This is a genomic window from Mesorhizobium sp. WSM4846 (genome assembly GCF_055811415.1).
The window spans coordinates 1-57,671 of the sequence record NZ_JBVVPZ010000038.1; the positions used below are offsets into that span (position 1 = coordinate 1).

Consider the following 57,671-nt stretch of genomic DNA (forward strand, 5'->3'; position numbering starts at 1 on the left):
GCTGACCCCGGGCGTGCCCGTTTCGATGCTGGTGTGGGGGGGGGGGGGGGGGGGGGGGGGGGGGGGGGGGGGGGGGGCCGCCCCCCCCCCGGCCATTCCACTGCGAAGCGGCGCCTGGAGCATCGGACCCAAACCGGTTTTGGGAAATTCCTATGCTCAAACACTGGCGGTGCCGCCACTCGCCCAACCGGCCGCCTAGCTCCCTGGGCGGCCGGCAGGGCGAAGCAACAGAGATGACGGGTGAGCCACGATGACTGCGGCGACAATGCAAAGAAACAAGCCTTCCGGCTTCAGGATCAGCAAGAAAGTGCTGCCCTATGTGCTCAGCCTGCCGGCCTTGCTCGTCTGCATCGGCATCCTGATCCCGTTCTTCACATCGGTCGTCTATTCGTTTCAGCGCTACCGGCTGAGCCAGCCCTGGGCGCGGCAGTTCAACTGGGGCGACAACTACATCTCTTTTTTCACGGACCCGAGGTTCTGGAACACGCTGGAGATATCGCTGCTCTATGCCGGCATCACCGTCCTGCTCGAACTGCTTCTCGGTCTCGGCATCGCCATGCTGCTGCAGAAGCGCTCGACGCTGAACAACTTCATCTCGATCATGCTGTTGATGCCGCTGATGACGGCGCCGGCGCTTGCCGCGCTGATGTGGAAGCTGATGACCAATCCCGGCTTTGGCGTGCTGAGCTATCTTGCCAGCCTGATCGGATTGCAGGATTTCCGCTGGGCCTCGTCGCCGTCGACCGCGCTTTTCACGGTGGTGCTTGTCGATATCTGGGTCTACACGCCCTTCATCATGATCCTGCTGCTTGCCGGCCTGCGCAGCCTGCCGACGCAGCCCTTCGAGGCGGCGGCACTCGACGGCGTGCCGCGGAGTTTCGTGTTCTTCCGCATCACCTTGCCGATGCTAACGCCCTACATCCTGACGGCGACGCTGTTTCGCCTGCTGGATTCCATCCAGCAGTTCGACATCATCTATGCCATGACCCAGGGCGGTCCGGGCGACACGCTGACCGTTTTCCAGGTCGAGGCCTATCTCAACTTCTTCCAGTCGACCAATGTCGGCCGCTCGGCGGCACTGATGATCATCCTGTGGGCGATCACCTATTTCCTCTCCAACATCTTCATCAAGAACTGGCTGCGGCTGCGCGAACGCGCCCGCGGCCTGGCATAGGAGGCCGGGATGGAACACATCTCGCTTCTCGAACGCATCCTGCGTGGCATTGCCCTGACGCTGGTCGTGATCTTCTTCATGTTCCCGATCGTCTGGATCCTCATGATGTCGTTCCAGACCAACGAGACCATCCTGCGGATTCCGCCGCAACTTGTCTTCAAGCCGACGCTGGCCAACTACACCGCGCTGATCACCGGGAAGCTGACCACGGCGGCCGGCACGCTCGACATCGCCTTCATGCGCAACCTGTGGAATTCGGTGTTCCTGTCGGTCACCTCGGTCGCCGTCGCGCTGCTGCTCGGCGTTCCCGCCGCCTACGCCTTTGCCCGGCACAAATTCCGCGGCTCGGAGGACATCGCGTTCACGCTGCTGTCGTTCCGGTTCGCGCCGGCGCTGCTGGTGCTCCTGCCGCTCACCCTCTATTTCCAGAAGCTTGGACTGGCCAACACCTATATCGGGCTGATCTGGGTGTATCAGCTGATCTGCCTGCCGCTGATCCTGTGGATCGTGCGCGGCTATTTCGAGGACATCCCGGCCGATATCGAATATGCCTATCGCATCGCCGGTCATTCCTGGTTCGCCACCTTCCGCAAGATCGCGCTGCCGCTCGCCGGCCCCGGCATTGCCGCCGCCGGCCTGCTCGCCTTCATCTTCGCCTGGAACAATTTCATCTTCGCGCTCGTGCTCGCTTCGGCCGACAAGCAGCCGGTGACGGTCGGCGCGCTGGCCTTCATCACTTCCTCCGGCATCCAGTACGGCCAGATCTCGGCAGCGATCGTGCTGTCGATCACCCCGACGCTGGCGCTCGCCCTTTACGCGCAGCGCTATCTCGTCGAAGGCCTGTCGCTCGGCGCGGTGAAAGGATAGCTCCGATGGCCAGCCTCGAATTGCGAAATGTCGTCAAGCGCTACAAGAGCCAGACTGTGCTCGACAATCTGTCGCTGAGCGTCGCCGACGGCGAAACCCTGGTCCTGTTCGGACCGTCCGGCGCCGGCAAGACGGTGCTGCTGCGGCTTGTCGCCGGCGTCATCGACCCTGATGAGGGAAAGATCTTCATCGGCGGCGAGGACATGACCGATCTTGACGCCGAGTTCCGCGGCGTCGGCATGGCATTCCAGAATTTCGCGCTGTTTCCGCACATGACCGCCTTCGACAACATCGCCACGCCGCTTCAGGCCAAGCGATCGTCGCAAAGCGCGATGAAGGCGGGCGTCGAGAGCGTCGCCAAGCTGCTGAAGATCGGCCACGTGCTCAGCCATAAGCCACGGGCGCTGTCCAACGGCCAGAAGCAGCGCACCGCTCTCGCCCGCGCTCTGGTCGGCTCGCCGCCGGTGCTGCTGCTCGACGACCCGCTGCGCAACGTCGATGCCAAACTGCGCTTCGAGATGCGGCTCGAACTGCCGAGGCTGCTGGCAGATCGCGGTGCGACCGTCGTCTACGTCACCCAGGACTACAAGGAGGCCATGGCGCTCGGCGATCGCATCGCGGTGATGTCGCAAGGTGTCATCAAGCAGCTCGGCACGCCCGAGCAGATTTATCGCGAGCCGGCCAACATCGAGATCGCGCGGCTGTTCGGCGATCCGACAATCAACCTGCTCGACGTCAAGCCGTCGCGCGATGCCAAGGGCATTTATGTCGCTCTGTCGAATGTTCAGGTCCATCTGACCGGCGCCTATGACGCGACGGTCGGCCGCGATTGCGTGATCGGTCTGCGGCCCGAAGCGCTGCGCTTCGTCGACGATGGAACACCCGCGGCCATTCCGGTGACCGTCGAGGCGGAGACGCCGCTCAACGAAAAGATCGTCACGCTGGTGCGCACCGTGCGCGGCCGCGAAATCCTGGTCTCCCGGCCGGCCGGAATAGCGGGTCAAACCGAGGGCAAGGCCCATATCGCCGTCGACGGCAAAAGCGCCCTGTTGTTCGATCGTGCCAGTGGCGACCGTATCGGCTCGAAAAACGTCGTCAATTTGCGCAGCGGAGAAGCGGCATGAGCCAGAGCGCACTCACCATTTCCGGCGTCGACAAATTCTACGGCCCGATCGACCGAGGTGTGCACGCCGTCCAGAATCTGACGATGGAAATCGACAAAGGCGAGATCGTCGCACTGCTCGGCTCGTCCGGTTGCGGCAAGACCTCGACATTGCGCATGATCGCCGGCTTCGAAGAGGTCTCGCGCGGCAGCATTTCGGTTGCCGGCCGCAAGGTGCACACGCTTCCGCCGGTCAAGCGCAATGTGGCGATGGCGTTCGAGGGCTATTCGCTGTATCCGCCGCTGACCGTGCGCGAGAACATGGCGTTCGCGCTGAAGGCGGCCAGGCTGCCGAAAAGTCAGGTCGACGAGAAAGTTGCCAGCATCGCCAAGCTGCTCGAGATCGAGGATATTCTTGAGCGCTATCCGAGTTCCATCTCCGGCGGCCAGCAGCAGCGCGCCAGCCTCGGCCGGGCGCTGATCCGCGAGGCCGACCTGCATCTGCTGGACGAACCGATGGGCCAACTCGAGCCGCAGCTTCGCGCGGTGCTGCGCGGCCGCATCAAGCACTTCATCAAGGAGCGCGGCTTGACGGCAATCCTTGTCACCCACGACCAGACCGAGGCCAATGCGTTGGCCGACCGGATCGCGGTGATGGAAGGCGGCGTGCTGCAGCAGTTCGATACGCCCGATATGCTCAAGCAGCGGCCGGCCAACCTGTTCACCGGCACGTTCGTCGGCGAGCCCCCGATGAATGTCTTCGAGGCCTATGTCGGCACGGCCGCCGACAAGATCAATCTGCGGCTGCCCGACGGGCTTTCACTCGACTATGACAAGGACGCGTTCAGCGGCTCGGTTCGCGACGAATTGCTCAAACGGCAGCGGGTCGTCATCGGTGTCAGGCCCTATGCGGTTCGCCGCTCGAAGGACGGCGTGCCGGCCACGGTTTCGGCCAACCAATGGCTCGGCGACCAGACCCATATCGCGGCGGATTTCGCCGGCGGCTCGCTCGTCCTGGTCGAACACGACCGGACCCGCTTGGAGCTTGGCGCTCCGATCAACATCAGCATCGATCCGAAAAACCTGCACGTCTTCGATCAGTCCAGCGGCATGGCCATTTCGCACGGCATGGAGCTTGCCTGATGCGGGATGTGCTGATCGGCATCGACGCCGGCACGTCTGTCATCAAATCCGTCGCCTTCGACACGGCGGGCCGGCAGCTCGCGGCCGCGGCGGTACCGAACCGGTACGAGACCTTGCCGGGCGGCGGCGCCGAGCAGGATCTGGCACGCACCTGGACCGATACCGCGACCACATTGCGACAGCTTGCCGACAAGGTGCCGGACCTCGCCAGCCGCATCATTGCGATCGCCGTGACCGGGCAGGGCGACGGCACCTGGCTGATCGACAAGGACGGTGACCCGGTCGCCAAGGGCTGGCTGTGGCTCGACGCGCGCGCTGCCGCCATAGTCGAGGAGATCCGAGCGCGCCCCGATGACCGGCTTCGTTTCGAAAAGACCGGCAGCGGGCTCGCCGCCTGCCAGCAGGGGCCGCAGCTTGCCTTTATGAAGCGCAACGCGCCTGACAGGCTTGCCGGCGCCGCGACAGCGTTCCATTGCAAGGACTGGCTCTATTTCAACCTGACCGGCGAACGCGCCACCGATCCTTCCGAGGGCACTTTCACCTTTGGCGACTTCCGCACCCGCTTCTACTGCGACGAGGTGCTTGAGGTGCTCGGCGTCGCCGATCTCAGGCATCTGCTGCCGCCTATCGTCGACGGCACCAGGCATAGCGCCGGCCTGTCGGCGGCGGCTGCCGAAGCGACCGGGCTGCTTTCCGGTACGCCGGTGGTGCTGGCCTATGTCGACGTGGCCTGCACCGCGCTCGGCGCCGGCCTGCTCGACCGCGAGCGCAAGCCTGGCTGCTCGATCATCGGCTCCACCGGCATGCATATGCGGCTCGCTCAGACGCCGGACGAGGTGCTGCTCAACGAGGCCAGGACCGGCTACACGATGACAATGCCGGCGCCCGGCGTCTTTGCGCAGATGCAGTCGAACATGGCTGCGACGCTCAACATCGATTGGATCCTTAGCCTCGCCTCCGGTATTCTCGCCTCGCAAGGCATCACCCGCAGCAATGGCGAGATGATCGCGCTGGTCGACGAATGGATATCGTCATCGGAGCCGGCCTCGCTGCTCTATCAGCCCTATGTGTCGGAGGCCGGCGAGCGCGGGCCGTTCGTCGATGCCAATGCCAGGGCCGGTTTCGTCGGCATTTCGTCGCGGCACGGTTATGCCGATATGGTCCGCGCTGTTTTTGAGGGGCTGGCATTCGCGTCGCGCGATTGCTACGCCGCCATGGGGCCGCTGCCTAGCGAAATCCGGCTGACCGGCGGCGCCGCCAGAAGCCCGGCTCTGCGCAAGATCCTCGGCGCTGTCGTCGGCGCCGACATTCGCACCAGCCAACGCGAGGAAGCCGGTGCGGCGGGCGCCGCGATGATCGCTGCGGTCTGCGTCGGCCAATACAGTTCGATGGACGAATGCGTCGGCGAATGGGTCACGCCGCTGCTGGGCGCGGCGGAACCGAGCGACCGAAAACTTGCCGCGATCTATGAGCGGGCGGTTCCGTCCTACACATTGGCGCATGAGGCGCTGCGGCCGGTCTGGCGGTCGATGGCCGCGTCCAGGGCAAACTGAGAAATCGAGCATGCGTAAGAAGATTGCAATCATTGGCGACCGCTTCATGCTTCCCGAGGTCTTTCGCGAGAAAATCGAGAAGGCCTGCGGCGACAATCTCGACATCCGCACCCTTGAGGCGGCCTGGCCCGACGAGCCGATGGAATTCGGCAATGCGGCGCTCGGCCTCGACAAGGTGAAGGAGTATTTTGGCGATCCGGACGAGGTGGTCGATTTCATTGGCGACGCCGAGATATTCGTCACCCAGCTTGCGCCGCTGTCCGAGACCATGATGCAGCGTCTGCCTGCGCTGAAACTGGTTGCGGTCTCGCGCGGCGGCCCGATCAACATCGACATGGTTGCCGCCAAGGCCCACGGCATCACCGTCGTCAATGTGCCCGGCCGCAATGCAAGTGCTGTGGCCGAATTCACCATCGGTGCGATCCTTGCCGAGACGCGGCTGATCCGGGTCGGGCACGAAGCATTGCGCAAGGGACAATGGCGCGGCGATCTCTACCGCGCCGACCGCACCGGCCGCGAGCTCAACGAAATGACTGTCGGCGTCATCGGCTATGGCAATATCGGCACCAAGGTTGTCCGCCTGCTGCGCGCCTTCGGCTGCCGCATCCTGGTCACCGATCCCTATGTGCAATTGAGCGCCGAAGACCGCAATGCCGGCGCCGAACTGGTCGCACTGGACGATCTCCTGTCCCGCTCCGACGTGGTCACGCTTCATCCCAGGGTGACCGAGGAAACCCGCGGCCTGATCGACAAGGACACCATCGCCCGGATGAAGCCGGGGGTGATTTTCGTCAACACCGCGCGCGGGCCGCTGGTCGACTACGACGCGCTTTACGATGCGCTGGTCTCTGGCCATATCGGCAGTGCCATGCTGGAGACGTTCGCGGTCGAGCCGGTGCCTGCCGACTGGCCGCTGCTGCAGCTTCCGAATGTCACCTTGACGCCGCATATCGCCGGCGCTTCCGTGCGCACGGTGACCTATGCCGCCGAGCAGGCGGCCGAAGAGGTGCGCCGCTTCATCGTCGGGCTCCCGCCGGTCAACCCGTGCTGAAGGTCGCGGCAGCCATGAAACGCAATCCAGGCACAGAGGATCCGGCGAGATGAGCGGCGCCACTGAAATCGTCGATCTGTTCGTCATCGGCGGTGGTGTCAATGGCGCCGGCATCGCGCGCGACGCAGTCGGCCGCGGGCTTTCCGTCATCCTGTGCGAAAAACACGATCTTGCCGAAGGCACCAGTTCGCGATCGGGAAAGCTCGTCCACGGTGGTCTGCGCTATCTCGAATACTACGAATTCCGGCTGGTGCGCGAGGCGCTGATCGAACGCGAAGTGCTGCTTGAATCGGCGCCGCATATCATCTGGCCGATGCGCTTCGTGCTGCCGCACAGCCCCGACGACCGGCCGGCATGGCTGGTCCGGCTCGGCCTGTTCCTCTACGATCATCTTGGCGGCCGCAAGCGGCTGCCGGGCACCCGCACGCTCAACCTGCGCACCGCGCCCGAAGGCGCGCCGATCAAGGATGCGTTCAAGCGCGGTTTCGAATATTCCGATTGCTGGGTCGACGACGCCCGTCTCGTCGTCATCAATGCGCTCGACGCTGCGGAACGGGGAGCCAGGATCTTCACCCGGACCGCCTGCACCGCCGCCCGCCGTGAAAACGGCCTGTGGTCGGTCGAGATGCGCGACAGCCGAACCGACGTCAGGACCACGGTTCGGGCGCGTGCGCTGATCAACGCCGCCGGTCCCTGGGTCAACGACATCATCAACCGCGTGGCTGGCCAGAACTCCAAGCGGAATGTCCGGCTGGTCAAGGGCAGCCACATCGTCGTGCCGAAATTCTGGGAAGGGCGGCAGGCCTATCTCGTCCAGAACAGCGACAAGCGGGTGATCTTCATCAATCCCTACCAGAACGATCTGGCCCTGATCGGCACCACCGATATTCCCTATGAGGGGCGGCCGGAAGACGTGGCGGCGGATGCCAGCGAGGTCGACTACCTGATCAAGGTGGTCAACCGCTACTTCAAGCGCGAACTTGCCCGCGACGATGTCATCTACTCGTTCTCGGGCGTCAGGCCGCTCTATGACGACAACGCCGACAATCCGAGCGCGGTGACGCGCGACTATATTTTCGAACTCGACGCATTATCCGGGCAGGCGCCGCTGCTCTCCGTCTTCGGCGGCAAGATCACCACCTTCCGCAAGCTTGCCGAGCATGCGCTGGACCGGATCGCCCCTTTCTTTCCGAAAATGGGCAAGCCGTGGACGTCGAAAGGCTACCTGCCGGGTGGTGATATCGCCAACGCCGATTTCGAGCAGTTTCTCGGCCATCTCGGCCGTGAATTTCCCTGGATGCCGGCATCGCTGGTCAAGCACTATGGCCGGCTCTACGGCACCAGGACGCGCGTTGTGGTCGGTGCGTCCAGGTCGCTCACCGATCTGGGGCGGTGCTTCGGCAAGGATTTTTTCGAACGCGAGGCGAGTTATTTGTTCGAACATGAATGGGCGCTGACCGCTGCCGATATTCTCGAACGGCGCACCAAGCACGGCCTGCATCTGTCCGCCGCGGAAAGAGCCGCCTTCGAGGACTGGTGCGTTGGCCGACTGGTGAGGGCAGGCTGATGACTTTTACGCTTTCCCTCAACACCAATCCGCTGGTCAACCGTTTTGCCGAACCGGACGATCTGATCGACGCGATCGCCTACGACATTGGCATCCGGGACGTGCAGCTCACGCATGAATTCGTCAATCCCGGCTGGCCGGCGGTGACGATCTCGAAATTCGTCCGCCTGTTCCGCACGGCGCTCGACCGCACCGGCGTGCGCGTGACGTCGGGCATGACCGGCCCTTACGGGCGGCTCAACCATTTCGGCCATCCCGACGCCGACGTGCGCCGCTACTACGTCGATTGGTTCAAGACCTTTGCCGACATTTCGGCCGAGCTCGGCGCCAGCGGCATGGGCACGCAGTTCGCGATCTTCACGCACAGGGATTTTGACGATCCGGAGCGCCGCGCGCGGCTTTTCGAGATCGCACTGGAATGCTGGCGCGAGGTCGCCGAGCACGCCAGGGCTGCCGGATTGACCTATCTGTTCTGGGAGCCGATGTCGGTCGGCCGCGAATTCGGCCATACGATCGACAGCTGCCGAGCCCTGCACAACCAGATCGAAGCGGCCGGCATGGCCATCCCGTTGAAGATGATGGTCGATATCGACCATGGCGACGTCACCTCGAGCAACCCGGCCGACATCGATCCCTATGCCTGGGCCGAAGCCTTTCCCACGGTATCGCCGATCATCCACGTCAAGCAGTCGTCGATGAACAAGGGCGGCCATTGGCCGTTCATCGCCGCCTACAACAAGGACGGCCGCATCACGCCGGAAAAGCTTCTGGAGACAGTTAGCCGCGGCGGCGGCGTCGACAACGAGATCTGCCTCGAACTGTCGTTCCGCGAACGCGAGCCGGTCGACCACCAGGTCGTCGCCATGATCCGCGAGTCGGTTGACTACTGGGCGCCGTTTATCGAGACCGGCAGGGCGGCGATTTTGCCGCGAGCAGGATAGATGAACAGGAGCCGATGCGGCTCCTGTTCAGAACCGGAATACGTTAGCCGAATTTCGGGTCGAGACTGCCCGACTTGTAGCGCTTGGCCATTTCCGAGACCGGCAGCGGCTTGATCCTGGGGGCGTTGCCGGCGGTGCCGAACTGCTCGAAGCGCTCCTTGCACAGCTTCCTCATGGCGGCCATTGCCGGCGTCAGATATTTACGCGGATCGAACTCGCTCGGGTTTTCGGTCAGCACCTTGCGGATCGCGCCGGTCAGCGCCATGCGGTTGTCGGTGTCGATGTTGATCTTGCGCACGCCGTGCTTGATGCCGCGCTGGATCTCCTCGACCGGCACACCCCATGTCGGCTTCATCTGGCCGCCATATTTGTTGATGATCTCCTGCAGCTCTTCCGGCACCGAGGACGAGCCGTGCATGACCAGGTGCATGTTCGGCAGGCGGCGGTGGATCTCCTCGATCACGTTCATGGCGAGCACCGCGCCGTCCGGCTTGCGCGAGAACTTGTAGGCGCCGTGGCTGGTGCCCATGGCGACGGCCAGCGCATCGACATGCGTGTCCTTGACGAACTGCACCGCCTGCTCCGGATCGGTCAGCAACTGGTCATGGCTGACGGCGCCCTCGACGCCGTGGCCGTCTTCCTGTTCGCCGCCGCCCATCTCCAGGGATCCGAGAACGCCGATCTCGCCTTCCACCGACACGCCGCCCCAATGCGCCATGTCGACGACGCGCCGCGTGATGCCGGAATTATGGTCGTAATCGGCCGGCGTCTTGCCGTCCTCCTTCAGCGATCCGTCCATCATCACCGAGGTGAAGCCGTGCTGGATCGCGGTCACGCAGGTGGCTTCGTTGTTGCCATGGTCGAGATGCATGCAAACCGGGATATCGGGATGGATCTCGACCAGCGCGTCGATCAGCTTGGCCAGCACGACGTCGTTGGCATAGGCGCGGGCGCCGCGGCTCGCCTGCAGGATGACAGGCGATTTGGTCTCCTCGGCCGCCTCCAAGATGGCAAGGCCCTGTTCCATATTGTTCATGTTGAAGGCAGGCACGCCATAGCCGTGTTCGGCGGCATGGTCGAGCAATTGTCTCAATGTGATGCGAGCCACCCAATGGTCTCCCGTATTTGGTTTCAAGCCTATGGTTTGCGAGCTGTCCGTTCGTCGTTCAGCCCATTGATGCTTCTGGCCGGATTTCCGGAGAACCGCAACCTTTGGCCATGCCGCCGAGAGCAATTCTTGTTACAAGGCAGCGATCAGAAGCAAGGAATATCCCAATGGAACATAACATCATCACAAAAAATTTGGCATGCATGCGATTTTATCTGTTATAATGGTTCTAACCCGCCGTTCTGCTACGGCGGACGCGGCGACGTGGATTAAAGGAAACAGGCTGGACGATGAAGAGCGACGGCCGGCGGCAAGGCATCATGGATTTTCTGATGGACACCGGCACGGCCAGTGTCGATGACCTTGCCTCGCGCTTCGGCGTGTCGAAGATGACCGTCCATCGCGACCTCGACGAGCTCGAGGAAAGCGGCTTCCTGCGCAAGATACGCGGCGGCGCCTCGATCCAGCCGAGCGGCCTGTTCGAAAGTGATTTCCGCTACCGTCAGAAGCAGGCCGCCGAGGAGAAGCAGCGTCTGGCGGTTGCCGCCGTGGCTGTCATCGAACCGGGCCAGACGGTGATCATCGACGACGGCTCGACGGCGGGCGGCATTGCGCGCCACCTTGCGGATCTGCGCCCGCTGACCGTGATCTCCAACAATCTGGCCGTGATACAGGATCTGGCCGGCGTTGCCGGTATCACCCTGATCGCGCTCGGCGGCCAGTACAGCAAGAAATTCCACGGTTTCTTCGGCCTGCTTGCCGAGGACACGCTGAGATCGTTGCGCGCCGATGTCGCCTTCCTGTCGTCGTCGGCCATCCACGGCGTTTCCGCCTTCCACCAGGACCAGGAAGTGGTCCATACCAAGCGGTTGATGATGGCCGCGGCCGCCCGCAAATATCTGCTGGTCGATCACGGCAAGTTCGGCCGCACCGCCCTGCATTTCCTGACCGATCTCAAGGCGTTCGACGCCGTCTTCACCGGTCGAGAACTGGGACCGCAGATGCGCGAGGCGCTGGATGGCGCCGGCGTTTCGCTAACACTGGTCGAGAAGGACTAGACCATGATCCCGAAAAGTGGGAACCGTTTTCGGAAAAGATCAGGGTCAAAGAAGAAGATAGAGCCATGATCCCGAAAAGTGGGAACCGGTTTTCGGAAAAGATCATGGTCAAAGAAGATAGAGCCCCATCCCGCCTCGCGGGATGGAACAGGCCCTAGAAGGAGGACGCGTGGCTTACTGGGTCGGCACAAGCTGGAAAATGAACAAGCCGCTTGCAGAAGCGACTGACTTTGCCAGGGCGCTGGCGGGGTTCGTCCCCGGTTTCGACGACCGTATCCAGCCCTTCGTCATCCCGCCCTTCACGGCGGTTCGCGAGGTCAAGAAGGCGTTGGCGATGACGCGGATCAAGGTCGGTGCCCAGAACATGCACTGGGCCGACGCCGGCGCCTGGACCGGTGAGATCTCGCCGGTGATGCTGACGGACTGCGGGCTCGATCTCGTCGAGCTCGGCCATAGCGAACGGCGCGAGCATTTCGGCGAGACCGACAATACGGTTGGTCTCAAGACCGCGGCGGCGGTGAAGCACGGGTTGGTGCCACTCATTTGCGTCGGCGAGACATTGGCGCAACGCAACAGCGGCCAGGCCGATGCGGTGCTGGCCTTGCAGGTGCACGGCGCGCTGCAATACCTCGAAGGCCAGGCCAAGGCGGCGACGATCCTGTTTGCTTACGAACCGGTCTGGGCGATCGGCGACAAGGGCATTCCGGCAAGTGCCGACTACGCCGACAGGCAGCAGGCGCTGATCAAGAAGATCGCCGGCGATCTTCTGTCGGCCATGCCGCCGGTGCTTTATGGCGGCAGCGTCAATCCGCAAAATGCCGCCGAGCTGATCGGCCAGCCTCATATCGACGGGCTGTTCATCGGCCGCTCCGCCTGGCAGGCGGAAGGCTATATCGACATCCTCGAACGCGCCTCGGCGGCGACCTAGGGCATGATCCCGAAAAGTGGAATCCGGTTTTCGGAAAGATCATGCCCAACAAAAGATGGAGCCCCATCCCGATTCCATCGGGATGGAACAGGCTCCAGAACAATCGAACAGGAAAGGACAGAAAAATGAAAATTGCCATTGGGGCCGACAGTGCCGGCAAGCCGCTGCTTGACGTCATCTCCGCTCACCTGGCGACCAAGCCCGGCCTCACCGTCAGCGACCTCAGCCAGGCGGGCTACTATGCCGACCTGTCGCAGAAGCTCGCCCAGACCATCCTCGACGGCGAGAACGATCGCGGCATCCTGTTTTGCGGCACCGGCATCGGCGTCTCCATTTCGGCCAACAAGGTGCCCGGCATTCGCGCCGCACTCACCCATGACACCTATTCGGCGGAGCGCGCGGCGAAATCCAACAATGCCCAGATCATCACCATGGGCGCCCGCGTCATCGGCCCGGAACTGGCCAAGTCGATCGTCGATGCCTGGCTCGCATCGGAGTTCGACGAAAACGGGCCATCGGCCGGCAATGTCCAGGCGATCGACAGGCTCGACGCGGCGAAGTTGGGCTAACCCAGGCTTTTTCGCATCGCGCCGATAACGGTGACCGCCGACGCCGCGCCGGGGTCGATGTGTCCGAGCGACCGCTCGCCGAGCCGCGACGAGCGGCCCTTCGCGGCGATCATATCCTTGGTCGCCTCGGCGCCCCGCTCGGCTGCTTCGAGGGCGGCTGCCAGGCTTTCGGACAGGGTCTTGCCGGCGGCATGGGTAGCGGCCGCGGCTTGCGCCGCCGGCAGCCAGGCGTCGACCATCGTCTTCTCGCCGATCTCCGCCTTGCCGCGATCCTGGATGCCTTGCGCCATCGCCTGGAACAGGGCGACGACGTCGGCGCCCGCCAGGGTCGCCTTGCCCTTGACGGCAGCCGCACCACGCATGAAGGCCGTCGCGTAGAGCGGGCCCGACGAGGCGCCGACGGCGTTGAGGAACGACTTCGCCGCAGTGTTGAGGAGAACAGTCGGCTCGGTCGCCGAAACGTCCAGCGGCGCGAGCGCATCGCGCACCGCCCCAAAGCCGAGCGCCATGGCGATGCCATGATCGGCGTCGCCGATGACCCCGTCGAGCTGACAGAGCCTGTCCTTGTCGGCTTCGATCGCCACCGCGATCGCATCGAACATTGTTTTCAAGCCGGCTGCATCGATGGATGTCATGGATGCACCCTTTCAGCCGGCGCGGAACATGGCGCAGTCGCAAGGATGGTCGAGCATCGTCTGCAATTCGGCGTCGAGATACATCAGCGTCACCGAGGCGCCGGCCATTTCGAGCGAGGTGCAATAATTGCCGACCCAGGTCGCGTGAACTGACACGCCGATGTCATCGAGCCGCTGTTTGACGCGCCGGTTCATGATGTAGAGCTCCATCAGCGGCGTCGAGCCAAGCGAATTGACGAGCACGGCGACCTTGTCGCCGCGTGCCGGCGCCATCTCATCGAGGATCTTGTCCAGCATCTCGTCGGTGATCTCGTCGGCGGTTTTCAATTTTCCGCGGGCGATGCCCGGCTCGCCATGGATGCCCATGCCGATCTCCATCTCATCCGGTCCGATCTCAAAATTCGGCCGGCGGGTCTGCGGCAGCGAACAGGGCGACAGCGCCACGCCCATGGTGAAGGTGTGATCATTGGCCTTCCTGGCGATACGCTCGCATTCGTCGAATGACAGCATCCGCTCGCAGGCGGCACCGGCGGCCTTGAAGATGAAGAAATTGCCGGCGACACCACGGCGCTTTTGCCTCTGGTCGCGCGGCGCCGATGCCACGTCGTCGGTGGTCAGCACGGTGCGCACCTGGATGTCATCCATCGCTGCCATCTCTGCGGCCATGTCAAAGTTCATCACGTCACCGGCATAGTTGCCATACATAAACAGCACGCCGGCGCCGCCGCTGGCCGCCTTGGCGCATTCGAGGATCGGGTCCGGCGGCGGCGACGCGAAGACGTTGCCGATCGCCGCTGCGTCGGCCAGCCCCTTGCCGACGAAACCGAGGAAGGTCGGCTCGTGGCCGGAGCCGCCGCCGATGACGAGGCCAACCTTGCCCAGGCGCGGTCCATCGCGGGCGACAATCGAGCGTGGGCTGCCCTCCGCGCTTTTGAGATGGCGGGGATGCGCGGCCAGAATGCCCTCCAGCATCTCGTCGACAGTGCGGTTGCCGTCGTTGATGATCTTCTTGGTCTGCACCGGCAACCTCCCGATTTCGGTATTTTCGCAGATAGTACAGCGTGTTACCGGAATTTCCACCCGGGGTCGGACATTTCACGCGGCAATATGTTCCGGCGGGGCCAGGACCTGCACGCAGGGATTGGCTGCCTCTTTGTCCTTGAGCTTAAAATGCCCGAAGAAGAAGCGGTGGCAGGAGCTGATAACTTGCCGCGTCAAATGGCGATCACCGGCAAGGCAGGCAGCAGCTTGTCCAGGGTGATGGGAAATTCACGCACCCGCACGCCAGTCGCGTTGTAGATGGCGTTGGCGACAGCTGCCCCCGCACAGCAGACGCCGAGCTCGCCGATCCCCTTCGCGCCGAATGGATTGGCCTTGCCGTCATGTTCCTCGAGGAAGACCACCTCCATCTCGGGGACGTCGCCGTTGACCGGGACGTGATACTCGGCAAGATCGTGATTGACGAAGTGGCCGTAGCGCCGGTCGAGCACCGTCTGCTCCATCAGCGCCGCACCGATTCCCCAGGTCATGCCGCCGATGATTTGCGAGCGCGCGGTCTTGGGGTTGAGGATACGGCCAGCGCCCATCACCGCGAGCATCCGGCGCATGCGGATCTCCCCGGTATCGCAATCGACAGCGACCTCGGCGAAATGCGCGCCATAGGAATGCTGCGAGTAAGCCTTGTACGACGGGGTGGCAGCCCCAGCGGCCACGGAACCCTCTGCTTCGAACCCGTCGGGAGCGATCCGTCGTACGAGCTCGGCCAGGCTTGCCGAACGCTGGCCGACGCTGACCTCGCCGTCGGCAAAGCTCGCCTCGGCGGCATTGGCGCCGCGCAACGGCGAGGCCTCGCTCGACTGCGCTGCCTCCAATATCCGTTCCCTAAGGGCGTTGCAGGCGTTGTGCAGCGCCGACCCTGCGCTTGCCGCGCCCCAGGACCCGCCGGAGCCGGCGGTACGCGGGAAGCGGCTGTCGCCAAGCTCCACTTTGATGGACGAGATCGGCACGCCGAGGCTGTCCGCGGCGATCTGGGTCAGGATCGTATAAGTGCCGGTCCCCGATATCGGTCATGTCGAGCCGCGCCGTCACCCGACCGTCGCGGTCGATCGCAACGCGCGCCGTCGCCGCGCCGATGTAGTTCGGACGGATCGCCGCCGCCATGCCGTAGCCGATGAGCTTGCGGCCCTCTCGGGCGCGGCCCGGCGTCGGGTTTCTCCGCTCCCAGCCGAAACGGCGGGCGCCTTCCTCCATGCAGGCGACGAGATTGCGGGTGGAGAACGGCACGCCGCGCTCTGGATCCTGTGCCGGTTCATTGCGGATCCTGAGTTCGATCGGGTCCAGTCCGAGCCGCTCGGCGAGTTCATCCATGGCGCATTCGAAGGCCAGCATGCCGGGCGCTTCGCCGGGCGAGCGCATCCATTCGCCGCGGTTGATATCCAGCGGGACCAGGCGATGGCGGGTGATACGGTTCGGCGCCGCATAGAGCGAGCGGGCAAAAACTGCCGTTTGCTCGCAGTACTCCTCGAAGCTGGACGTTGCCGACCAGACGTCGTGCGCGATCCCGGTGAGCCGCCCGTCGATGTCCGTGCTGAGACGCACCTGTTGGATCATCTCTGCGCGATGACCGGCATTGGCGAACATCTGTTGTCGCGTCAGCGCGATCTTGACGGGACGCTGCAGGACCTGCGCTGCAAGCGCGGCCAGGATCGTATCGGCATGGGCAATCAGCTTGGAGCCGAAGCCGCCGCCGATGAACGGGCTGATGATGCGCACGCGCTCGGGCGGGATGCGAAGCGTGCTGGCGACCCCCGCCCGGAAATTCGCCAGGGTTTGCGCCGATGTATGGATCGTCAGCTCGTTGCCTGACCAGGCGGCGAGCGTCGCATGGGGCTCCATCGGATTGTGATGTTCGAAGGGCGTCCGGTAAGTGGCATCGACCTTGACCGGAGCCGCGGCAAAGGCGCTCTCGAAGTCGCCGATGACGCTGTCGGTCTCGAAGCCGGCATTGGTCCGCTTTGGTGCGTAGGCGTCGGCCACATGTCCCGGCAGATCGTAGAGGCCCGGCTCCTCGTCGTAGCGCACTTTGATGAGGCCGGCGCGTGCCGCCTCGAACGTCTCCGCAACGACCAGCGCGACGGGCTCGTCGTAATAGCGCACCCGCTCGCTGTTGAGTGCGGGCCGGGCGCGGGTGAAGACCTCCGGCACCGTCGGCGTGACTGTCGGGCCGAAATCCGGCTGGGCCGGCGCATTCCGGTGCGTCATGACGAGCAGCACTGCCGGCGCCCGTTCGGCTTCGGCCGTGTCGATCTCGGCAATGCGCCCCTTGGCGACGGCAGCGCCGAGAATATAGCCAAAGGCTGTACGCTCCAGCGTATTCTCGTAGGCGTAGGTGGCATCGCCTCTCACCTTGAGCGGACCATCGATGCGATCGAATGGACGCCCGATGACGCCGCTGCGTGTTTCGCGAGAACGGTTCGAGGTCTTCGTCTCTGTCATCATGTCACCTCATGCACTCTCGGCGGCAGCAGCGAGCGTGTGCCGCATCGTCCGTTTCGCCAGCGGGATCTTGAAATCATTGCCGCCATATCCGACGGCTCCGGCGAGCGCGGCTTCGGCCGCGTCGGTAAAGGCGCCGTCGGACGCCACCGCTCCAGCGAGGGTGCGCTCTGCCTCCGTCGCGCGCCAGGGCTTGGCGGCCACGCCGCCCATGGCGATCCGAGCTCTTTGGATACGATCGCCGCTTTTCTCGACGATTGCCGCCACCGATACCAACGCGAAGGCGTAGGAGGCACGGTCGCGCAGCTTCCGGTAAACCTGCCGGCCGGGCGGTGGCGGCGGCAGGTTGACCGCGGCGATCATCTCGCCGTGGCCGAGCACGGTCTCGACATGCGGCGTCGCCTCGGGCAATCGATGGAGATCGCCGATCGGCATCGTGCGGGTCTCGCCGCCGGGCGATATGGTCTCGATCCTGGCGTCGAGCCCGGCCATGGCGACCGCCATGTCGGAGGGATGGACCGCGATGCAAGCCTGGCTGGCGCCGAGCACGGCGTGCATGCGATTGAAGCCCTGCAGCGCCGCGCAGCCCGAACCTTGCTCGCGCTTGTTGCAAGGCATGCTGCGGTCGTAGAAATAGGGGCAGCGCGTGCGCTGCAGGAGATTGCCGCTGGTCGAGGCCTTGTTGCGTATCTGGCCGGATGCTCCCGCCAGCAGCGCTTGCGTGAGCATCGGATAGCGCGATCTCACCCGCGGATCGGCGGCAAGATCGCTGTTGCGGACCTGGGCGCCGACCCGAAGCCCGCCCGCCGCCGTCTCCTCGATCCGATCGAGCGGCAGCCGGCTGATGTCGACGAGATGCGCTGGGCGCTCGATCTCGAGCTTCATCAGGTCGAGCAGGTTGGTGCCGCCGCTGATGAATTTGGCGTCCGGCCGCGCCGCGACCGCGGCGGCTGCCTGCTCGGCACTTGCCGCACGTTCATAAGTGAAGGACTGCATTGCTCACGCCCCCTCTGCCGCGTAGCGGATTGCAGCGACAATGTTCGGATAAGCGGCACAACGGCAGATGTTGCCGCTCATCCGCTCGCGGATCTCGGCATCGGTTAGGGCGACGGAAACCGCTGCCAGGTCGGCGCTCGCATGGCTCGGCCAGCCGGCCCTGGCCTCGCCCAGCATAGCGACCGCCGAGCAGATCTGGCCCGGCGTGCAGTAGCCGCACTGAAAGCCGTCGCGGGCAACGAACGCGGCCTGCACCGGATGCAGCCGGTCGCCCTCGGACAGGCCCTCGACCGTGGTGATCTCGTCGCCTTCATGCATTGCCGCAAGCGTCAGGCAGGAATTGATCCGGCGCCCATCGACCAGCACCGTGCACGCGCCGCACTGGCCGTGGTCGCAGCCTTTCTTCGAGCCGGTGAGGCCGAGATGGTTGCGCAGCGCGTCGAGCAGCGTCGTCCGCGGGTCGAGCTCGACGGCAAAATCCTTGGCGTTGATCCGCAGCGACATCGGCATCGTCGGCGCCGGCGTCGGCGATGCGGCCGCCGCAACGGCGCCGGCCGGCTCCGCGTATACCGGTATACTGGTAGCCAGCAGCACGCCGGTCGCCACCCCGCCCTCCAGAACCGTTCGACGAGTCGGCCTGCTCCTTGTGTCTGTTTTGGCCATGCATGATCTCCCAGTCGCAGTTCTGTCACTCATCGACCTTGGAGGTGGGAAGGCGCGCGGCGGCTTTCTTTCATGAAACCGGCGGCAATATCAGGATTCCGGAGAAGAATTCACCCGATAGGCCCGAGGCGTCATGCCCCTGAGACGCCGGAACGTCGTGGTGAAGTGGCTCTGGCTTGAAAAGCCGAGCCGAAAGGCAATGCTGCCGATCGACAAACCCGTTTCGCGCAGCAGTATCTCGGCTCGCCGCACGCGTTCCTCGATCACATAGGCATAGGGTGCAAGCCCGGTCGTCGCCTTGAATCGGCGTGCAAAACTGTCGACGGCCATGCCCGCGACGGCTGCCAACTCGCTTAGCGAAACGTCGGCATTCATATGGGCATCGATGTAAGCCTGAACTCGACCAAGCGCGCGACGGCTGAGACAGCCGTGACGCACTGACGGGTGTTGCTCCCGGTTCAGGGTGGCCACGCGGAGGCTGACCAGGGCGACCAGATGCTCGATATAGGCGGTGTCCGGCTTGTGGCCGAGTGCCATCTCGTCGCGAAGCGAACTCAGCAGCGTGGCGATCACCACGTCTTCCCTGTTCACCAGGATCGGCAGGTCTCTCAGGCGTTCGCAGCCGGGAAGCCTGATATCGGGATCGATCCACAGGGCTGAGTAGGAGAGGTCTACATCGCGATAGAAGCCCTGCCGCTCGGCGCCTGCGGGGACGAAGGTGAGGGCTCCGGGACGGTCCATTCCGTCGTACAGCGATTTTGCCTCGTGCCGGATAGATGTATGGGAAGTTCCGCCTTCTTCGGTCAGCACGATCAGATGATGAGGGGCTGTCCAGCGCAGCTCCGCCTCGCGGCACGCCCACCGCCGGTTGTCGAAAACGATCGAGGAGCTTCCCCATGACGCGGTTTGCAGGGGCTCCGACTTCTCCCCCTGGCTGCGAACCCGTCCGTCACCAAGCAATGGTCTGAATGACATCGCGGCATCCCGCTGGTTCATTCGCGGAGCCGTGATCCAGCCCCGCTTGAGCGTTTACGCCGCCCCGCCGCTGCGCGTAAGGCGCCTTATGTGGGGCAGGCATCTGGCGTTGGTAACCGCGCCGTGTTCAAGAAGTCGTGAGATCAGCCAAATCCAGCGCGCCTGCTGTCAGCCGCCGAGCCCATCGCGGATGGCGCAGAAATAGCGATCGGTTCCGACTTGCCCGCCCTTGAGGGCAATCTCCAGTCCGTCGATCGCCTTGACGCGCGAGTGGGCGACGCAAAGCGGCGAGCCCGGCGAGGCGGGCAGCGGCATCCTGACCGTCAGCGCATCGACGCCCATCTGGCCGAGCGCATGGCTCGACGTATCGCCGCCGGCAATGACCACGCGCTGCAATTTCTGCTCGATCGTCAGCTCGCGAAGAAGTTCGCCGAGGCCGCGGCCAAGCTTATGGCGGGCGCCTTCCTGCCGGTCGATTTCGGCGCCCCGGACGGCTGTGGGGCCGAGGGCTGTGTAGAGGACGACGCTGCGACCGGCTTCCAGGCTGGCACGCCCGCTTGCTGCCGCGCGCGCAATCGCATCGCTGGAGGCTTCGGAAACCAGTTCGACAGGGTCCACCTCGACCCCGTCGAAACCGTCCGTCAAAGCATGCCGGATCTGTCGTTCCGTCGTCGGCGAGCAGCTGCCCGAGACCACCGCGATCCGGTCGGCCGCACCCGGCGGCGAAAAGCTGGGCTCGGCACGGACGGTCCGGTTGGCGGCCCATTCGGCCAGCAGTGCATATTCGATGCCCGACGAGCCGACGACGAATGTACCGCCCGGCCGGCGAACGCGCCATATCTCCTTGCCGGCAAGCGCCTGGCTTTCCAGGCTGTCGACATCCAAAAGCACGATTCTGGTGCCATTTTCGGTCAGGCGATCGAACGCTTTCGACCGGGACGCTGACTGCAGCGTCGCCAGGTCGACCAGTCCCGAGGTGAGGTCCGTCTGGCGCGACAGATGGATCAGCAGGTCGGATTCATCCATCGGCGTGGTCGGGTGGCGGCTCATCACCGGGTGGCGATCGATACGGAAATATTTTTCGCGGTAGGCAGCAAACAGATGGCCGAAGGCGGTGTAGCGCTTGAGCTGTGGCGCGCCGACCACAAGCGGCACGCTGGCCTGGCTGAAAACCGAGCGGCCGATCTCGATAGCCCGGCCGATGCTGCCGATCGTCGGGCTGGAATCGAAGGTCGAGCAGACCTTGTAGTGGCAGATCTCGGCGTTCAGGGTCTTCAGCCAGGCGAAGGCGCGCTTGAGATGCATGTCCATCCACTGCGGCGTCTCGCTTCGGCTGGTGCCGGCCAGGCCGATGGCACGGCAATGCCCGAACTGCGAAAGCATGGCCTCGTCCGGCTGACGCATGAACAGCACGGTCGGCACGCCGCCGAGCTCGAGCGCCTCCATGACGTCGGTCGAGCCGGTGAGATCATCGCCATAATAGCTCAGAAGCAGGCTTTGCATGGCGTCAGGCCGCTTTGCCGTCGCCGAATTTCTCGATCGACCGCGCCAGTTCCGGGTGGCTCAAGGCGAACTCCGCCAACGGTATGCCATCGACCGCCGCCTGCCAGGCTTGCTGCACGGCGCGTACGCCGGCGCCCGGTCCGTCAGGATGGCTGACGATGCCGCCGCCGCAGAGATAGAGAAGATCGACAGTTCGGCCGGTTCGCCGATAGGTTTCGGGGGCTTGTCCACCCCATTGGCCGGAGCCGGCGACCGGCAGCGCGCAATCATCCGGCGAAAAGATCGGCGTGGTCACCGCCTCGAAGGAACTGATGAAGGACCAGTCGGGCTCCCAGTATTTCGAAGCGATGCCGTTGATCTGGAACTGATCGACGCCGAGCAGCCGCCAGAACTGCTGCCAGACCTTGAAATCCATGCCGAGGCCGGGGTGGCGGGTGAGGATGTCCCAGCCGTTGCGGTGCGCATGGAGCACCAGGCTGGAGCGCTTTCTCAGGTAAGCCATGCCGCCGAAGCCGACGGAATTGATGTTGACCACGGCGCAATTGCCGCCGGCCTTCGCCACCAGATCATGGTTGCGCATCATCTCGTCCGGGTCGGCGTGCGAGATGCCAAAGGCATACATCACCTTTTTGCCGGACTTCTGCTCATGGTCGAGGACGAGCGGCATGGTCGCCTTCACCCGTTCCGACAGCGGCGAATAGGCCGGACTCATCAACTTCTCGTCGTCCTTGATGAAATCGACGCCGGCGGCGATCAACTCACCGACCATTTCGGCCGTCTCGTGCGGGCGCAGCCCAAGCGCCGGCTTGACGATCGTTCCGATGATCGGGCGATCCCTGACGCCGGTCAGCCGGCGGCTGCCGGCGACACCGAATTGCGGACCCGGATGCGCGCCCCGGTATTCCTCAGGCAGCTTCATGTCGACGATGCGGATGCCGGACAGGCCCTTGATCGAGAAGGCGCCGCCGATGGCGATGGTCATCAATGCCGAAAGATCGGTGCCGATGGCATCAAACGGAAATGCGATGTCGACATCCGCGCGCTTGAAGGGCCCGACGCCGGCTTCCGGAAGGGACGGGCGTTCGGCGTCCGGAAGAGGCCGTATCGCCAGTACGCGCGCCGCCACCCGCGCCTTGAGCTCCTCGGTCTCGCCGGCCAGCGCGACGAAGGTTCCGGTCGACTGGTCGCTGGCGATCTTGGCCGCCAGCGCGTCGATGCTGCCTGGGGTTTCGATGCGATAGGTGAGGGTGATCATAGTCCGAAAAAAGTTCCCTGAGCCTCGAAATCTGGTATAATGAGTACATAAGTATTGCAAGCGATATCCTGCTCGGCCGAGCATTCCGGGAATCGTGATGACGATGCTAAACAGAACCGGTCAAGGGAGTGATTCGCGACGATGAACCGTTCGGAGCCGATCGTCCGGCGCAAACTTTCCGACGAAGTGTTTTTGCGACTGAAGCGTTTGATCACCAGCGGCGAATTGCAGCCGGGCGACGACATGCCGTCGGAGCGCGAGTTGATGGAGCGCTTCGCGGTCGGCAGGCCGGCGATCCGCGAGGCGATGCAGGCGTTGAGCAATATGGGCCTTGTCGCGATCTCGCATGGCGAGCGGGCCAAGGTGCTTCAGCTGACCGCCAAGTCGATCATCAAGCAGGTCGACGGCGCCGCCAAAATCATCCTATCGTCGTCGAAGGACACGCTGGAGCACCTCAAGAGCGCCCGCATCTTCTTCGAGCGCGGCATGGTCAGGGAAGCCGCCGAAAAGGCCACCGCCGAAGACGTGCAGCGGTTGCGGGCAACCGTTGCCGAACAGCGGAGCTTTCGCGGCGATTCCGAAGCCTTCATATCCGCCGATATGAAGTTTCATACCCAGATCGCGGCCATATCCGGCAACCCGATCTATGTCGCGGTCAGCGAAGCGATGCTTGGCTGGCTGAAGGAATATCACACCGAGATGCTGATCTGGAGCGGCAAGGAAAATTTCACGCTGACCGAGCACGAAGAGATTATCGGCCGCATCGATCAGAAGGACGCGGACGGCGCCGAGAAGGCGATGATCAAGCATCTTGAGCGTTCACGCGCGCTCTATGTGATGAATTCCGGCAGCTGATTCACCCGATCCGGGTGATCGCGTAAGGCGTCATCACAAGGCGGCGTCGTTTGATCCCGGAAATATCAACCGTCACTTCGCTCGCCGTCAGGTTCGCCAGCCACATGACGGTCTGGCCCGCGGCAGAACGGCTGGCCAGCGTGAGCAGCCGCGTCTCATCGCTCGTCCTCGCCGCTACGTGCCTGAAGCCGGCCAGTTCGCAAAGCCCCTGCACGGCCTGGAAGATCGGCCGGGGTTCGCCTTCGCCGACGGGTTCCGCGGATTCCGCGAGCACGCCGAACGATCCGCTGAAGCTGGAAAGCGTGAGCATCTCCAGTCCGGCCGGCGCGACGCGCGCGGCATAGCCGATCGTCCATGCTGCCGCGAACAGCCCGGCATGGCGAGGATCCCGGTCGGCCATGGCGATGCGCTGACGGTGCGGATTGGCCTTGGTCGCGCCGCCATAGGGGTTCTGTCGCATGGCGATGGTCGACGGGCCGATCCGGTAGGGTTTTGCTCCGAAGATCGCCCGCGCCGATTGTGTGATGAACGGCAGTGCCTCCAGCGATTGCATGACGCTGAGATCGTCGGCGGCGTGCACGATCGGGCAGGTGCAGTGGCTGACGAAATCGAGCAGATCGGCGGGAACGCGCTTGCGGTTGAGTTCGGTGAAATAGCTGAACATGCCGCCGCCGAGGCGGATGTCGGGAAAGGCGCGGCACGCCGCGGCATAGACATCTTCAAGCGGCGGACATTCAGGCCATGCGCTGCCCGGCGGCGTCGACTGCCGGTCGACCGAAGGCGAGACGGCAATAGCCGAGAGCTTCAGCCCGGCCTGACGCACCATGCCGGCGACGCCTGAGAGCTCGGCATCGAGATCGCCAACGCAGGAAACGACGCATTCGAGCGTGGTCTCGACCGGGTAGGCTGCGGCGAGCCGGGCAAAGGACTGCAAGGCGTCGAGACCATGGCCCCGCGTTGGATCGTAATGGAACATCAGCTGCTGCGGGCCGAGCGCGGACAGTGTCTGCAGGTTTGCCAGCGCCGTCTCGACCTCGTCGGGATAGATGATCACGCCGATATCCGGCAGCAGCGGTCCGGTTTCGCCGAGTTCGACTCGGACCGGCTCGGCTGCTGCTGCGGCAGCCGGCGCCCTGCCGTCGCCGGTCACACGCAGACTGACCGTCTGGCGCACAGTCCGGCCGGCGGGCAGCATGTAGGGCCAAGGCAGCGCCAGCGGCCGGACGTAGGTCTTGTAGGACGCGTCCGACCAATTGCGCTGGTCCTCCATCTCGAACGCATCGCCTTCCATCCGGCATTCCGCGGTGACGCCGGGCCGGACCTCATGCGTGATCGCCCGCAGATCCTTGAAAGGCTGCCAGGGGTCGATCAGCTCAGGAAGTTTCGTTGCGACGACGCTGCCGTCGGTGTGCTCGACAGTGACCGGGCTGCCGGCCAGCCCGGCGATCGGATGCAGGATGCAGAAGCCGCAGCGATTGGTCTCGAAAGCGTTTTCGGGAAGCGCGCTCACGTCGAAAACCAGCTGGCCGTCGGCGGAACCTTTGATCGTCGCGCGAAAGTCGAGCCGGCTTCCGTCCGGTCCGGCACAACTTGCCGAATAGCTGACGGAGAAAGTGTCGGCGCCCTGGTCGATGACCAAATCCGTCAGCGCCGGCTCGTAGGTGCCCCAGTCGCGATCCCTGACGATAATAGGCGATGGCGCGCAGCACCTCGATACCGCCATGGCGGATGGTGCGCAGATTGCCGTTGACGAAGTCCGCGCTGAGCGCGCCGGCGCAGCAAGCTGACTGGCTCGGCCTCGACCGCGGGTGTGCCATGGAGGAGGAAGGCATCCGCGGTCATCTCAGCAAAGCGTCGAGCTGCACCGGTTCACCGCTTGCAGCACCGGCATAGGCGGCCTCGACCAGCGCCAAGGTCCTAAGATTGTCGGCGCCCGAGGTTGCCGGCTCGGTCCCGTTCGCCAGGCAGTCGACCCAGTGCTTTTGAATGGCGACGACACTTTCCTGGATGTTGTGCCATGGCCGCGATGCCCAGGGCAGCAACGGTGGCGAGACGTCGCTGACCGCCGTTCCGTTCCTGCCGGTGACGGTGAGCCGGTAATTCTGCTCGAGCCGGATCGTGCCGTCGCTGCCGTCGATCTCGACCAGCGTCTGCGGAAACGGCTCGATGGCGAGCTTGGTCGCATAGCTGCAGTCGACCACGGACGTTGCGCCGCTCTTGTGGTCCATCAGCATGGTTGCGACGTCCTCGCCGGCAATGTTGGGGTTGATGCGAGCGGTTCGGGTCGTGATCGTCGAAACGTCGCCCAGCAGGAAGCGGGCTATGTCGAGACTGTGGATGCCGAGGTCTTCGATGATGAAGCGCTTTCCCGTCGCCAGATAGGGCTGCCCGGAAAACACGTCATAGGCCGAGCGGAACGAGATCCGGCCGAAGAAGGGCGTGCCGATGTCGCCGCTGTCGAGAACGGCGCGCACCGCCTGGATCGGCGACTGCCAGCGAAAATTTTCATGCACCATCAACGCCACGCCGGCATCGGCGCATGCCCTGACCATGGCCTTGGCGTCGGCAAGCGACGGCGCGAATGGTTTTTGGCAGATCGCCGGAACGCGGTTCTGTGCCGTCATCTCGACAAGCGAACGATGGCTCGGCGCGGTGGTGGCGATATCGACGAAATCCAGGCTTTCGCCGGCAAACAGTGCCGCCGCGTCGACGTAGCGCCGCACGATGCCGAACTGGTCGCCGAGCACCTTGAGCCGTTCCGGGTCGCGGTCGCAGATGGCGAAGATCGAGGCGCCTTCGATGTCGCGCCAGGCATGCATCTGGTTGACGGCGAAGAAGCCGCAGCCGATCAGCGCTCCTCGCAGTTCCGCCACGGGTCAGCCCGCCTTTGCCATCTGCATCAGCGTCACCCGGCTCTGCAGCCGGCGCTGCGCCTGGTCGACGACGACGGCGACGATGATGACGAGGCCCTTGATCACCATCTGCCAGAACGAGCTCACCCCCATCATCACCAGCCCGTCGGAAAGGATGCCGATGACGAAGGCGCCGACGATGGTGCCGCCGATCGTGCCGCGGCCACCCGACATCGAGGTGCCGCCGAGCACCGCCGCGGCGATGGCGTTGAGCTCGAAGCTTTCGCCGGTCGCCGGATGCGAGGCCATCAGTTCGGAGGAGATGATCAGCCCGACGACCGCCGCGCAGAAGCCGGAGAACATGTAGACGAACATCTTCACCATATTGACCCTGACGCCCGAAATCCGCGCCGCCCGTTCGTTGCCGCCGACGGCGAAGATGTGGCGGCCGAGCGGGGTGTATTTGGCCAGATAGGCCGCCCCAACTGCTACGACGACAAGAATCCATATCGAGACCGGCAGGCCGAGCAGCCGGCCGGCGCCGAGGAAGCCAAACCCGGTCGTGCCCAGATCGGGCTTGCCGACGAGGTTCGGAAAGGTGCGGCCATCCGACGACAGCAGCGCCAGGCCGCGCGCGACATAGAGCACGCCGAGCGTGGCGATGAACGGCGCGACATTCAGCCTGGTGATCAGCAATCCGTTGACGGCGCCGATCAATATGCCGACCGCCAGCGTGATCAGTGCGATCTCGAAGACGTTGAAATAGATCGTGTAGCCGACCTGCAGGTCGATGCCGTTGAGCACGAGATAGCCGGCGACCATGCCGCACAGGCCGACAATCGAGCCGACCGAGAGGTCGATGCCGCCGGTGATGATGACGAAGGTCATGCCCATGGCGAGGAAGGCGTTCAGCGCGACGTGCTTCGACATCAGGATCAGGTTGGCGGCCGACAGGAAATTCGGCGCCGCGATCGAGAAGAAGATCAGGACGGCGATCAACGCAATGAACGTCCTCGCCTTCATCAGCGTCAGCAGCACGGAGCCGCTCGAGGCGGAGGCAACCGAAGCCTTGGCCGGGATGTCAGTCATGGGCGTGGCTCTCCATGTGCGGGACCGGCCCGTGGCCAAGCGCCGATGCGGCGACAAGTGCCGCCTCCGTCGCCTCGGCGCGATCGAACATGCCGGTCAGTTTTCCGTTGCTCATCACCGCGATCCGGTCGGACAGCGCCATCACCTCGTCGAGATCGGAGGTGGCGAACAGAATGCCCAGCCCGTCGCGGGACAGTTTGCGCATGGTGCGAAAGACGTCGGCCTTGGCGCCGACATCGATGCCGCGGCTTGGTTCGTCCATCAACAGCACCTTCGGTCCGGTGAGCAGCGCCTTACCGATCACCACCTTCTGCTGGTTGCCGCCCGACAGCGACGAGACCTCCTGCGCCGGATCGGCGACCTTGATCGCCAGTTCCCGCACCATCTGCGTCACCGCCTGGTTCTCCTTGGCGCCGCTGATATGGAACAGGCGGACAAACCGCGACAGGCTGGCCAGCGTCAGATTGCTGGCGACCGAGAGGATCGACACCAGCCCTTCGCGCTGGCGGTCCTCGGGGATCAGTGCCAGCCCGCGCCGGATGCGCCGCGTGGTGTCGCGTTCCCTGACCTTCTTGCCGGCAATGAAGATCGCCCCGGTGGCATGGCCGTGGCGCCCCATGATGCAGTCGAACAGCTCGCTGCGACCGGCGCCCATCAGGCCGTATATGCCGAGGATCTCGCCGGCACGCAGCGACAGCGAGACATGATCGACCGCAAGCCCGCCGGTCACGCGCGGCAGGCAGATGTCCTCGGCGCGGAAGATCTCATCGCCCGGAACATGGCCGTCGGCCTTGGCGAAGTCCTTGGCGTCGGAGCCGATCATCTGCCGGACGATCCATTGCGTGTCGACGTTTTTCATCTTCTCCTGGCCGGTGATGCGGCCGTCGCGCAGCACGGTGATGTAGTCGCCGATGCGGACCAGTTCCTCGAGCCGGTGCGAGATGTAGACGATCGCCACGCCGCGCGCCTTGAGGTCGGCGATCACCTTGAACAGGATCTCGACTTCCGCCGCACTCAGCGCCGAGGTCGGTTCGTCCATGATCAGGATGCGCGCATCGAGCGAAACCGCCTTGGCGATCTCGACCAGCTGCTGCTGGCCGATGCGCAAATCCTCGACCAGCATGTCGGGCCGGATGCCGGCTTGCAGGCGCTCGAGAAATTCCGCCGCGCGGCGCTCCTGTTCCCGGCTATCGATCTTGCGGAACCGGTTGGTGATCTCGCGGGTGGCGAAAATATTCTCGGCGACCGTCAGGTTGCCGAACAGGTTCAGCTCCTGGAACACCATGCCGATGCCGCGGTTCACCGCGTCGCCGGATGAGGAGAAGGAAACCGCTTCGCCCTCCAGGAGAATGCGGCCGAGCGTCGGCTGTTCGACGCCGGCGATGATCTTCATCAGCGTCGATTTGCCGGCGCCGTTTTCGCCGACCAGCACGTTGACCGCGCCCTTGCGCACTTCGAAATTCGCGCGCTTGACCGCGACTGTGCCCGAATAGACCTTGGAGACGTCTTCCAGCTTCAGGATGACATCGTGATCGCCGGCAGCAGTCATGGCTTCGGCCCCACCTCTGCCTCCGCCGGGGTCACCAGCGGCAGGTCCTGGCCGCTGCCCATGACATAAGCGCCGACAACCCTGACGCTGCGGCCCTCCAGCGCTTCGCGCGGCAGCTTGGAGAGCACCGCCTTGTCGGCATGGATGTTGAACGCCTTGCCGAACTGGGCGAAGTCGATCTGGTTGGTAAAATCGTTGAACTGGATGAAGTCGAGGCTGTCGCGCAGCGCGGTGCCACGCATCGCCGGTCCGATCTGCACCCGTGCATCCGCCTTACCGTCACCGTCGGCATCGACATCCATGGTTGCCGCGCGTGATTGTGTGTTCGCCGCAACAATCTTGCCTTCGAGGCGAACCGCGAAGGTCCACGGCGAATTCGCCTGCTTCTTCGGATTGCCATACTTGGCGCCGGCAGCCGCAGGATCGGCTTTCGCCAGGGCGTGAACCTCGGGAAACGATCCGGCCTTCTGCTGGAGATAGGGCAGCATTTTGGCAGCCCAGATATCGCCGACCATCTTGTCCGCGTTGAAGGCCGGTGCATTGCCGCCATCTTCCGCGGACGGTGTCGGCAGGATCTTGCAGGCGGTCAGGCTGATGCCAAATATCGCGGCAACGGTCGGCCAAGTCAGCTTTGTCAACATGTCGGCTTGTTCGGCATGGCGGTCAGGGCACCCAGGAAATGGAAGCAAGGGACGAGCCGCAGGCTCGTCCCTTGCGATTGATGTCACGCCGACTCAGTTGGTCAGCGCGAAGGTTTCCAGCTTGGCGGCATTGTCGCCATTGATCAGGACGCAGTCCATCAGCTGCTTTTCCTCGGCCGGAGACTTCTTGTTCTTGATGAAGTCGTTGGCCTGCTCGACTGCCATCTGAGCCTGCGCATAGGCCGGCTGCAGGACCGTGGCCTTGATGCCGCCAGAGGCGATCGAGTCGCGGACGTCATTCGATCCGTCGAAGCCGACCACGATGACGTCCTTGCGGCCGGCGGCGGCAAGTGCTGCATGGGCGCCCATCGCCATCGTATCGTTGCCGGAGATCACGCCCTTGATTTCCGGATTGGCCTGGAGGATCGATTCCATCTTGGCATAGGCCTCAGTCTGGCTCCAGTTGGCCGATTGCTGCGCCACCATCTTCAGGTCCGGATAGTCGTCGATGACATCGTGGTAGCCCTTGGAGCGGATGCCGGCATTGGTGTCGGATTCCTTGCCGACCAGCTCGACGTAATTGCCCTTCTCGCCCATCAGCTTGACGAACTCCTGCGCGCCGAGCTGGGCGCCCTGGTAGTTGTTGGAGACGATCTGCGCGACGGCGACGCCGGTGGCGTTGATCTCGCGATCGATCAGGAACGACGGAACGCCCGCGTCCTTGGCCTTCTGCACGGCGGCGACCGAGGCGTCGGCGCCGGCATTGTCGAGGATGATCGCCTTGGCGCCGCGGCCGATCGCCGTGTCGATCAGCTCGGACTGCTTGTTGGCGTCGTCGTCATGGACCAGAACCAGCGTTTCATAGCCGAGTTCCTTGGCCTTGGCTTCCGCGCCGACGGCTTCCGCCTTGAAGAATGGGTTGTCGTGCGAGGGCGTGATGATGGCAATGAGATCCGCCGCATAGGCGGGTGCCGCGGTGCCCAGCGCCAGTATGCCGGCAAAAGCCGCAAATGTCATTCTGCGAGTGAGTTTCATGATTTCCTCCCATTTGAAAAAGCCTGTGCTTCCGCGGCCCAGGCTGAAATGCATTCCAGTTTGTCAGGCGGATCGCGTCCGGTGTCGCGGATCGGGTCATTTGCCGGCTCACCCGGGCGGATCATCTGGCTCGGTTCCGTCTTCAGCCTGCCCCTCCACCTGCCGCCTGCCCAATTTTCAGCCCGGCCTCGGCTGGCCAAAGCCATTCCAACAGCTAAGCCAACTGGTATAATGAGTCAACCACAAATTCAGATGATATGTATCTGATGAGCAGAAAGCGCCACCGGGGAGTCATCCCACCAAGAGCGACGCTTCGTTCCCTGCGACACGCCTGCAGTTGGCCAGGTCTGTGAACCACCACCTTAAGGGGTACGATACACGGGTGAGGGCGCAGTAATTAAGCAAGGAGTAGATACTCCTAAGCCTTATTCGGTGCTCAGCGGTACGCGCAGGCTTTGCTAGTGTCGCGTCGTGGTTGTGGAATTTCTCCCCGACCCCAGCCTGCGCGCGGTTTTTCTAATGAAATCCGTTCGCGGCAAGGGTCGCGTTGCCGGTGAGGTTCAGCTATGACTTTTGTGCAGAGTTTCAGGCCGCCATCCTGCAGCCCCGCGCCAAGCTTTGCTGACCGACGGCATCTGGCTTCATTGCGTGGCATGTGCGGCAGGAGCTGCAGCGCCATGCTGTGCCTCATTTCGTTCTGCATCATGCTGCTGGGATCTGCGGCACACGGTCGGCCGAAGGCTGACGACAGACTTGCTCCGCGAGACACGATCGAACTGCACGTTTGGCAATGGACTGCCTTGCGCGACGGCGTTCTGGAAGCGTTGCAGCTCAACCATAGTTTCACCATCGACTCGACTGGCACGCTTGACCTTCCATTGATCGGGAGCATTGCCGCCGCAGGTCTGCGTGAGGAAGAGCTGGCAAAGCTGATTTCCGACCGCTTGCAAGCCAGGAGCGGCCGTCAGGAACGGGCTGACATAACCGTCAAACTGATACAAAGTTCGCCTTCGGACCTCACAGCTTCGGTGGAGGTCAAACAAGAAGCGCCCGAACCGCCGGCTGACGCAGCCAGCGACGGCTCTTCGGCCGTGGCTTCGCAACGTGCCAGTGTCGAGAACGGCCAGGCCGAGGCGCAACCGGGCGTGCGCGGTTCCCACACACCTCGGCAGCCTGCTGCGGAGCAGCAGCAAACTTTGCAAGGGGCATTGCTGAATGAGCTAGCCGCCGCTCGCATGGAAATTGCGGCAGCGCGCGCGGAAGCACTTGCGGCTCGCCAGACTGCTCGCAACGATGCCGCGCGACACAATCAGAACCTTGCGACGGCGCGTCAACGGGCTGACGCCTTGGTGCGGGAACTCGATGCGATGCGGACTGACCGCGGTACGCTGGAACAAAAGCTCTTTGCAGCGCTGAGGGAAGTCGACGCGCTCAGGAAGAGCGTGCAGCCGGCTCGCGGTGACCCAGCTCGCGCTGACCATGACGGCCGCGATTTGGCGGCGGCGCGAGCCGAACTGGCCGTGATGCAGCGCGGCGCCCGCGATGCCAGTGCGCAGGCGCGTGCGGTAGCCGACATGATGGCTGAACAAGCACAGGCGCTAAAACAGCAGCGGCGACGGGCCGAAGAGCTCGCGCTCGATCTGGAAGTGGCGCAAAGCCAAGTGAAAGGCTTGAAGGCCAAAGCCACTCTCGCCGATCACGAGAAGGCCGCCATGCTTGAAGCGCGTCACTCCATGGCGGCCTCTGTGGCAGAGGCGCAGCGAGCGCTGGATGAGGAGCGGCACAAGGCTGAGCGCTTCGGACGCGAACTCACCGCGGCGCGCCAGACCATCGACGCGCTTAAGACAAGCGCGGATCTGGCTGCGGCTGCGCGCACCGACGCCATCAGGGAACGACAGGTGGCCGAGGCGGCTTTGAAGCGAGCTGGCGACGCACTCGAACTGGAGCGCGAACGGGCAGATTCAGCTGCTCGTGATCGCGACAGCGCCCGGCGGGAACGCGACGCGGCAAGGCAGGAAGCGAGCCGCGTCTCGATGGAGCTGAGCGTGGCGTTGGAGCAGGAGCGCAACAAGGCCGTCGGCCTGGCCCGCGAGCTCAGCGCCGCTCGAAAGGCGATTGACGTTGAAAAGGCCCGGGATGAGCGTCGCAGCGAGCGTATCAACCGCGTTCCGAAAGCGCGTGCCGTCGCAGCTTCGCGTGCAGATGTGTCCGTGCGCTCGCGACCAGCCCGTCAATCGGGGTTGCGTGAAAACCACAAAGTGAAGGCCAAAAAACCATCGCGACCTGTTCTGGTGGCGACCATCGCGCTTCCCGACGCGTTGCTCCCGACGCGACCGCCGAAGCTCGGCGCTCCCTAGCGAGGCGTGATCGTGAAGGGCATTTCCGTGGGCCGAATCCATGCCGCAGGAGGAATATGGTGATGAACAAATACGTCGCAGCCGCATTGACCGTCGCGATCGCAATTTGCCCTGCCTCGGCTCTTGAGGCGGGGCTTGGCGGCAAACTTGGCGGTGTCGGGGTCGGTGCTGGCCTTAGCGCCGGCCCGAAAGGCGCCTCGGTGGCGGGCGGCTCGAGCGTCGACGGAGTAGGGGGAGCAAGCCTTGGCGGATCGCTCGGCGCGGGCAAGGGGTCGCTCGGTGCCGGACTTGGCGTCAGCGGCAACCTCGGCGGCGCAAGCGGCGGCCTGTCGACAGGTGTCGGGGTGGGCGACCGTTCGTCCGCATCGGGCACCGCTCCAGGAGGTAAGCCAGGCAACCCGGCGCTGGGCGCTGGGCAAGCCGCAAGCAGCAATGCCGGCATCACGCCAGCCACCACCAAGGCCAAGGCTGCGAGTCAATTCGCCATCCTGCCGCGCAAGCTCAGGCCTTCTGGAACTGATCGCAACACGTCGGCGCGGATCACCTATGGCTATCCGTTTATGGCGCCACTGAAAGCCAAACCCGGTATCCCACCAGCTGTGGTGCGCGCCTGCCGCACGGCGATCGGGTCGGCCGCCACGCCGCTTGGCGCCGTGCTTGTTCACGCGGTAAGCGCGGGCCCGTTGCAGCAACGTCGGGGCGCGCTCACGGCGCCGATCGAGGTGCGCATACACTATGCAAGACAAGGCGGCGTCGAGGTTCGGCAGGCGCGAGTCGGCTGTCGCCTCGATGCGGCGGGTAGAGTCACCGCGGTGACATAGGACGCGCCTGTACCTTCTCCTACGAGAGGAGAAGGAAAGGCGGCTTCCGCCTTCAGGTGATGCGCTGGATGCTCGCTGCAATCTCTTCCGGCTCGAAGACCCGCTTCCAGTCCTCGCGCATCAGCACCGGCTTGCCGAACTCGATGGCCTTGTTGCAGGCGTCGGAGAACACGCCCTTGGTCTCGCCGAAGATGACGGCGCCGAGCACATTCATGTGGCCAAGCAGGAAGTCGAGCGCGGCCTGCTGGTCGACTCCGCGCGCGACGACCTCGTCGACCGCTTCCTTCATGACCACCAGCAGCGAAGCGCAGACGGTCTCCGAAAGGCCCGGCTCGAGCAGCGCCATCTGGTCGACCGTGACGCGATGCGACCGCATCACCGGTGCCCAGATGATCTTGGCGATCGCTTCGCCCTTGGCGAAATCCTCCTCAGGTCCCTGCATCAGCGCGCTGACCATATGCTGCTTGGCCTTGACGCCGCCGAAATAGTCCTTCTTGGCCGCCATGTCGGTCTCGTCGTTGAAGATAGGCGGATGGCAGGGATGGGTGACGAAATAGGTCAGGTCCGGCCGCTTCGGCAAATGACCGGCGAAAGGCGCTGCGGCGTCGAGCACGACCACCATTGTGCCGGACGCAAGCTTGCCCTCGATGCTGGCCGCGACCCTGCCGATATGGGTGTCGGGAACCGCCAGGATAACCACCTCGGCGCCGTTCAGGGCTTCATCGGCGCTGACCGCGTCGAGGCCCAGCCCGGTCTTCAGCCGCTCGCGGCCGGCGTCGCTGACCTCGACATGGCGTAGGATGTAGGGAGAGCCGCGAAAATTGGTCGACAGGCGGTAACCCATTTTGCCGCCGGCACCAAACAGCGCAATCGTAGTCATCTGGCCCTACTCCTGATTTCCAACGATGGCCCTGCCGATCGTCACCTTAGTAACTGGTATAATCACACTACCATGGATTGGCAACCCGTTTGGGACGTACGCGTTTACGAGAGCCAATTCCGCAGTCCCGCGCCGTCGGCTGCGCCAGCTGGTGGCGGCCTTGTCGGATCATGTGGTGGATCGACATCGCATTTGGCATTGCCGGCGAGGCCGGGTCTTTTCAGGGGTCCGGCGAGCCGTCAGTCTTGATATTTAGGGCCGTTGCCAATCGTCTCAGCAGTATCCGTGGGAGCAGGATCCATCAGCGTCCGGGAAACATCGCCTTCAAGCCGTCGCGCGAAGCCCTGGCGACGCCGCGTTCGGTGATCAATCCGGTGACCAGCCGCGCCGGCGTCACGTCGAAGGCCGGGTTCGCCGCGGGCGTCGTCTCCGGCGAGATGCGGACCTGCGCAATCTCGCCACTCGCGCTCTTGCCCCAGACCAGTGAGACCTCGTCGCTGGAACGCTGTTCGATCGGGATTTCGGCCAGCCCGTCACCCACCGTCCAGTCGATGGTTGGCGACGGCAGCGCGACATAGAACGGCACGTCGTTGTCGGCGGCGGCCAGCGCCTTCAGATAGGTGCCGATCTTGTTGCAAACATCGCCGTCGGCGGTGGTGCGGTCGGTGCCGACGATGACCATGTCGATCTGGCCGCGCTGCATCAGATGGCCGCCGGCATTGTCGACGATCAGCGTATGCGGCACGCCGTGGCCGGCCATCTCCCATGCGGTCAACTGGGCGCCCTGGTTGCGCGGGCGGGTTTCATCGACATAGACATGAACGGGAATGCCGGCTTCCGTTGCCAGATAGATCGGCGCCGTGGCGGTGCCGTAGTCGACGGTGGCCAGCCAGCCGGCATTGCAGTGGGTCAGGATGTTGACCGGCTCGCCCGGTTTTTTGCGTGCTGCGATTTCCCTGATGATTTCAAGCCCGTTGACGCCGATCGCGCGGTTGAGGCCGACATCCTCGTCGGCGATTTCGCCGGCGCGCCGGTAAGCCGCCTCGGCGCGCTGTCCAGATGGAAGCGGCCGCAAGAAATTGCGCATCTCATCGAGCGCCCAGCGCAGATTGATCGCGGTCGGGCGGGTTTCGTGCAAGACCTCCCAGACGCCGTCGAGTGCCGAATCGGATGGGTCGTCGGCCATCTGCATGGCGACGCCATAGGCCGCGGTGACGCCGATCAGCGGCGCGCCGCGCACCCACATGTCGCGGATCGCCGTGGCAATGCCGGCAACGGTGCCGACTTTTTCGACGCGGAAATCATGCGGCAGCCAGCGCTGGTCGATGATCTCCACCGAACGGCCGTCGTCGCTCAGCCAGATGGTGCGATAGTGGCGGTCGCCGACGTTCAAATCCTGTTCTCCCGTTCGATCAGTGCGGCCAATTTGTTGACCTCGTCGATGCTGTGGATCTGGCGCCGGTTGACGGCGATATGACGGCCGAATTTCAGCGCCTTTGCCTCACATGTGGCGCGCAGGTCGGCGTCGGCAATGGTCTCGAAATCGGCATTGTGCGCGAGGCCCAGAATGCGCCTGTGCACCTCGACGCCGGCAAAGCCCAGCATGTCGGTCCACACCTGATGCAGCATGTGGTCGAGCGCCTGCTCGGCGCCGAGCCTGTCGCCCTGATCCTCGAACAGGCTTTGCTGATAGAGCATGCCGGTGCGCTCGGTTCGCCACAGATGCGAGAACTCGCTGCGGAACACCGACCATGTCTCGACCGTCACGTCGAGCAGATAGGCGCGCATGGCGTCGCGCTTTCCGTTCTGCTCGTGGCCACGCTGCGAGAAGAACGCCATCCAGAAATTGGCGAGCAGCATGCCGACGTCGAAGGCGATCGGGCCGTAGAACGCGAATTCGGGATCGATCATCCGCGTTTCTGTCTCGGTGACCATGATCGAGCCGGAATGCAGGTCGCCGTGCAGCAGCGTCTCTGCATTGGCCGCAAAAATGTGCTTCAGCCGCTGCGCCTCGACCTTGAGGTCGCGGTCGGCGCGCAGCTCTGCGACGACGCTGTCGAGCTGCGGGCTCGTATGCCGGTTCATCTTGGCATCGAAATACGGGTCCGAGAACACCAGGTTCTCGGTAATGTCGCAGAGCTCGACATTGTCGGCGAACAGCGCCAGATCGGCCTTGCGATCCCTGGTCGCCATATGCAGGTCGGAGCCGCGAAACAGGGTGCGGGCCATGAACAGGCCGATGTCTCCGGCGATGTTGGGCAGTTGCCGGCCCTCGATCAGCGCGCGCCGCAGGATGATGTGCGGCGACAGATATTCCATGATGATCAGCGCCTGGCCTTCGTCGAAGTGATGGATCGCCGGCACCGAGCCGGGTGCTCTCGCGTCTTGCCGCGTCAGCGCGTGATATTCGAAGAAGGAGCGTTTCAGCGGCAGCGGCCAGCTGTCGCCGACCAGGCGGACATAGGGCAGGGCCTGCTTGACGACGGCCGCACCCGTGGCGCCCTCGACGATGAACACCAGGTTCAGATTGCCGTCGCCGACCTCGCGGACCTTCCAGCGGCTTGTATCTTTGCCGATATGCGAACACAGGGCATCGTTGGCGCCGAGGCGTGCTGCCAGGGTGTCGACCGACAGTGCTTCGAACGGCAATTTCTGCGTCATCCTCACCTCCCGCATATGCACTCGCATCATAGTGGAGCCATGGCGGCCGGGCCAAGCTAGGAAGCTCTCTGGCAATTGTCAACCGTGTTGACAATTGCCGGAACAGCTCCTAGCGTCATGGTCAGGGAGGAACGAATGGGCAATGATGCCGTGTTCCGCGTGGACGGCCTGAGGAAATCCTTCGGCCACATCGAGGTGCTTGGCGGCGTCTCGCTCGAATTGCATGCCGGCGAAGTGACCGTGCTGATGGGCGCCAACGGCGCCGGCAAATCCACTCTGGTCAAGATCATCAGCGGCGTCTACGAGCGCGGCGGCGGCACGATGAGCCTCGCCGGCCAAGACTTCGGGCCAAATACCCCGGCCGAGGCGATCCGCGCCGGCGTCGTCACCGTTCATCAGAACATCAATGACGGTGTCGTAGCCGACCTCGACGTCGCCACCAATTTGACGCTGGACAGGCTGAGCGGCAGCGGCGCGCCGACCTTGTTCAATCCGGGCCGGGTGAGTCGCGAGGCAAAGGCGGTTGCCGACCGCATGGAGCTGGCCATCGACCTGAGAGCCCGGATCAGCGATCTCTCGCTGGCCGACCGCCAGATGGTGGCGATAGCCCGCGCCATGGCGCATCAGCCGAGAGTGCTGATCCTCGATGAGCCGACGTCCTCTCTGTCCAGCGCCGAGGCCGACCGGCTTTTCGCGCTGCTCGACAGGCTGTGCGAGCACGGCGTCGCAATCCTCTACATCTCGCACCGCATGTCGGACATCAGGCGGCTTGCCGACCGGATCGTCTCGATGCGCGACGGCGTCATCTCAGGCGTTTTCGACCGCAAGCCGCTCGACTATGAAGGCGCGGTCAACGCCATGCTCGGCCGCAAGATGCACCTCGACCGGATCGTCGCCAGGAATTCGGCCAAGCCTGTCCTGACTATCGACGGGTTGCGCATTGCGCAAGGCGCCAGGACGATCTCGCTGACGCTCGGCGACGGCGAAGTCGTTGCCATCACCGGCCTCGTCGGCGTCGGCAAGACCGCGCTCGCCGAGACACTGTTTGGCGTGCGCAAGCCGCTGTCCGGCACCATGGTGCTGAACGGCAAAGCCTATGCACCGGGGTCGACAGGCGAGGCGATCGCCGCCGGCGTCTTTCTCGTCGCCAAGGACCGGAGCGAAAACGGGATCGTCGGCGACTTCAACATCCAGGAAAATATCAGCCTGCCGTTCCACAGGCGGATGTCGCGTTTGGGCGTCCTCAAGCGCCGCGTCGAGTGCGCCATCGCCCGCCGGCAAATCCAGGAATTGGGCATCGTCTGCCGCTCGGAGAAGGACGAAATGTCGGCGCTTTCGGGCGGCAACCAGCAGAAGGTGATGGTCGCCCGCTGGATGTCGCAGGCGGCAAGACTGTTCATCCTGGACGAGCCGTTTCAGGGCGTCGACATTTCAGCCAGGCGTGATATCGCGGCCAAGCTGCGGGCGAGCGCCAACGGCCGTGCGACGCTGCTGTTCGTCACCGAGCTCGATGAGGCGCTGGAGACCGCCGACCGCATCCTGGTGATGTCGGAGCAGACAATCGTCGGCGAACATCGCAATGCCGACATCGACCTCGAGCGGCTGCTGGCCGAAGTGGCGGGCGGGCCGCTGCACAGTGCAGCGTGAGGCGGGCAGTAATGGGACGTGGAATGGAGAGGGCATGAGTTCGGGTTGGGTAAGGATGGCAGCCGCGCGGGACCATGCCATCCGCTATGGCTTCATCGTTCTGCTGTTCGGGTTGATCGCCTATTTCGCCATCGCCGCCGATGGCTTCGTCTCGCCGCAGAGCGCCGTCTTCATCTTCCAGTCCGTCGCCATCACCGGCGTGCTGGCGCTCGGCGTCACCGCCACCCTGGTCGTCGGCGGCTTCGACCTGTCGATCGGCTCGGTCGCTACCAGCGCCATGATGGCAGCCGCCTATGTCATGGTGGTGCTGGAGCAGAACGCCATCGTTGCGGTCGTCGCCTGTCTCCTGATCGGCGTCGTCGTCGGCCTCATCAATGGCTGGCTGATCGTCTATATGCGCGTGCCGGATCTGCTGGCGACGCTCGGCATGATGTTCCTGCTCGTCGGCTTGCAGCGCATCCCGACCGAGGGCCGCTCGATCGCCACCGGCATGACGATGCCCGACGGCTCGGTCGCCAACGGCACGTTCGGCCGCGCCTTCCTGGCGCTCGGCCGCCACCGCTTCGATTTCTTCATCCCCAACCTCATCCCGGTTTCGGTCGTCGTCCTGCTCGTGCTTGCGGTGCTGATCTGGTTCTTTCTCGAATACACCCGTTTCGGCCGCATGATGTATGCGGTCGGCAGCAACCAACGGGCTGCCGAGCTCGCCGGCGCGCCTGTCAAGGCATACAAAATCTGGGCCTACATTATTTCGGGGGTTTTTGCCTCGATCGGCGGCATTTTGCTCGCTGCCCGGCTTGGACGCGGCGATATCGCCTCGGGTAATAATCTCCTGCTCGACGCAGTGGCTGCGGCGCTCATCGGCTACGCGGTTCTTGGCGCCGCCAAGCCGAACGCCTTCGGCACGGCTGTCGGCGCGGTGTTTGTCGGCGTGCTGCTGCAGGGCCTGACGATGATGAACGCGCCCTATTACACGCAGGATTTCATCAAGGGCGTGGTTCTCGTGGTTGCCCTGGTCTTCACCTTCGCCCTTTCCGGCAGGGGCAACAGGTAGGATTTCGACGGATAGGATTTTCGACCGGCTGAAATTTGAATTCAACAAGAGGAGGAGACACCATGAAGATCACAAGAAGACTTTTGGCGAAGGCAACACTCGGGCTTGCCGGTGCTGCGCTGCTGATGCAGGTCCCGGCAATGGCGCAGGACAGGCCGGCGCCGTTCGACAACCCCGGCGCGGTCAAGATCGCGCTGGTCCGCTATCTCTCGACCGGCGACTTCTTCCAGGCCTATCTGTCCGGCGTCGAAGCGCAGGCCAAGGCGCTTGGCGTCGATCTGCGCGTCCTCGACAGCCGCCAGGACGCCGCCCTTCAGGCGGACATGGTCGACCAGGCCATCGCGCTCGGCGTCCAGGGCATCATCATTCAGCATGGCTTGACGGAATCGATGAAGGACGCCGCCCAGCGCGCGGTCGACGCCGGCATCAAGGTCGTCGCCTTCGACGTCAATGTCGAAAACCCCAAGATACCGCAGATCGAGCAGTCCGACCGCGACCTTGCACGCCTCGCGCTCGAGCAGGCAATCAAGGACAATGGCGAGAGCTGGAAGGCCGGCTACGTCTATGTCGCCGGCATTGCGCCGCTCGACCGCCGCAACGAGACCTGGGTCGAGTTCAAGAAGAAATATCCGGGCATCAACGAGGCGGCGATGTTCGGCACGCTCGACAATCCGATCGCCAATTCCGTCGCCAACCAGGCCCGTTCGGTGCTGTCGGCCAATCCCGACATCAAGGTGATGTTCGCGCCCTATGACGAATTCGCCAAGGGCGTGAAGATCGCCGTCGACGAGGCCGGCCTGTCGCAGGACATCAAGATCTATTCGGCCGACATCTCGACCTCCGACATCGCCGCGATGCGCGAGCCCGACAGCGCCTGGGCGGCAACCGCTGCCACCAACCCGGCCGTCGTCGGCCAGGTTTCGGTGCGCGCCCTGTCTCAGCTTTTGGCCGGCGAAGACCCCGGCCAAAACGTCATCGTGCCGCCGACGCTGATCACCCAAAAGGACCTGATCGACAAGGACATCAAGAACATGGAAGATCTCTCGGCCAAGCTGCCGCAGTTCGCCCATGCCGATGTCGCGATGCCGGCCTGGATGCCGAACCCCAACGCCAAATAAGCGTACCATCGCAGGCGCAAGGGAAGAGCGGCTTTCGGGCCGCTCTTTTCCAGGTCTGAATGCCTGCTTCGTCGGCGTGAGCCGATATCTAGCCACGGGCGCGGCATTCTGCCTTCAAACCGCGTATGAACTCGGCGGGTTAGACGTTCACCGGCTTGCCGCTGGTCATGCCGTCGGCATAGGCTCGTTTCAAATGTTCCAACTCCAAGTCGCGCAATTCCTCGCGCTGTTCCCACAGGCGCAGGGCGTCGCGGACAATCTCGCTGTTAGAGGCATATCCCCCGCCTTCGACAGCGCTTTGCAGGCGGGCAGCCTGCTGCGGGGTGAGGGATATGGTAAGGGTGCGCATGGGTTGGGTTTTCATGCTTAGCCTGCAGTCCAATAGTCCCGCGGTGAGGATGGCAAGTTTCCAGCCCGCAGCGCAAAAGATCCTAAGTTGCGTGCCCGCCTCGGCTACTCATTGAACAGATCGGAATGGGAGTCGGTGCGAGCAAGCTGTAGCTCATCGCCGGCGACACGATAGATCAAGAGCCAGTCCGGTTCGATGTGAGCGTCACGATAGCCTTTCCAGTCGCCCTTCAGTGGATGATCCTTATAACTCGCTGGGAGTTCATCGCCGGCGAGCAGGAGGCCCAACAGCTCGCGCAGCTTGCCAAGATCTTTGCCACGCTTCTCGGCACGTTTCACATCACGGCGGAATTGTCCGGATCGAACAGGCGCCAGCACATCAGATTTCCAAGTCCTTGAACAACTCGTCGGCCGAGGCGAAACGCTTGCCCTTGCCCTGCTCCAATTCGGACATGGCCTTTCGAGTGGTTGCGTTCGGCACCTTCACCGGAAAGGGGAACTCCTTGTCGGCGGCGACGCGGACCAACAGCAGGCGGATGGCGTCGGAAACGGACAATCCCATTGCCGCCAAGGCTTCCGTCGCCTTTGCCTTTGTCGCCGCATCGATCCGAGCGCGGACCACGGTATCCGTTGCCATATTCTTGCTCCTTGCCGTTGAGCTACAATGTAGCTACGAAGCGCCGAATTCGCAAGCCGTTCGGCCCATTCGTACCGCTCGAAAATGTGCGGCGTCTTGAGCGACATGCATTACCTCAACGCCGCCGCGATGTTGCCGCCGTCCACCGTCGTCACATTGGCGGTGGTGCGCTCTGCCAGCGCCTGATGCAGGAAGGCCTGGGCGACGTCTTCGGCCGTCACTTCCTGCCCGAGCAGATTGCCCGCCATATATTCCTTTTCCGATACCCCGCGGGCGCTCGAACGGCTGGCGATCATCGCGTCGGTCAACAGCCCGGAACGGATGCGGTCGGCGTTGACGGCATTGGAGCGGATGCCGTGGGCGCCGTAGTCGACAGCATATTGCCTGGACAGGAAAAGCGTCGCCGCCTTTGGCATGCCATAGGCGCCGAACTTCGGACCCGGATTGATCGCCTGCTTGGAGGTGTTGAACAAAAGCACGCCGCCGGTGCCCTGCTCGAGCATGATGCGCACTGCGTTCTGCGCCGCCGACTGGTGGGCGAAGAAATTGAGTTCGAAGCTCTTGCGCAAAGTGGCGTCGTCGAGTTCGCCGATCCTGCCTTCCCAAGCCGCACCGGCATTCGAGACGAGGATGTCGAGGCCACCGTAGACGGCAATGGCCTTGTCGCAGGCAGCGCGCATCTGCGCCGGGTCGGTGATGTCGGCGCCGACGCCGATCGAACCGTTGCCGGCCTTTTTTGCCGCCTCCGTCGCCCTCGCCGCGTCGAGATCGACGACGACCGCATGAGCGCCATTGTCGGCGAACAGCTTTGCCGTGGCGGCACCGATCGCGCCGGCGCCGCCGGTGACAAGCACAACCTGGCCGGTAAGCGGCTTCGGCTTGTTGGCGGCGAGCTTGGCCTGTTCCAGCGACCAGTATTCGAGCGGGAACAGGTCGGCCTTGGACAGTGGATGGAAATCGCCGATTGCTTCGGCGCCGCGCACCGCCTCGATCCACATTTCACCGACGTCGGAGGCAATCTTCGCGTCCTTCAGCGTGCGGCCATGGCCGAACATGCCGAGCCCCGGCACCAGCGTCAGGCGCGGCATCTGGTCGAGCATAGTCCGCTTCACGTCGTCGAGCGCGTCGTTGGTCTCGAAGTAGGCGCGATAGTCCCTGGCGAAGTTTTCGACATGCTGGCGAATGACGGATTTGTAGTCGCCGATCTTGTCCGCGTCGGGCGCCGGCAGCGCCATCGGTCCGGTCTTGATGCGAATCGACAGGTCGGGCGTCGACACACCGCGCCCGGCATAGTCGGCAATGTCAGCCGAATTGATGAAATCGACGATCGCGTCCGAGGTGCGGAAATCACTGATCATACGGTCGAAGCGGCCTTCGCCGCGCGCCACCGCCACCGCGCCGCGCAGCATCGGCGCAATCTCCGCAGGCTTCGCCAGCCTGGCCGGCAAGGCGGTTTTTTCGCTGCGCGGCTTGCCGTGACTGGCGATGAAATCCTCGGCGAGGTTCACATAATGGATCATCCGGTCGTAAGCCTGCTTGGCATCGTCGCCGAAGGTGAAAATGCCATGCTTGTCGAGGATCAGGCCTTCGACCGTCGGGTCGGCGTCAAAGACATCGGCAGCCGCCTTCGCCAGGTCGAAGCCCGGCATGATGTAGGGCACGAACCCCATCTTGTTGCCGAAGACCTTCTTGCTCAGCGCCTCGCTATCGTCCTGGTCGACAATGGCGAGGATGGCGGTCGAGTGCGTATGGTCGACGAATTTATGCGGCAGGAAGGCGTGCAGCAGTGTCTCGACTGAAGGGTTGGGCGAAGACGGATCGATCAGGTTCACCCGCTGCAGCGCCACCATGTCTTCGTCGGAGAGTTTTTTGAGCGACCGCGCCTTGAGCAGCGCGCCGAGCTTGACCGCCGGCAGGCCCTGCGGCTCGATGATGCCCATGTCCCAGCCGCTGCCCTTGACGCAGAGCACGTCCCATTCGTCGCCGACGAGATCGGTGGCCTTTGTCTTGCACGATGTGTTGCCGCCGCCATGCAGGACAAGCCGCGGTTCGCCGCCCAGAAGCCTGGTCGTGTAGACGCGCAGCGCCAGGTCGCGGGCCACACCCTTTGTTGCATAGTCGGCAACCAGCTTCTCCGCGTCGCCGTCATTCCACAGGTTCTTCATGTTCGCTTCGTCCGGTTGTTTTGTTGTGAAACAGGAATGCCGCGACGCCTTGATGACAATGCGTCCGCGGCTTGTGTTCTCTAGGCGACCTTTTCTACTGCCGGTCCGGCATGGTCGAGCAGCCGTCGCGCCATCCGGGCGCCGACCACCAGATGCGTGCATAGCCCACCCGCGATCGCCGCCACCAGCGGTCCGAACTTGCTGTCCTCCTGCACCACCACGAGGCGCTTTTCAATCTTGCGCAGCGATGACAGCTCCGCCGAAATGATCCGCCTGTTGTAGCTGCAGTCGAGCGCCTTGCCTTGCGCATCGATGATCTGACCGGCGATGACGCCGGCAGCCCCGGCACGACGCAGCACCTCCATTTCGCTGGCAGTCAGCGCGCCGCATTTGACGACATGGCTGTCGGCATCGACGGTGCCGACCGAGTAAAGCGCCAGATTGCACGCACTGATGCCCGACAACTGCTCGCGGATCACCGGCTCGGCGCGCAGGCCGCGCGCCAGTTCCTCTGTCGTCAGCACCAGCGGCGCATAGAAATTGAGTCCCTTGGCATTGAGCCGGCGGGCGATTTCCATGGTGCATTGGTCGGGGCGGTAGGAATAGGGGGCTCCCAGATTGCCGCAGAGCTGCACCACCGTGACATCCTGCAGATCGGCATAGGACATGATGTCGGCGATCGTATAGATGGTCCTTCCCCAGGCGACGCCGATGCGATCGCCCTTCTTGATCAGTTCGAGAAAGACGCTGGCCGCCAGCACCGCGATGTCGGTCGACGGATCGGCGACATGGCCGTTTTCCGGCGCTATCCAGACGGCATCGAGCTTCAATGCGTCTTCGAGCTTGCGCGCCATGACATCGTCGGTGAAAAGCTGGGTCGAGGTCGAGATGTTGACAATGCCGGTCTCGCGCGCCTTGCGCAGATACATCGCGACCGAGGCTCGGGAAATCTTGAGCTGGCTGGCCACCTGGTCCTGGCGCAAGCCGTGGGCATAGTAGAGCCAGGCGGCCTTGTGGATAAGCTGTTCTGCCGGTCGGATCGCCATGCCATCTCCTCGCTGACATTATTCACAGCTGTCGACAAAAGTCAAACTGAGCGAGGGTAAACGATGCCCTTTCGCTTGCTCTATCTAGATCATCATTGTGCCGAATGTGCCCTAGCGTGGCATTGTTGGTGGTGACGGGCCGGAATCTTGTGGGGTAGAAGGGTCGATCAGACATTAGGGGAGGAACGGGATGGGCAATCCCTACGAACAGGATCTCGGCAGGAATCCAGCCAACCACCAGCCGCTGACGCCGCTCAGCTATCTGGAGCGGGCGGCAAAGACCTTTCCCGACCATGTTGCTATCATCCATGGTCCCCAGCGCACGACCTATCGTGATTTCTGGCGGCGGTCGCTGAAACTTGCCTCGGCGCTGCAGAGGCGCGGCATCGGCAAGGGCGACACCGTCACCGTCATGTTGTCCAACACGCCGCCGATGCTGGAAGCGCATTTCGGCGTGCCAATGACCAAGGCGGTGCTGCATTCGCTCAACACCCGCCTCGATGCCTCGGTCATCGCTTTCCAACTCGACCATGCCGAAACCAAGGTGCTGGTCGTCGATCGCGAATTTGCAAATGTCGTCAGTGAGGCGCTGGCGCTGGCTAAGGTAAAACCGCTGGTCATCGACTATGACGATCCCGAATACGCCACTGACGCCCCCTATCCCAAGGGCGAGCGGATCGGCTCGCTCGACTACGAGACCTTCGTCGCGGGCGGCGACGAGAATTTCGCCTGGTCGATGCCGGACGACGAATGGGATGCGATCTCGCTCAACTACACCTCCGGGACGACAGGCAATCCGAAGGGCGTCGTCTATCACCATCGCGGTGCGGCACTGATGGCCTACGCCAACACCATCCATGCCGGCATGGGCAAGCATGCTGTCTATCTGTGGACGCTGCCGATGTTCCACTGCAACGGCTGGTGCTTTCCGTGGACGCTGGCCGTGCAGGCCGGCACCCATGTCTGCCTGCGCTGGGTGCGGCCGAAGCCGATCTACGACGCCATCGCCGACCACGGCGTCACCCATCTGTGCGGTGCGCCGGTGGTGATGTCAGTGCTGATCAACGCCAGCGACGAGGACAAGCGGCAATTTCCGCAGACGGTCACCTTCAACACCGCCGCGGCACCGCCGCCGGAAGCGGTGCTGTCGGGCATGGCCGATGCGGGTTTTGCCGTCACCCACCTCTATGGCCTGACCGAGACCTATGGCCCGGCGGTCGTCAACGAATGGCAGGGCGAGTGGGATGGGCTGGAGAAGGGACAGAAGGCGGCGAGGAAGGCCAGGCAAGGTGTGCGCTATGCCGCGCTCGAGGATCTGACGGTGATGGACCCTGAGACGATGGAGGAGACGCCGGCCGACGGCGAGACGATCGGCGAGGTCATGTTCCGCGGCAACATCGTCATGAAGGGCTATCTGAAGAACCGCAAGGCGAGCGACGAGGCCTTCGCCGGCGGCTGGTTCCACTCGGGCGACCTCGGCGTCATGCATCCCGACGGCTACATCCAGCTCAAGGACCGCTCCAAGGACATCATCATTTCCGGCGGCGAGAACATCTCCTCGATCGAAGTCGAGGAGGCGCTCTACAAGCATACCGCCGTCGCCTTCTGCGGCGTCGTCGCGAGGCCCGACGACAAATGGGGCGAGGTGCCGATCGCCTATGTCGAGCTGAAGCCGGGCAGGACGGCGACCGAGGCCGAGATCATCGATCACTGCCGCGCGCTGCTCGCCCGCTTCAAAATGCCGAAAGCGGTGATCTTCGCCGAAATCCCGAAGACCTCGACCGGCAAGATCCAGAAGTTCCGGCTGAGGGAGATGGCCAAGGGGTAGGTGGCAGATCACTATTGCCCCAGCTAAGCCCAACTTGAACGGAGCAAAGAGATCGCATCGGATCGAAGGCCCTCCCGATCGTCCTCGCTACAGAGCCAACTCGGTAGAAGATCCAGCAGGGCCCCCCTTCAGCGGCAAATCGCAAACCTCTAGGATTAGCTGAGACACCCCTTCACTTCGTCATCCTAGGGCGGAGCAAGGAGCGAAGCGACGCGGCGCAGACCCTGGGATCCATGCCGTTACCCAAGCCGAAGAATGCGGCGGCCCAGAACCGAACGCTGCTACCCCGTTCCGCGAAAACTCGAACCATTCTGGATTGGTCTTCTCGGTCAGTTCGATCTTCCTCGGCCAGCGCTTCAGCGACTTCTCGCGCTGGATGGCGTCGCAAATGTCGAAGTGTTCGCCACACTTCTGGCTCGCGGTCATGGTGGCATAGCCGGTCATGGTGGAAGGTAACCAGCGCCGTTGCCGATGCAAGCGCCGTTCTGAGCCGCTGCATTCTTCGGCGGATGTCACGGCATGGATCCTCTGCGCCGCGCCTTACTTGCCCTAGGATGACGAAGGTGTAGTAGCCTATGCCAATCGCCAACGTTGGAGATTTGGCTGCCGACCGGCCGGCATCGACCGTCCACAGGGCTCGGAACCAAATCCTCCGTGCGGGGAAACTAGATCGAAAACGCCCCGCTCGCCACCACGATGCCACGTCCACACACGCTCACCGAGCCGGCATCGACATCGACCTCGATGATGCTGGTACGTCCGAGCGCCGTGCCTTGTTCGACCTTGATTACGCCGGGCTGCGCAACACCGTGTGCAACCAGATGTGCGGCGAGCGGACCAGCCGCCGTACCGGTTGCCGGATCCTCGGCAATGCCGACAGTCGGGTTGAAAAACCGTGCATACGCTGTGCTTCCCCGCAGTGGCGGATCAAGTGAGAAGACGTAGCAGCCTTCCCCGCCGACCTCGTTGAGCAGGTCGAAAAGCTGTTTGGCGTCAGGCGAAATCCGGTCGACGGCTTGGCGATCGCGGATTGGCACCAGGAGATGGGCAGCACCGGTCGAGACCACCTGGCAAGGCACGACGTCCGTTATTTCTTCAGTATTTAGGCCAAGTGCCGCGGCAAGGGCGCCAGGATTTGAGATCTGCCGGCCGGCCACTGGGGCTTCTTGCCGCATAATGATCTTTTCGAGTTTTCCTTGGCTTTGCCAGATGGCCAATGGATATACCAAGTCGCCGATCTGTTGGTGAAACCATGTCGGGCCATCGCCCAACTCGAGCCGCCCCGCCGCAGCGAGCCACCACCAGGCCCCTAGCGTGTTGTGGCCGCCTGCGCCGAAAACCTCCACGCCTTTCGGCGTGAAAGAGCGCAATTTCCAATCGGCGTCCGCCCGGGTCGCCGGTAGGACAAAAGTGGTCTCGGACTGGTTGAACTCACGGGCAATGTTCTGCATCAGCTCGAGCGCCAACTCGTCACCGCCATCGACCACCGCAAGGGAATTGCCGGTCAGCGGCTCTACCGCGAAGACATCGACGAAATGAAATGGAATTGTTCTGCTCATGGTCCTCCGAGAACCGCAATTGGGCCCGTTCAATTTGCAGAACAATCTCTACCGAAAATGCGAGAGCACGTTGACCAACTTGCCGGTCGGGTCGGCAATGAAGAAGCGTCTTACGCCCCACGGTTCGTTGGTCAAATCATAGACCACTCTGCAACCGATCTCGTTTGCGCGAAGATAAACCGCATCGACATTGTCGACCTCGATCGACAGATCAGGCACCGGGGTGCCTGAGCCGCCCTCGCTGGCGATGCTGATCTGGGGGACGGTGGTTTCGCTGGACGCCAGCGTGACGAGCCACCCGTGATCCATCACGGCATCGAGCCCGAACAGATCGGTATAGAACTCCCGAACATCCGGAATGCTGTCTGTTGCGATATTCGAGACGATGCGCAGCACGGTCATTCCATATCTCCTCCACAGCTTGCCATATCTCCACAGCTTGCATGGTAACGCATGGCTGCGCGCTGCGGAGCACGTCTCGAATAAAATACGCTGATCACCTGAGCCGCAGAGTGCCGCCGGAGGACCTTGAAGGACCGGCGGGATGCCCAGCAGGCTTCGTTAACGCTGTTCACGCCTAGGTTGTATAAGCAGGTGTCACCGGTCGCCCAGACGAGTAACATTCACCTGTTGACTTGCGGGCGATTTCGAATTACGAGTGACGAAATTCAAAATTCGTCACTCGTAATGAGCTAATGATAAATGATGCATGACACCCTCGACACGACGGCTGACCTGGTCCGGCAGGAGAATGTTGCGCGCATCCTCGATTGCGCAGAGCGACTGTTCCGCCACTACGGCTACGGCAAGACCAATGTCGCCGACATAGCCCGTGAACTCGGCATGTCGACGGCCAACATCTACCGTTTCTTCGCCTCCAAGGTCGAAATCCACCAGGCCGTTTGCGGCCGCATGCTCGCTACCTGCTATCAACTGACCTACGACGCCTGCCATAGTTCCGGAACGGCCAGCGAAAGGCTGCGCCGCTACGTGCAAACGCATTATCAGTGGACCCGCGACACCATGCTCGACCAGGAGAAGGTGCACGAAATGGTCGTCGTCGCCATCGAGCGCGATTGGCATGTCATCGAGAAGCATATCGACAGGATCCGCGGCTTGGTCGAGGAGGTGATCCGCGAGGGAATTGCCGCCGGCGAGTTTGCCGACCAGGACGCGGAAGTCGCTTCGCGGTGTTTCGGCGCCGCTATCATCACTCTCTGTCACCCGCAGATGGTCGCCCAGTGCCTTGCCAAGAACAACCGGGCGATGCCGGACGAGCTTATCGAGTTTGCCCTCAGGGCTTTGAAGAAATGACCGGCGGCGTCCGCTCCGGGCGTCGACAATCCATCTCCAGTTCGGGAGTACGCAAGTGTCTTTGTCCAAATCCATCATGAACAGGCTGCCGGCCATTGGTCCGGCTCTGGTCGTCGTCGCGGCGCTTGGACTCGCCGGTTGCTCGCAAGAAAAAGTGGAAGTCAAGGACATCGTCCGGCCGGTCAAGGTCGTCGAGATCGCCAAGGCGAACGATACCCGTGAGCTCTCCTACTCCGGATCGGTGCGCGCCCGCACCGAGATGAATCTCGGCTTCCGCATCAACGGCAAGATCACCGAGCGCCTGGTCGACATCGGCCAGCGTGTGAAGCCGGGCGACGTTCTGGCCCGCATCGATCCCGCCGACTACGACCTTTCGGTCAACAGCGCCGAGGCCAGCCTCGAGGCCGCCGAGCGGCAGGTCGAGACAACGGGCCTTGCCCGCCGTCGTGCCGAACAGCTGTTTGACAAGAAGTTCGCCTCGAAATCGCAGCTCGAACAGGCGACGCTCAGCTATGATCAGGCGGTCGCCACCCGCAATTCCGCCCGCTCAGCGCTTGACCAGGCGAAGAACCAGGTCCTCTACACCGACCTCAAGGCGGACAGGAATGGCATCGTCACGTCAGTCGCCGCCGATGTCGGTCAGGTGGTCGGCTCCGGCACGCCGGTTGTGACCGTTGCCGTCGATGGCGAAAAGGAAGTGCTGATCGCCGTGCCGGAAACGGATATCGCCCAGTTCAAGCCGGGCAAGGACGTCAAGGCAAGCTTCTGGTCCGACGAAGCGCTGACGCTCGACGGCAAGGTCCGTGAAGTCGCCGGCAGCGCCGATCAGCAGTCGCGTACCTTTGCCGTTCGCGTCAGCCTGCCCAACGATCCGCGCGTGCTTCTCGGCATGACCGCGAATATCGAGGCTTCGGCCGCCAACAACAGCCTGCAAAGCGTATCGATCCCGTTGAGCGCGCTGGCGCAAAAAGACGGCCAGCAGATCGTCTGGACCGTCGACCGCAACGGCGAGACCGTCCATGCGCGTCCGATCAAGGTCGCCGAGTTCACCGCCGACGGCGTGCATGTTGCCGAAGGATTGAAACCCGGCGATGTCGTCGTTGCGGCGGGCACGCAATTCATGACCGAAAATCTAAAAGTCAAGCTGGCTGGCGATGCGGTGCAACAGTCCGCATCGGCGGACGATGATGGTGACGCCGCCAAGCGCGTGCGCTGACGGCCAGGCATAAAGCGGCTTTTCCTCGCATCGGCGCAAGCCGCGAGGTCAAGCGGTTCACGGTTTCCGGGCGGCAGGCGCCCGATTGTCGAGACGCCAGGTCGATGTAACCCCCCGACATCGATCCTAGCGCCCCACCGCGATGAGTGTCTCTCCGCTCGGAAAGCCTCGCCGCCCGGAAGCCAGCATTAGAAGCTCCGTGGGCATGCCATGTGCGTGCGCTGACGATCAGACAGATGGACTGGCGCTATGACCACCGATACCACCGAAAAACGGCCCTTCAATCTTTCGCGCTGGGCGATCGGGCACCCGAGCATTGCGCGGTTCCTATTCGGCCTGATCATCGTTGCCGGTGCGCTCGGCCTGATGCGCATGGGCCAGAAGGAAGATCCGGATTTCACCTTCCGCGTCATGGTCGTCCAGGCGGTCTGGCCCGGTGCCTCGATCCAGGAGATGGAGGACCAGGTCGTCAACAAGATCGAGCGCAAGCTGCAGGAAACGCCGCATCTCGATTTCGTCCGTTCCTACACGCGCGCCGGCAGCGCCATCATCACCTTGCAGGTGGAAGGGGACACCAATCCGACCCAGGTCGCGGATGCCTTTTACCAGGTACGCAAAAAGGTCGGCGATATCGCCAATGAGCTGCCCCAGGGGCTGCTTGGGCCTTACTTCAACGACGAATTCGGCGACACTTTCATCACCCTGCATTCGATCAGCGGCGATGGTTACAGCTATCCCGAGCTGAAGAAATTGGCCATCCAGGCGCGTGACATGCTTCTGACCACGCCCGGCGTCGAGAAGGCCGTGATCATCGGCGACCAGCCGGAAAAACTCTATGTCGACGTTTCGTCCAAGGTGCTTGCCGAGCGCGGCCTGACACTCACCGATCTGCAGAACGCGATCAAGGGCCAGAACAATGTCGATCCGGCAGGCTCGGTCGACACCGGCCAGCGCTCCGTGCGCATCTCGGTCGAGGGCAGCGTGACGGAGGCGGCCGACATCCGCGAACTTCGCCTGCGCGCCGGCAACCAGGTGACGCGCCTCGGCGACATCGCAACCGTGACCACAGGTCTCGAGGATCCCTATCAGCGCAAATACCGCTTCAACGGCCAGGACAGCGTTCAGGTCGGCGTCGTCATGGCCAAGGGCTTCAACGTCACCGATGTCGGCAAGGAGGTCGAGGCGACCTATCACCGCTTCGAAGAGGCCTTGCCTTACGGCGTTTCGGTCGATCAGATCGCCGACCAGCCGGAAGTCGTGCGGGACGCGGTGAGTGAGTTCATGACGGCGCTCGGCGAGGCGCTGCTGATCGTGCTTGTCGTTTCGTTCCTGACGATCGGCTGGCGTTCGGGCCTGGTGATCGCAATCACCATTCCGCTCGTTCTGGCCGCCACCTTCGCCATCATGTACGAGATCGGCATCGATCTGCAGCGCATTTCGCTTGGCGCGCTGATCATCGCGCTCGGCCTGCTTGTCGACGATGCGATGATCGTCGTCGAAATGATGGAACGCAAGCTCGAGGAAGGAATGGTCAAGATCGAGGCGGCGAGCTTCGCTTACACCTCGACGGCCTTTCCGATGCTGACCGGCACGCTGATCACCACCGCCGGCTTCATCCCGGTCGGCTTCGCGGCTTCGACGGCCGGCGAATATGTGCGCACGCTGTTCTACGTCGTCGGCATCGCGCTGGTCGTCTCCTGGTTCGTGGCGGTCTATTTCACGCCGTGGCTTGGTCATATGATCCTCAAGCAGCGAAAACACGCCGGCAGCCATCACGATGTCTTCGACACGCGCTTTTATCGCCGGCTTCGCGCCACCGTCAGCTGGTCCGTGCGCCACCGCATCATCGTGCTGGTCATGACGCTGGTGACCTTCGTCACCAGCCTGTGGGCGTTCCAGTTCATCCCGCAGAATTTCTTCCCGCAGTCGTCGCGCCCGGAAATCCTTGTCGACCTCTGGCTGCCGGAAGGCACCAGCATCAAGGAAGTCGAGACGCAGGCCAAGGCGCTCGAAACCAGGATGATGGACGACAAGGACAAGCGCTTCATCGCCACCTATATCGGCGAGGGCGCGCCGCGCTTCTTCCTGCCGCTCGACCAGCAGCTTCGCAATCCGAACTTTGCCCAGCTTCTGGTGATGGCCAATGACGAACCGGCCCGCGAGCGGCTGATCGCCAAGCTGCGCACCATTCTGGCCGAGGATTTTCCGTCCGTCCGTGCCAAGGTCGACCGCCTGTTCCTTGGGCCGCCCACCGGCTGGCCGGTGCAGATGCGCGTCATGGGCCCGGATCGCCAGGAGGTGCGCCGCATCGCCGACGAGGTGAAGGCGAAGTTCCAGGCAAATCCGCTGCTCGGCGCCGTCCACGACGACTGGCTGGAGCCGGTGCCGGAGATGAAGCTGGTGATCGACCAGGATCGCGCCCGTGCGCTCGGCGTCACCTCGCAGCGCATCCGCCAGATGCTGCAGGCGACCATGTCGGGAGCGCCGCTCGATGATTTCCGCGACGGCGAGGAGACGGTTTCGATCGTCGCCCGCGAGCCGGAGGCAAGTCGCCATCTGCTGTCGGCGGTCGACTCGATCTCTGTCCCGACGGATTTCGGTGGCTTCGTGCCGCTGTCGCAGGTCGCCAAGGTCGTCCCGGTGCTGGAGCAAGGCGTCGAATGGCGGCGCGACCGCCTGCCGACCATCAGCGTGCGCGCCACGCTGCCGGACGGCGTGCAGTCGAACGATGTCGTCATGAAGATGTACAGCGAGATGCAGGGCCTGCGCGACGGTCTGGCGCCCGGCTACAACATCGAGATCCAGGGCGGCGCCGAGGATTCGGCCGAAAGCCAGGCCTCGATTGCAGCGAAAGCTCCAATCATGCTGGCCGTCATCGTCGTGCTGCTGATGATCCAGCTGCAGCACTTCGGCAAGGCGATGCTGGTGCTGGCGACCGGTCCGCTCGGCATCATCGGTGCTGCGGCGGCACTTTTGATCAGTGGCGCGCCGTTCGGCTTCGTCGCCATTCTCGGCGTCATCGCGCTGCTTGGCATCATCATGCGCAACTCGATCATCCTGGTCGACCAGATCGACCAGGACATCGCAGCCGGCATGGAACGCTCGGAGGCCATCATCGGCTCGGCAGTCCGCCGTTTCCGGCCGATCATGCTGACGGCGCTGACGGCGGTCCTGGCGCTGATCCCGATCTCGCGCGGCGTCTTCTGGGGGCCGCTCGCCTATGCCATGATGGGCGGCATCCTCGTTGCCACGGTGCTGACCATCCTCGTCCTTCCGGCAGGCTATGCCTTGTTCTTCGGCCGGGAGCGCAAGAAGGTCGAGGACGCGGCGCCGGCCGCCGAGCCGAAACGGGCGGAAAACGATGACCAGCCGCAACTGCCCCTGGCGGCCGAATAGGGCTGTTGGCAGATGTGACGTCCAGGGGTTAAATCCGCCCACCGGCAGGAGCGCCGGAGGAGGACGTCATGACCATAGCTCAGGCACCGGTGGCGCTGCGCCGGCCGATCGACGGACGCCACCGCCAGATGTTCATCGATGGCGCCTGGGTCGACGCCCGCTCGGCCCTCACCATGGAAACTCGCAATCCGGCCACCGGCGCGGTCATTGCCACGGTGCCGCGCGGCGACCGCCAGGACATCGAGCTGGCAGTGGCGGCGGCGCGCAGAGCCTTCGACGGGCCGTGGAGCCGGTACAAGCCCTATGAGCGGCAGGTGCTGCTGCTCAGGATCGCCGATCTCTTCGAAAAGCACTGGGAGGAGATCAGCCGCTCGGACACGACCGACATGGGCATGCCGATCGTGCGCACCCTGGCCAACCGCAACCGCGTCATCGGCATGCTGCGCTATTACGCCGGCATGGCGACGTCCCTGCACGGCGAGACGATCGAGAACTCGCTGCCGGGCGAAATCGTCTCCTTCACGCGCAAGGAGCCGGTCGGCGTCGTCGGCGCCATCATCCCGTGGAACGCCCCGACGGCGGCTTCGATCTGGAAGATCGGACCGGCGCTGGCGACCGGCTGCACGGTGGTGCTGAAACCGTCGGAAGAGGCGCCGCTGACGCCGCTTCTGATCGCAGACCTCATGAACGAGGCCGGCGTTCCCCCAGGCGTCGTCAACATCGTGACCGGCACCGGCGCCGAGGCAGGCGCCGCACTTGCCGAGCATATGGGCGTCGACAAGATCGTCTTCACCGGCTCGACGGCAACCGGCCAGTCGATCGTCCGCGCCTCGGCCGGCAACCTCAAGCGCGTCTCGCTGGAGCTTGGCGGCAAGTCGCCGGTCATCGTCTGCGCCGACGCCGATGTCGACAAGGCGGTGCCGGTGGCGGCGATGTCGGTGTTCGCCAATTCCGGCCAGATCTGCATCGCCGGCTCGCGCCTGTTCGTCGAACGCTCCGTCCATGATGAATTCGTCGAGCGGCTGGCGGCCTATGCCAAGGGTCTTAGGATCGGCGACGGCATCGATCCGGCGACCGAGATCGGCCCGCTCGTCTCCGAAAAGCAGCTGCAACGGGTCGCCTCGTATCTCCAGGCCGGCACGGCGGAGGGCGCGACCCTCGTCACCGGCGGTGAACGCCTCATGGAAGGTGCGCTGGCCGCCGGCAATTTCGTCGCGCCGACCGTCTTTGCCGGCGTTTCGGACGACATGAGGATCGCGCGCGAGGAGATCTTCGGGCCGGTGATTTCGGCGCTGCCGTTCGATACGCTCGATGAGGCGGTCGAGCGCGCCAACAACACGCCCTACGGTCTTGCTGCCGGGGTCTTCACCCGCAACATCGCCATCGCCCACCAGCTATCGCGAAAAATCCGTGCCGGCTCAGTCTGGGTGAACACCTATCACGCCATCGATCCGGCCGTGCCCTTCGGCGGCTACAAGATGAGCGGCTACGGCCGCGAGGGCGGTGCCGAGCACCTCGACGAGTATCTCAACACCAAGGGCGTGTTCATCAAGATCGATTGAGCGATCCGCCGAATAGGCCCTGAAACGAAAAACCCGCCTCGGCGGCGGGTAATCATCGGCACGAACATGCGGGGATCAAGCGCGCATCGCGCGCTTGATCCCTTCAGGCGGGGTCAGATGACGAACAGCCAGTTGGCGAGCAGCATCACCACGACGCCGGCGATCAGCGTCAGGTAGGGCAGGATTCCCGCCTTTCTGACCGCGAGATCCGACGACGTCATGCCAAGGTCAGCCAGCATATGGTCGGGGAACTTTCCCTTGTCCTGGATGTAATGCCTGAAGCAGAACACCGGGATGATGAGGGCAGCCGTGATCAGTCCTGCCCACAGCGCCATCGGGTTCCAGACCTTTGCCCCGGCGCCCATGAAGATCATGTTGACATAGGCAAAGATGGCGCCGAGGCCGAGCAGCCAGCTCGGCGCGCGCCATGGCCGCGCGATATGGCCATTGTCGATGCGGTGGATCCAGCCGGCGTTGAGGTTGAGGAAGTTGAAGATGATGTAGCCGCAATTCGACACGGCGAGGATGAAGAAGAAACTCGTCGCGTCGGCCGAGGCGATGGCCAGCACGGCCAGGTTGAAGATCAGGTCGGTCCACATCGCCCGCGTCGGGGCGCCGTGCTCGTTGACATGGCTGAGATAGCGGGGCAGCCAGCCATCGACGGAGCCTTGGTAAAGCGTGCGCGAGGACCCCGCCATCGCCGTCATGATGCACAGCACCAGTGCCAGGATCATCAGCATCACCAGCAGGCTATGGATGAGCTGTCCGCCGCCGACCATGCCGGCCAAGGCATCGGCAACACCGGAGCCGTCGACGATCGGGGTGGCCAGCATGCCGTTCAAGCCGAGCACGCCCTGGAAGGTGAACGGCACCAGGATGAACAGCAGCATGCACAGCAGGCCGGAATTGAAGATCGCCTTGAAGGTGTCCGTGCCGGGATTCTTGAACTCGGACGTGTAACAGACGGCTGTCTCGAAACCGTAGGTCGACCAGGCGGCGATGAACATGCCGCCGAGAACGAGCGTCCAGCCGGCGATGTTCCACGCCCCGGGCTCCGGCGCGTAGGCGGCCGCCAGCGGCACCAGTGGCGAAAAATTCGCCCAGTCGATCTGGCCGGTGACGATCGGCACGACGCCGACGATCAGCATCGGGATGATCACGAACAGGCCGATATATTTCTGCACGTTGGCCGTGCCCAGGATGCCGCGATGCTGGATCGAGAAGATGATCAGCATCAGCACCGCGCCGATGAAGAAGGTGGCGTTGAAGGTGAAAGAGACCGGCCCCAACGTGTGACTGTAGAGCGTCCAGTTGCGGATCGCCGGCGTCGCGGCCGCGCTCACCGCCGTGATGGCGTCGGCGGCACTCGCCCCAGTATTAGCCGCGATATAGGCAAGGACTTCCGGCGAGGTGTCGGTAAACAGCGGCACCGGCGCCAGCGCGTTGAGGATATAGGCG

At 63.6% G+C, this 57,671-nt stretch carries 47 protein-coding genes and 3 pseudogenes (1 of these 50 running past the window's edge); 23 read left to right on the forward strand and 27 right to left on the reverse strand.

Annotation, left to right across the window (positions count from 1 at the left end):
- The 9 genes and pseudogenes from AC0L15_RS25340 to AC0L15_RS25380 form a co-directional block, all read left to right on the forward strand.
- Positions 1–199: pseudogene (locus AC0L15_RS25340) on the forward strand (hypothetical protein); the annotation flags it as partial.
- Positions 200–250: 51 nt separating this feature from the next.
- Positions 251–1,174, forward strand: a complete 924-nt coding sequence (locus AC0L15_RS25345; RefSeq protein WP_287062997.1) for a carbohydrate ABC transporter permease — start codon at positions 251–253, stop codon at positions 1,172–1,174.
- 9 nt (positions 1,175–1,183) lie between these two features.
- Positions 1,184–2,041: a carbohydrate ABC transporter permease gene (locus AC0L15_RS25350; RefSeq protein WP_473497496.1), complete on the forward strand. Its 858-nt coding sequence runs from the start codon at positions 1,184–1,186 to the stop codon at positions 2,039–2,041.
- Between the two features lie 5 nt (positions 2,042–2,046).
- A complete protein-coding gene (locus tag AC0L15_RS25355; protein ID WP_287245359.1) occupies positions 2,047–3,165 on the forward strand; it encodes an ABC transporter ATP-binding protein in 1,119 nt (372 codons plus the stop codon).
- The gene (locus tag AC0L15_RS25360; RefSeq protein WP_287062993.1) at positions 3,162–4,286 is read left to right on the forward strand and encodes an ABC transporter ATP-binding protein; all 1,125 of its coding nucleotides are present in this window, start codon (positions 3,162–3,164) and stop codon (positions 4,284–4,286) included. Before AC0L15_RS25355 ends, AC0L15_RS25360 begins: the two co-directional genes overlap by 4 nt.
- Positions 4,286–5,839, forward strand: coding sequence for an FGGY-family carbohydrate kinase (locus AC0L15_RS25365; protein ID WP_287062990.1), 1,554 nt, complete (start codon positions 4,286–4,288; stop codon positions 5,837–5,839). Before AC0L15_RS25360 ends, AC0L15_RS25365 begins: the two co-directional genes overlap by 1 nt.
- A 10-nt stretch (positions 5,840–5,849) precedes the next feature.
- A complete protein-coding gene (locus AC0L15_RS25370) occupies positions 5,850–6,890 on the forward strand; it encodes a 2-hydroxyacid dehydrogenase (RefSeq protein ID WP_287062989.1) in 1,041 nt (346 codons plus the stop codon).
- 49 nt (positions 6,891–6,939) lie between these two features.
- Positions 6,940–8,457 carry a glycerol-3-phosphate dehydrogenase gene (locus tag AC0L15_RS25375; RefSeq protein ID WP_287245354.1) on the forward strand — a complete coding sequence of 506 codons (1,518 nt, stop codon included), beginning with the start codon at positions 6,940–6,942 and terminating at the stop codon, positions 8,455–8,457.
- The gene (locus AC0L15_RS25380) at positions 8,457–9,398 is read left to right on the forward strand and encodes a sugar phosphate isomerase/epimerase family protein (RefSeq protein WP_287062984.1); all 942 of its coding nucleotides are present in this window, start codon (positions 8,457–8,459) and stop codon (positions 9,396–9,398) included. Before AC0L15_RS25375 ends, AC0L15_RS25380 begins: the two co-directional genes overlap by 1 nt.
- 43 nt (positions 9,399–9,441) lie before the next feature.
- On the opposite strand, the gene fba is transcribed toward AC0L15_RS25380, so the two are convergent.
- On the reverse strand, positions 9,442–10,506 hold the full coding sequence (gene fba / locus AC0L15_RS25385; protein WP_287062982.1) for a class II fructose-bisphosphate aldolase: 1,065 nt from the start codon (positions 10,504–10,506) through the stop codon (positions 9,442–9,444).
- Positions 10,507–10,796: 290 nt separating this feature from the next.
- On the opposite strand from fba, the gene AC0L15_RS25390 reads away from it, so the two are divergent.
- The 3 genes from AC0L15_RS25390 to derI all read left to right on the forward strand — a co-directional run bounded on the left by AC0L15_RS25390 (position 10,797) and on the right by derI (position 13,061).
- Positions 10,797–11,564 (forward strand): DeoR/GlpR family DNA-binding transcription regulator, encoded by a 768-nt coding sequence (locus AC0L15_RS25390; RefSeq protein WP_023800192.1) that lies wholly within the window; start codon positions 10,797–10,799, stop codon positions 11,562–11,564.
- Positions 11,565–11,706: 142 nt separating this feature from the next.
- The gene (locus AC0L15_RS25395) at positions 11,707–12,492 is read left to right on the forward strand and encodes a triose-phosphate isomerase (RefSeq protein ID WP_287245349.1); all 786 of its coding nucleotides are present in this window, start codon (positions 11,707–11,709) and stop codon (positions 12,490–12,492) included.
- A gap of 125 nt (positions 12,493–12,617) precedes the next feature.
- Positions 12,618–13,061: a D-erythrulose-4-phosphate isomerase gene (gene derI, locus AC0L15_RS25400; RefSeq protein WP_287062979.1), complete on the forward strand. Its 444-nt coding sequence runs from the start codon at positions 12,618–12,620 to the stop codon at positions 13,059–13,061.
- Here derI and dhaL read toward each other — a convergent pair.
- The 8 genes and pseudogenes from dhaL to oiaX form a co-directional block, all read right to left on the reverse strand.
- Positions 13,058–13,696, reverse strand: a complete 639-nt coding sequence (gene dhaL / locus AC0L15_RS25405; protein ID WP_287245347.1) for a dihydroxyacetone kinase subunit DhaL — start codon at positions 13,694–13,696, stop codon at positions 13,058–13,060. The two genes, derI and dhaL, sit on opposite strands and share 4 nt — an antisense overlap.
- A 12-nt stretch (positions 13,697–13,708) precedes the next feature.
- Entirely contained in the window at positions 13,709–14,716 is a 1,008-nt protein-coding gene (locus AC0L15_RS25410) for a dihydroxyacetone kinase subunit DhaK (protein ID WP_287245346.1), read from the reverse strand.
- 194 nt (positions 14,717–14,910) lie between these two features.
- A pseudogene (locus tag AC0L15_RS25415) lies at positions 14,911–17,280 on the reverse strand (xanthine dehydrogenase family protein molybdopterin-binding subunit).
- Positions 17,201–18,187 (reverse strand): FAD binding domain-containing protein, encoded by a 987-nt coding sequence (locus AC0L15_RS25420; protein ID WP_287062972.1) that lies wholly within the window; start codon positions 18,185–18,187, stop codon positions 17,201–17,203. Before AC0L15_RS25420 ends, AC0L15_RS25415 begins: the two are co-directional and overlap by 80 nt.
- A gap of 3 nt (positions 18,188–18,190) precedes the next feature.
- Positions 18,191–18,850, reverse strand: coding sequence for a 2Fe-2S iron-sulfur cluster-binding protein (locus tag AC0L15_RS25425; RefSeq protein ID WP_287245343.1), 660 nt, complete (start codon positions 18,848–18,850; stop codon positions 18,191–18,193).
- Positions 18,851–18,940: 90 nt separating this feature from the next.
- The gene (locus AC0L15_RS25430) at positions 18,941–19,825 is read right to left on the reverse strand and encodes a helix-turn-helix domain-containing protein (protein WP_287062967.1); all 885 of its coding nucleotides are present in this window, start codon (positions 19,823–19,825) and stop codon (positions 18,941–18,943) included.
- A 168-nt stretch (positions 19,826–19,993) separates the two neighbouring features.
- Positions 19,994–21,328, reverse strand: coding sequence for a four-carbon acid sugar kinase family protein (locus AC0L15_RS25435; RefSeq protein WP_287245337.1), 1,335 nt, complete (start codon positions 21,326–21,328; stop codon positions 19,994–19,996).
- 4 nt (positions 21,329–21,332) lie between these two features.
- A complete protein-coding gene (gene oiaX / locus AC0L15_RS25440) occupies positions 21,333–22,583 on the reverse strand; it encodes a 3-oxo-isoapionate-4-phosphate decarboxylase OiaX (RefSeq protein WP_287062963.1) in 1,251 nt (416 codons plus the stop codon).
- A gap of 141 nt (positions 22,584–22,724) precedes the next feature.
- On the opposite strand from oiaX, the gene AC0L15_RS25445 reads away from it, so the two are divergent.
- Positions 22,725–23,438, forward strand: coding sequence for a transcriptional regulator NanR (locus AC0L15_RS25445; RefSeq protein ID WP_287062961.1), 714 nt, complete (start codon positions 22,725–22,727; stop codon positions 23,436–23,438).
- A gap of 1 nt (position 23,439) precedes the next feature.
- Here AC0L15_RS25445 and apnL read toward each other — a convergent pair.
- The 6 genes and pseudogenes from apnL to AC0L15_RS25475 form a co-directional block, all read right to left on the reverse strand.
- Positions 23,440–25,280, reverse strand: a pseudogene (gene apnL / locus AC0L15_RS25450) (D-apionate lactonase).
- Positions 25,277–26,311 carry a Gfo/Idh/MocA family protein gene (locus tag AC0L15_RS25455; RefSeq protein ID WP_473497501.1) on the reverse strand — a complete coding sequence of 345 codons (1,035 nt, stop codon included), beginning with the start codon at positions 26,309–26,311 and terminating at the stop codon, positions 25,277–25,279. Before AC0L15_RS25455 ends, apnL begins: the two are co-directional and overlap by 4 nt.
- A gap of 3 nt (positions 26,312–26,314) precedes the next feature.
- A complete protein-coding gene (locus AC0L15_RS25460) occupies positions 26,315–27,379 on the reverse strand; it encodes an ABC transporter permease (protein ID WP_023800208.1) in 1,065 nt (354 codons plus the stop codon).
- Entirely contained in the window at positions 27,372–28,928 is a 1,557-nt protein-coding gene (locus tag AC0L15_RS25465; RefSeq protein ID WP_287245328.1) for a sugar ABC transporter ATP-binding protein, read from the reverse strand. Before AC0L15_RS25465 ends, AC0L15_RS25460 begins: the two co-directional genes overlap by 8 nt.
- A complete protein-coding gene (locus AC0L15_RS25470) occupies positions 28,925–29,569 on the reverse strand; it encodes a DUF2291 family protein (protein WP_287245325.1) in 645 nt (214 codons plus the stop codon). The genes AC0L15_RS25465 and AC0L15_RS25470 overlap by 4 nt, the downstream gene beginning before the upstream one ends.
- Positions 29,570–29,662: 93 nt before the next feature.
- Positions 29,663–30,604, reverse strand: coding sequence for a D-ribose ABC transporter substrate-binding protein (locus AC0L15_RS25475; RefSeq protein WP_287245324.1), 942 nt, complete (start codon positions 30,602–30,604; stop codon positions 29,663–29,665).
- Positions 30,605–31,170: 566 nt separating this feature from the next.
- On the opposite strand from AC0L15_RS25475, the gene AC0L15_RS25480 reads away from it, so the two are divergent.
- Together AC0L15_RS25480 and AC0L15_RS25485 are read left to right on the forward strand one after the other, a co-directional pair.
- Positions 31,171–32,961, forward strand: coding sequence for a polysaccharide biosynthesis/export family protein (locus tag AC0L15_RS25480; protein ID WP_353812992.1), 1,791 nt, complete (start codon positions 31,171–31,173; stop codon positions 32,959–32,961).
- Positions 32,962–33,023: 62 nt separating this feature from the next.
- The gene (locus tag AC0L15_RS25485) at positions 33,024–33,782 is read left to right on the forward strand and encodes a hypothetical protein (RefSeq protein ID WP_287245322.1); all 759 of its coding nucleotides are present in this window, start codon (positions 33,024–33,026) and stop codon (positions 33,780–33,782) included.
- Between the two features lie 52 nt (positions 33,783–33,834).
- Here AC0L15_RS25485 and AC0L15_RS25490 read toward each other — a convergent pair whose 3' ends face one another.
- The 3 genes from AC0L15_RS25490 to mtnK form a co-directional block, all read right to left on the reverse strand.
- Positions 33,835–34,662 carry a phosphogluconate dehydrogenase C-terminal domain-containing protein gene (locus AC0L15_RS25490; protein ID WP_128167473.1) on the reverse strand — a complete coding sequence of 276 codons (828 nt, stop codon included), beginning with the start codon at positions 34,660–34,662 and terminating at the stop codon, positions 33,835–33,837.
- 301 nt (positions 34,663–34,963) lie between these two features.
- Positions 34,964–36,055: an S-methyl-5-thioribose-1-phosphate isomerase gene (gene mtnA, locus AC0L15_RS25495; protein ID WP_287245320.1), complete on the reverse strand. Its 1,092-nt coding sequence runs from the start codon at positions 36,053–36,055 to the stop codon at positions 34,964–34,966.
- Positions 36,052–37,323, reverse strand: a complete 1,272-nt coding sequence (gene mtnK / locus AC0L15_RS25500; protein ID WP_287245318.1) for an S-methyl-5-thioribose kinase — start codon at positions 37,321–37,323, stop codon at positions 36,052–36,054. The genes mtnA and mtnK overlap by 4 nt, the downstream gene beginning before the upstream one ends.
- Positions 37,324–37,458: 135 nt before the next feature.
- Here mtnK and AC0L15_RS25505 point away from each other — a divergent pair, with 135 nt between their 5' ends.
- From AC0L15_RS25505 to AC0L15_RS25515, 3 genes are all read left to right on the forward strand, one after another.
- Entirely contained in the window at positions 37,459–38,970 is a 1,512-nt protein-coding gene (locus tag AC0L15_RS25505) for a sugar ABC transporter ATP-binding protein (protein ID WP_287245315.1), read from the forward strand.
- Between the two features lie 34 nt (positions 38,971–39,004).
- Positions 39,005–40,024 (forward strand): ABC transporter permease, encoded by a 1,020-nt coding sequence (locus tag AC0L15_RS25510; RefSeq protein ID WP_287245312.1) that lies wholly within the window; start codon positions 39,005–39,007, stop codon positions 40,022–40,024.
- Between the two features lie 62 nt (positions 40,025–40,086).
- Positions 40,087–41,142 (forward strand): substrate-binding domain-containing protein, encoded by a 1,056-nt coding sequence (locus tag AC0L15_RS25515; RefSeq protein ID WP_287245309.1) that lies wholly within the window; start codon positions 40,087–40,089, stop codon positions 41,140–41,142.
- Between the two features lie 139 nt (positions 41,143–41,281).
- On the opposite strand, the gene AC0L15_RS25520 is transcribed toward AC0L15_RS25515, so the two are convergent.
- The 5 genes from AC0L15_RS25520 to AC0L15_RS25540 form a co-directional block, all read right to left on the reverse strand.
- The gene (locus tag AC0L15_RS25520) at positions 41,282–41,506 is read right to left on the reverse strand and encodes a type II toxin-antitoxin system ParD family antitoxin (RefSeq protein WP_473497504.1); all 225 of its coding nucleotides are present in this window, start codon (positions 41,504–41,506) and stop codon (positions 41,282–41,284) included.
- A gap of 89 nt (positions 41,507–41,595) precedes the next feature.
- Complete coding sequence (locus AC0L15_RS25525; protein WP_287245306.1) at positions 41,596–41,868, reverse strand: type II toxin-antitoxin system YafQ family toxin; 273 nt, start codon at positions 41,866–41,868, stop codon at positions 41,596–41,598.
- Between the two features lies 1 nt (position 41,869).
- Complete coding sequence (locus tag AC0L15_RS25530; protein ID WP_287245304.1) at positions 41,870–42,127, reverse strand: type II toxin-antitoxin system RelB/DinJ family antitoxin; 258 nt, start codon at positions 42,125–42,127, stop codon at positions 41,870–41,872.
- Positions 42,128–42,237: 110 nt separating this feature from the next.
- Entirely contained in the window at positions 42,238–44,292 is a 2,055-nt protein-coding gene (locus AC0L15_RS25535) for a bifunctional aldolase/short-chain dehydrogenase (RefSeq protein WP_287245301.1), read from the reverse strand.
- Between the two features lie 80 nt (positions 44,293–44,372).
- Positions 44,373–45,338 (reverse strand): sugar-binding transcriptional regulator, encoded by a 966-nt coding sequence (locus tag AC0L15_RS25540; RefSeq protein ID WP_287245298.1) that lies wholly within the window; start codon positions 45,336–45,338, stop codon positions 44,373–44,375.
- Positions 45,339–45,528: 190 nt separating this feature from the next.
- Between AC0L15_RS25540 and AC0L15_RS25545 the strand changes: the two genes are divergently transcribed.
- Positions 45,529–47,166, forward strand: coding sequence for an acyl-CoA synthetase (locus AC0L15_RS25545; protein ID WP_287245295.1), 1,638 nt, complete (start codon positions 45,529–45,531; stop codon positions 47,164–47,166).
- A 180-nt stretch (positions 47,167–47,346) separates the two neighbouring features.
- On the opposite strand, the gene AC0L15_RS25550 is transcribed toward AC0L15_RS25545, so the two are convergent.
- The 3 genes from AC0L15_RS25550 to AC0L15_RS25560 all read right to left on the reverse strand — a co-directional run bounded on the left by AC0L15_RS25550 (position 47,347) and on the right by AC0L15_RS25560 (position 49,127).
- Positions 47,347–47,682, reverse strand: coding sequence for a GIY-YIG nuclease family protein (locus AC0L15_RS25550; RefSeq protein WP_287245292.1), 336 nt, complete (start codon positions 47,680–47,682; stop codon positions 47,347–47,349).
- A 149-nt stretch (positions 47,683–47,831) separates the two neighbouring features.
- Complete coding sequence (locus tag AC0L15_RS25555; RefSeq protein WP_287245290.1) at positions 47,832–48,725, reverse strand: PhzF family phenazine biosynthesis protein; 894 nt, start codon at positions 48,723–48,725, stop codon at positions 47,832–47,834.
- Positions 48,726–48,773: 48 nt separating this feature from the next.
- A complete protein-coding gene (locus tag AC0L15_RS25560; RefSeq protein WP_287245288.1) occupies positions 48,774–49,127 on the reverse strand; it encodes a VOC family protein in 354 nt (117 codons plus the stop codon).
- A gap of 303 nt (positions 49,128–49,430) precedes the next feature.
- Here AC0L15_RS25560 and AC0L15_RS25565 point away from each other — a divergent pair, with 303 nt between their 5' ends.
- The 4 genes from AC0L15_RS25565 to AC0L15_RS25580 all read left to right on the forward strand — a co-directional run bounded on the left by AC0L15_RS25565 (position 49,431) and on the right by AC0L15_RS25580 (position 56,213).
- Positions 49,431–50,039: a TetR/AcrR family transcriptional regulator gene (locus AC0L15_RS25565; RefSeq protein WP_128245663.1), complete on the forward strand. Its 609-nt coding sequence runs from the start codon at positions 49,431–49,433 to the stop codon at positions 50,037–50,039.
- Positions 50,040–50,115: 76 nt separating this feature from the next.
- Positions 50,116–51,255 carry an efflux RND transporter periplasmic adaptor subunit gene (locus AC0L15_RS25570; protein WP_473497508.1) on the forward strand — a complete coding sequence of 380 codons (1,140 nt, stop codon included), beginning with the start codon at positions 50,116–50,118 and terminating at the stop codon, positions 51,253–51,255.
- A 249-nt stretch (positions 51,256–51,504) separates the two neighbouring features.
- Positions 51,505–54,651: an efflux RND transporter permease subunit gene (locus AC0L15_RS25575; protein WP_287245286.1), complete on the forward strand. Its 3,147-nt coding sequence runs from the start codon at positions 51,505–51,507 to the stop codon at positions 54,649–54,651.
- Between the two features lie 68 nt (positions 54,652–54,719).
- Positions 54,720–56,213, forward strand: a complete 1,494-nt coding sequence (locus AC0L15_RS25580; RefSeq protein WP_287245284.1) for an aldehyde dehydrogenase family protein — start codon at positions 54,720–54,722, stop codon at positions 56,211–56,213.
- A 113-nt stretch (positions 56,214–56,326) separates the two neighbouring features.
- On the opposite strand, the gene AC0L15_RS25585 is transcribed toward AC0L15_RS25580, so the two are convergent.
- Positions 56,327–57,671, reverse strand: partial view of an APC family permease gene (locus tag AC0L15_RS25585; protein WP_287245282.1) — the 3' portion only. The gene runs 365 nt beyond the window's last position; 1,345 of the gene's 1,710 nt are visible here — the last part of the coding sequence; its start codon lies beyond the right edge, outside the window; it ends in the stop codon at positions 56,327–56,329.

Coding starts and splice junctions, on each gene's coding strand:
- AC0L15_RS25570 (WP_473497508.1), top strand. CDS start 50,116: ATGAACAGGCTGCCGGCCATTGGTCCGGCTCTGGTCGTCGTCGCGGCG.
- AC0L15_RS25395 (WP_287245349.1), top strand. CDS start 11,707: ATGGAACAGGCCCTAGAAGGAGGACGCGTGGCTTACTGGGTCGGCACA.
- AC0L15_RS25420 (WP_287062972.1), bottom strand. CDS start 18,187: ATGCAGTCCTTCACTTATGAACGTGCGGCAAGTGCCGAGCAGGCAGCC.
- AC0L15_RS25520 (WP_473497504.1), bottom strand. CDS start 41,506: ATGAAAACCCAACCCATGCGCACCCTTACCATATCCCTCACCCCGCAG.
- AC0L15_RS25575 (WP_287245286.1), top strand. CDS start 51,505: ATGACCACCGATACCACCGAAAAACGGCCCTTCAATCTTTCGCGCTGG.
- AC0L15_RS25490 (WP_128167473.1), bottom strand. CDS start 34,662: ATGACTACGATTGCGCTGTTTGGTGCCGGCGGCAAAATGGGTTACCGC.
- AC0L15_RS25365 (WP_287062990.1), top strand. CDS start 4,286: ATGCGGGATGTGCTGATCGGCATCGACGCCGGCACGTCTGTCATCAAA.
- oiaX (WP_287062963.1), bottom strand. CDS start 22,583: ATGATCACCCTCACCTATCGCATCGAAACCCCAGGCAGCATCGACGCG.
- AC0L15_RS25390 (WP_023800192.1), top strand. CDS start 10,797: ATGAAGAGCGACGGCCGGCGGCAAGGCATCATGGATTTTCTGATGGAC.
- AC0L15_RS25505 (WP_287245315.1), top strand. CDS start 37,459: ATGGGCAATGATGCCGTGTTCCGCGTGGACGGCCTGAGGAAATCCTTC.
- AC0L15_RS25580 (WP_287245284.1), top strand. CDS start 54,720: ATGACCATAGCTCAGGCACCGGTGGCGCTGCGCCGGCCGATCGACGGA.
- AC0L15_RS25560 (WP_287245288.1), bottom strand. CDS start 49,127: ATGACCGTGCTGCGCATCGTCTCGAATATCGCAACAGACAGCATTCCG.
- AC0L15_RS25355 (WP_287245359.1), top strand. CDS start 2,047: ATGGCCAGCCTCGAATTGCGAAATGTCGTCAAGCGCTACAAGAGCCAG.
- AC0L15_RS25535 (WP_287245301.1), bottom strand. CDS start 44,292: ATGAAGAACCTGTGGAATGACGGCGACGCGGAGAAGCTGGTTGCCGAC.
- AC0L15_RS25465 (WP_287245328.1), bottom strand. CDS start 28,928: ATGACTGCTGCCGGCGATCACGATGTCATCCTGAAGCTGGAAGACGTC.
- AC0L15_RS25350 (WP_473497496.1), top strand. CDS start 1,184: ATGGAACACATCTCGCTTCTCGAACGCATCCTGCGTGGCATTGCCCTG.
- AC0L15_RS25380 (WP_287062984.1), top strand. CDS start 8,457: ATGACTTTTACGCTTTCCCTCAACACCAATCCGCTGGTCAACCGTTTT.
- AC0L15_RS25435 (WP_287245337.1), bottom strand. CDS start 21,328: ATGCAAAGCCTGCTTCTGAGCTATTATGGCGATGATCTCACCGGCTCG.
- AC0L15_RS25485 (WP_287245322.1), top strand. CDS start 33,024: ATGAACAAATACGTCGCAGCCGCATTGACCGTCGCGATCGCAATTTGC.
- AC0L15_RS25430 (WP_287062967.1), bottom strand. CDS start 19,825: ATGTCATTCAGACCATTGCTTGGTGACGGACGGGTTCGCAGCCAGGGG.
- AC0L15_RS25565 (WP_128245663.1), top strand. CDS start 49,431: ATGCATGACACCCTCGACACGACGGCTGACCTGGTCCGGCAGGAGAAT.
- AC0L15_RS25540 (WP_287245298.1), bottom strand. CDS start 45,338: ATGGCGATCCGACCGGCAGAACAGCTTATCCACAAGGCCGCCTGGCTC.
- AC0L15_RS25460 (WP_023800208.1), bottom strand. CDS start 27,379: ATGACTGACATCCCGGCCAAGGCTTCGGTTGCCTCCGCCTCGAGCGGC.
- mtnK (WP_287245318.1), bottom strand. CDS start 37,323: ATGACGCAGAAATTGCCGTTCGAAGCACTGTCGGTCGACACCCTGGCA.
- AC0L15_RS25470 (WP_287245325.1), bottom strand. CDS start 29,569: ATGTTGACAAAGCTGACTTGGCCGACCGTTGCCGCGATATTTGGCATC.
- AC0L15_RS25530 (WP_287245304.1), bottom strand. CDS start 42,127: ATGGCAACGGATACCGTGGTCCGCGCTCGGATCGATGCGGCGACAAAG.
- AC0L15_RS25345 (WP_287062997.1), top strand. CDS start 251: ATGACTGCGGCGACAATGCAAAGAAACAAGCCTTCCGGCTTCAGGATC.
- AC0L15_RS25515 (WP_287245309.1), top strand. CDS start 40,087: ATGAAGATCACAAGAAGACTTTTGGCGAAGGCAACACTCGGGCTTGCC.
- AC0L15_RS25370 (WP_287062989.1), top strand. CDS start 5,850: ATGCGTAAGAAGATTGCAATCATTGGCGACCGCTTCATGCTTCCCGAG.
- AC0L15_RS25545 (WP_287245295.1), top strand. CDS start 45,529: ATGGGCAATCCCTACGAACAGGATCTCGGCAGGAATCCAGCCAACCAC.
- derI (WP_287062979.1), top strand. CDS start 12,618: ATGAAAATTGCCATTGGGGCCGACAGTGCCGGCAAGCCGCTGCTTGAC.
- AC0L15_RS25475 (WP_287245324.1), bottom strand. CDS start 30,604: ATGAAACTCACTCGCAGAATGACATTTGCGGCTTTTGCCGGCATACTG.
- dhaL (WP_287245347.1), bottom strand. CDS start 13,696: ATGACATCCATCGATGCAGCCGGCTTGAAAACAATGTTCGATGCGATC.
- AC0L15_RS25510 (WP_287245312.1), top strand. CDS start 39,005: ATGAGTTCGGGTTGGGTAAGGATGGCAGCCGCGCGGGACCATGCCATC.
- AC0L15_RS25445 (WP_287062961.1), top strand. CDS start 22,725: ATGAACCGTTCGGAGCCGATCGTCCGGCGCAAACTTTCCGACGAAGTG.
- AC0L15_RS25555 (WP_287245290.1), bottom strand. CDS start 48,725: ATGAGCAGAACAATTCCATTTCATTTCGTCGATGTCTTCGCGGTAGAG.
- AC0L15_RS25360 (WP_287062993.1), top strand. CDS start 3,162: ATGAGCCAGAGCGCACTCACCATTTCCGGCGTCGACAAATTCTACGGC.
- AC0L15_RS25425 (WP_287245343.1), bottom strand. CDS start 18,850: ATGGCCAAAACAGACACAAGGAGCAGGCCGACTCGTCGAACGGTTCTG.
- AC0L15_RS25480 (WP_353812992.1), top strand. CDS start 31,171: ATGACTTTTGTGCAGAGTTTCAGGCCGCCATCCTGCAGCCCCGCGCCA.
- AC0L15_RS25375 (WP_287245354.1), top strand. CDS start 6,940: ATGAGCGGCGCCACTGAAATCGTCGATCTGTTCGTCATCGGCGGTGGT.